Origin of the sequence: Nocardia jinanensis (assembly GCF_014645735.1) — a bacterium.
GTDB classification, from domain to species: domain Bacteria; phylum Actinomycetota; class Actinomycetes; order Mycobacteriales; family Mycobacteriaceae; genus Nocardia; species Nocardia jinanensis.
In genome coordinates, this window is record NZ_BMMH01000009.1 from 230,687 (window position 1) to 284,900 (window position 54,214).

At 68.1% G+C, this 54,214-nt stretch carries 55 protein-coding genes and 1 pseudogene (1 of these 56 only partly in view); 30 read left to right on the plus strand and 26 right to left on the minus strand.

Annotated elements, in window-relative coordinates; genetic code table 11:
* On the plus strand, positions 1-930 hold the 3' portion of the coding sequence (locus IEY68_RS21780; RefSeq protein ID WP_062998768.1) for an aminotransferase-like domain-containing protein. The gene continues 276 nt to the left of window position 1, outside the view; only the last 930 of its 1,206 coding nucleotides appear in the window; its start codon lies beyond the left edge, outside the window; its stop codon occupies positions 928-930.
* Here IEY68_RS21780 and glpK read toward each other — a convergent pair.
* Positions 912-2,408, minus strand: a complete 1,497-nt coding sequence (gene glpK / locus IEY68_RS21785) for a glycerol kinase GlpK (protein WP_062998766.1) — start codon at positions 2,406-2,408, stop codon at positions 912-914. The genes IEY68_RS21780 and glpK overlap by 19 nt on opposite strands.
* 293 nt (positions 2,409-2,701) lie before the next feature.
* Between glpK and glpD the strand changes: the two genes are divergently transcribed.
* Positions 2,702-4,435, plus strand: a complete 1,734-nt coding sequence (gene glpD, locus IEY68_RS21790) for a glycerol-3-phosphate dehydrogenase (RefSeq protein ID WP_062998764.1) — start codon at positions 2,702-2,704, stop codon at positions 4,433-4,435.
* 29 nt (positions 4,436-4,464) lie between these two features.
* Here glpD and IEY68_RS21795 read toward each other — a convergent pair whose 3' ends face one another.
* From IEY68_RS21795 to vapB, 4 genes are all read right to left on the minus strand, one after another.
* Positions 4,465-4,653: a hypothetical protein gene (locus IEY68_RS21795; protein ID WP_062998762.1), complete on the minus strand. Its 189-nt coding sequence runs from the start codon at positions 4,651-4,653 to the stop codon at positions 4,465-4,467.
* Positions 4,654-4,766: 113 nt separating this feature from the next.
* Positions 4,767-5,546 (minus strand): DNA-formamidopyrimidine glycosylase family protein, encoded by a 780-nt coding sequence (locus IEY68_RS21800; protein ID WP_062998760.1) that lies wholly within the window; start codon positions 5,544-5,546, stop codon positions 4,767-4,769.
* Between the two features lie 282 nt (positions 5,547-5,828).
* On the minus strand, positions 5,829-10,400 hold the full coding sequence (locus IEY68_RS21805) for an ATP-dependent helicase (protein WP_189094432.1): 4,572 nt from the start codon (positions 10,398-10,400) through the stop codon (positions 5,829-5,831).
* A gap of 85 nt (positions 10,401-10,485) precedes the next feature.
* Complete coding sequence (vapB, locus tag IEY68_RS21810; protein WP_062998758.1) at positions 10,486-10,764, minus strand: type II toxin-antitoxin system VapB family antitoxin; 279 nt, start codon at positions 10,762-10,764, stop codon at positions 10,486-10,488.
* Between the two features lie 100 nt (positions 10,765-10,864).
* Here vapB and IEY68_RS21815 point away from each other — a divergent pair, with 100 nt between their 5' ends.
* A complete protein-coding gene (locus IEY68_RS21815; RefSeq protein ID WP_062998756.1) occupies positions 10,865-11,416 on the plus strand; it encodes a histidine phosphatase family protein in 552 nt (183 codons plus the stop codon).
* 15 nt (positions 11,417-11,431) lie between these two features.
* Here IEY68_RS21815 and IEY68_RS21820 read toward each other — a convergent pair whose 3' ends face one another.
* Positions 11,432-13,210, minus strand: a complete 1,779-nt coding sequence (locus IEY68_RS21820) for a serine/threonine-protein kinase (protein WP_189094433.1) — start codon at positions 13,208-13,210, stop codon at positions 11,432-11,434.
* Positions 13,211-13,469: 259 nt separating this feature from the next.
* On the opposite strand from IEY68_RS21820, the gene IEY68_RS21825 reads away from it, so the two are divergent.
* Positions 13,470-13,814: a hypothetical protein gene (locus IEY68_RS21825; protein ID WP_062998752.1), complete on the plus strand. Its 345-nt coding sequence runs from the start codon at positions 13,470-13,472 to the stop codon at positions 13,812-13,814.
* A gap of 25 nt (positions 13,815-13,839) precedes the next feature.
* On the opposite strand, the gene lat is transcribed toward IEY68_RS21825, so the two are convergent.
* Positions 13,840-15,198 (minus strand): L-lysine 6-transaminase, encoded by a 1,359-nt coding sequence (gene lat / locus IEY68_RS21830; protein ID WP_062998750.1) that lies wholly within the window; start codon positions 15,196-15,198, stop codon positions 13,840-13,842.
* An 85-nt stretch (positions 15,199-15,283) separates the two neighbouring features.
* Positions 15,284-15,736: an Lrp/AsnC family transcriptional regulator gene (locus tag IEY68_RS21835; protein ID WP_062998742.1), complete on the minus strand. Its 453-nt coding sequence runs from the start codon at positions 15,734-15,736 to the stop codon at positions 15,284-15,286.
* Between the two features lie 112 nt (positions 15,737-15,848).
* Here IEY68_RS21835 and amaB point away from each other — a divergent pair, with 112 nt between their 5' ends.
* A complete protein-coding gene (gene amaB, locus IEY68_RS21840; protein WP_189094434.1) occupies positions 15,849-17,384 on the plus strand; it encodes an L-piperidine-6-carboxylate dehydrogenase in 1,536 nt (511 codons plus the stop codon).
* A gap of 239 nt (positions 17,385-17,623) precedes the next feature.
* Here the strand turns inward: amaB and IEY68_RS21845 are convergent, their stop codons facing one another.
* The 3 genes from IEY68_RS21845 to IEY68_RS21855 form a co-directional block, all read right to left on the minus strand.
* Entirely contained in the window at positions 17,624-18,571 is a 948-nt protein-coding gene (locus tag IEY68_RS21845) for a patatin-like phospholipase family protein (protein WP_229718909.1), read from the minus strand.
* 143 nt (positions 18,572-18,714) lie between these two features.
* On the minus strand, positions 18,715-20,502 hold the full coding sequence (locus IEY68_RS21850; RefSeq protein ID WP_062998738.1) for an acetyl/propionyl/methylcrotonyl-CoA carboxylase subunit alpha: 1,788 nt from the start codon (positions 20,500-20,502) through the stop codon (positions 18,715-18,717).
* A 349-nt stretch (positions 20,503-20,851) separates the two neighbouring features.
* On the minus strand, positions 20,852-21,709 hold the full coding sequence (locus IEY68_RS21855) for a sulfurtransferase (protein WP_062998736.1): 858 nt from the start codon (positions 21,707-21,709) through the stop codon (positions 20,852-20,854).
* A gap of 167 nt (positions 21,710-21,876) precedes the next feature.
* Between IEY68_RS21855 and IEY68_RS21860 the strand changes: the two genes are divergently transcribed.
* The gene (locus IEY68_RS21860; protein ID WP_062998734.1) at positions 21,877-22,845 is read left to right on the plus strand and encodes a helix-turn-helix transcriptional regulator; all 969 of its coding nucleotides are present in this window, start codon (positions 21,877-21,879) and stop codon (positions 22,843-22,845) included.
* Here IEY68_RS21860 and IEY68_RS21865 read toward each other — a convergent pair.
* From IEY68_RS21865 to IEY68_RS21875, 3 genes are all read right to left on the minus strand, one after another.
* Positions 22,774-23,418 (minus strand): Maf family protein, encoded by a 645-nt coding sequence (locus IEY68_RS21865; RefSeq protein ID WP_062998732.1) that lies wholly within the window; start codon positions 23,416-23,418, stop codon positions 22,774-22,776. The genes IEY68_RS21860 and IEY68_RS21865 overlap by 72 nt on opposite strands.
* A 25-nt stretch (positions 23,419-23,443) precedes the next feature.
* The gene (locus tag IEY68_RS21870; RefSeq protein WP_062998730.1) at positions 23,444-23,770 is read right to left on the minus strand and encodes an acyl-CoA carboxylase subunit epsilon; all 327 of its coding nucleotides are present in this window, start codon (positions 23,768-23,770) and stop codon (positions 23,444-23,446) included.
* Positions 23,771-23,890: 120 nt separating this feature from the next.
* Positions 23,891-25,531 (minus strand): acyl-CoA carboxylase subunit beta, encoded by a 1,641-nt coding sequence (locus IEY68_RS21875; protein WP_062998728.1) that lies wholly within the window; start codon positions 25,529-25,531, stop codon positions 23,891-23,893.
* Between the two features lie 283 nt (positions 25,532-25,814).
* Between IEY68_RS21875 and IEY68_RS21880 the strand changes: the two genes are divergently transcribed.
* The 5 genes from IEY68_RS21880 (at position 25,815) to IEY68_RS21900 (ending at position 29,567) form a co-directional block, all read left to right on the plus strand.
* On the plus strand, positions 25,815-26,003 hold the full coding sequence (locus IEY68_RS21880) for a hypothetical protein (protein ID WP_189094435.1): 189 nt from the start codon (positions 25,815-25,817) through the stop codon (positions 26,001-26,003).
* A 62-nt stretch (positions 26,004-26,065) separates the two neighbouring features.
* The gene (locus tag IEY68_RS21885) at positions 26,066-26,866 is read left to right on the plus strand and encodes a biotin--[acetyl-CoA-carboxylase] ligase (RefSeq protein ID WP_062998726.1); all 801 of its coding nucleotides are present in this window, start codon (positions 26,066-26,068) and stop codon (positions 26,864-26,866) included.
* Positions 26,867-27,004: 138 nt separating this feature from the next.
* The gene (locus tag IEY68_RS21890; protein WP_062998716.1) at positions 27,005-27,517 is read left to right on the plus strand and encodes a PH domain-containing protein; all 513 of its coding nucleotides are present in this window, start codon (positions 27,005-27,007) and stop codon (positions 27,515-27,517) included.
* Positions 27,518-27,577: 60 nt separating this feature from the next.
* Positions 27,578-28,255 carry a response regulator transcription factor gene (locus IEY68_RS21895; RefSeq protein WP_062998714.1) on the plus strand — a complete coding sequence of 226 codons (678 nt, stop codon included), beginning with the start codon at positions 27,578-27,580 and terminating at the stop codon, positions 28,253-28,255.
* A gap of 1 nt (position 28,256) precedes the next feature.
* A complete protein-coding gene (locus IEY68_RS21900; RefSeq protein ID WP_062998712.1) occupies positions 28,257-29,567 on the plus strand; it encodes a sensor histidine kinase in 1,311 nt (436 codons plus the stop codon).
* Positions 29,568-29,586: 19 nt separating this feature from the next.
* Here the strand turns inward: IEY68_RS21900 and IEY68_RS21905 are convergent, their stop codons facing one another.
* Positions 29,587-30,138 carry a GtrA family protein gene (locus tag IEY68_RS21905; RefSeq protein ID WP_062998710.1) on the minus strand — a complete coding sequence of 184 codons (552 nt, stop codon included), beginning with the start codon at positions 30,136-30,138 and terminating at the stop codon, positions 29,587-29,589.
* Between the two features lie 87 nt (positions 30,139-30,225).
* On the opposite strand from IEY68_RS21905, the gene IEY68_RS21910 reads away from it, so the two are divergent.
* From IEY68_RS21910 to IEY68_RS21945, 8 genes are all read left to right on the plus strand, one after another.
* Positions 30,226-31,398 (plus strand): 5-(carboxyamino)imidazole ribonucleotide synthase, encoded by a 1,173-nt coding sequence (locus IEY68_RS21910; protein WP_189094443.1) that lies wholly within the window; start codon positions 30,226-30,228, stop codon positions 31,396-31,398.
* Positions 31,391-31,918 (plus strand): 5-(carboxyamino)imidazole ribonucleotide mutase, encoded by a 528-nt coding sequence (gene purE / locus IEY68_RS21915; RefSeq protein WP_229718910.1) that lies wholly within the window; start codon positions 31,391-31,393, stop codon positions 31,916-31,918. Before IEY68_RS21910 ends, purE begins: the two co-directional genes overlap by 8 nt.
* A gap of 125 nt (positions 31,919-32,043) precedes the next feature.
* The gene (locus IEY68_RS21920; RefSeq protein ID WP_062998706.1) at positions 32,044-32,748 is read left to right on the plus strand and encodes a TetR family transcriptional regulator; all 705 of its coding nucleotides are present in this window, start codon (positions 32,044-32,046) and stop codon (positions 32,746-32,748) included.
* A gap of 117 nt (positions 32,749-32,865) precedes the next feature.
* Positions 32,866-34,026: an acyl-CoA dehydrogenase gene (locus IEY68_RS21925; RefSeq protein ID WP_062998704.1), complete on the plus strand. Its 1,161-nt coding sequence runs from the start codon at positions 32,866-32,868 to the stop codon at positions 34,024-34,026.
* A 360-nt stretch (positions 34,027-34,386) separates the two neighbouring features.
* The gene (locus IEY68_RS21930; protein ID WP_189094436.1) at positions 34,387-35,613 is read left to right on the plus strand and encodes a helix-turn-helix domain-containing protein; all 1,227 of its coding nucleotides are present in this window, start codon (positions 34,387-34,389) and stop codon (positions 35,611-35,613) included.
* Positions 35,594-35,815 (plus strand): hypothetical protein, encoded by a 222-nt coding sequence (locus tag IEY68_RS21935; protein WP_189094437.1) that lies wholly within the window; start codon positions 35,594-35,596, stop codon positions 35,813-35,815. The genes IEY68_RS21930 and IEY68_RS21935 overlap by 20 nt, the downstream gene beginning before the upstream one ends.
* Positions 35,816-35,837: 22 nt before the next feature.
* Positions 35,838-36,950: a hypothetical protein gene (locus IEY68_RS21940; RefSeq protein ID WP_062998703.1), complete on the plus strand. Its 1,113-nt coding sequence runs from the start codon at positions 35,838-35,840 to the stop codon at positions 36,948-36,950.
* Between the two features lie 237 nt (positions 36,951-37,187).
* Positions 37,188-37,478 carry a hypothetical protein gene (locus tag IEY68_RS21945; RefSeq protein ID WP_062998701.1) on the plus strand — a complete coding sequence of 97 codons (291 nt, stop codon included), beginning with the start codon at positions 37,188-37,190 and terminating at the stop codon, positions 37,476-37,478.
* A 197-nt stretch (positions 37,479-37,675) separates the two neighbouring features.
* Here IEY68_RS21945 and IEY68_RS21950 read toward each other — a convergent pair whose 3' ends face one another.
* Positions 37,676-38,224 (minus strand): MarR family transcriptional regulator, encoded by a 549-nt coding sequence (locus IEY68_RS21950; protein WP_229718918.1) that lies wholly within the window; start codon positions 38,222-38,224, stop codon positions 37,676-37,678.
* Positions 38,225-38,386: 162 nt separating this feature from the next.
* Here IEY68_RS21950 and IEY68_RS36355 point away from each other — a divergent pair, with 162 nt between their 5' ends.
* Together IEY68_RS36355 and IEY68_RS21960 are read left to right on the plus strand one after the other, a co-directional pair.
* A complete protein-coding gene (locus tag IEY68_RS36355) occupies positions 38,387-38,575 on the plus strand; it encodes a hypothetical protein (RefSeq protein WP_229718911.1) in 189 nt (62 codons plus the stop codon).
* A gap of 316 nt (positions 38,576-38,891) precedes the next feature.
* Positions 38,892-40,421, plus strand: coding sequence for an alpha/beta hydrolase (locus tag IEY68_RS21960; RefSeq protein ID WP_062998699.1), 1,530 nt, complete (start codon positions 38,892-38,894; stop codon positions 40,419-40,421).
* A 22-nt stretch (positions 40,422-40,443) separates the two neighbouring features.
* Here the strand turns inward: IEY68_RS21960 and IEY68_RS21965 are convergent, their stop codons facing one another.
* Complete coding sequence (locus IEY68_RS21965) at positions 40,444-41,271, minus strand: SDR family NAD(P)-dependent oxidoreductase (RefSeq protein WP_062998834.1); 828 nt, start codon at positions 41,269-41,271, stop codon at positions 40,444-40,446.
* Between the two features lie 72 nt (positions 41,272-41,343).
* Here IEY68_RS21965 and IEY68_RS21970 point away from each other — a divergent pair, with 72 nt between their 5' ends.
* Positions 41,344-41,820: a winged helix-turn-helix transcriptional regulator gene (locus tag IEY68_RS21970; protein WP_062998697.1), complete on the plus strand. Its 477-nt coding sequence runs from the start codon at positions 41,344-41,346 to the stop codon at positions 41,818-41,820.
* 98 nt (positions 41,821-41,918) lie between these two features.
* Here the strand turns inward: IEY68_RS21970 and IEY68_RS21975 are convergent, their stop codons facing one another.
* The gene (locus tag IEY68_RS21975) at positions 41,919-42,992 is read right to left on the minus strand and encodes an alkene reductase (RefSeq protein ID WP_062998695.1); all 1,074 of its coding nucleotides are present in this window, start codon (positions 42,990-42,992) and stop codon (positions 41,919-41,921) included.
* A gap of 112 nt (positions 42,993-43,104) precedes the next feature.
* Between IEY68_RS21975 and IEY68_RS21980 the strand changes: the two genes are divergently transcribed.
* Together IEY68_RS21980 and IEY68_RS21985 are read left to right on the plus strand one after the other, a co-directional pair.
* Positions 43,105-43,464 carry a MerR family transcriptional regulator gene (locus IEY68_RS21980; protein ID WP_062998832.1) on the plus strand — a complete coding sequence of 120 codons (360 nt, stop codon included), beginning with the start codon at positions 43,105-43,107 and terminating at the stop codon, positions 43,462-43,464.
* Positions 43,465-43,744: 280 nt separating this feature from the next.
* Positions 43,745-44,104, plus strand: coding sequence for a hypothetical protein (locus tag IEY68_RS21985; RefSeq protein ID WP_229718912.1), 360 nt, complete (start codon positions 43,745-43,747; stop codon positions 44,102-44,104).
* A 113-nt stretch (positions 44,105-44,217) separates the two neighbouring features.
* Here the strand turns inward: IEY68_RS21985 and IEY68_RS21990 are convergent, their stop codons facing one another.
* Complete coding sequence (locus IEY68_RS21990) at positions 44,218-44,817, minus strand: TetR/AcrR family transcriptional regulator (RefSeq protein ID WP_062998693.1); 600 nt, start codon at positions 44,815-44,817, stop codon at positions 44,218-44,220.
* 91 nt (positions 44,818-44,908) lie between these two features.
* Between IEY68_RS21990 and IEY68_RS21995 the strand changes: the two genes are divergently transcribed.
* A complete protein-coding gene (locus IEY68_RS21995) occupies positions 44,909-45,331 on the plus strand; it encodes a VOC family protein (RefSeq protein WP_062998691.1) in 423 nt (140 codons plus the stop codon).
* Positions 45,332-45,350: 19 nt separating this feature from the next.
* On the opposite strand, the gene IEY68_RS22000 is transcribed toward IEY68_RS21995, so the two are convergent.
* A complete protein-coding gene (locus tag IEY68_RS22000; RefSeq protein WP_062998690.1) occupies positions 45,351-45,788 on the minus strand; it encodes a hypothetical protein in 438 nt (145 codons plus the stop codon).
* 111 nt (positions 45,789-45,899) lie between these two features.
* Between IEY68_RS22000 and IEY68_RS22005 the strand changes: the two genes are divergently transcribed.
* Both IEY68_RS22005 and cutA read left to right on the plus strand, forming a co-directional pair.
* On the plus strand, positions 45,900-46,553 hold the full coding sequence (locus IEY68_RS22005; protein WP_062998830.1) for a hypothetical protein: 654 nt from the start codon (positions 45,900-45,902) through the stop codon (positions 46,551-46,553).
* 271 nt (positions 46,554-46,824) lie between these two features.
* Entirely contained in the window at positions 46,825-47,151 is a 327-nt protein-coding gene (gene cutA / locus IEY68_RS22010) for a divalent-cation tolerance protein CutA (RefSeq protein ID WP_062998686.1), read from the plus strand.
* Between the two features lie 77 nt (positions 47,152-47,228).
* Here cutA and IEY68_RS22015 read toward each other — a convergent pair whose 3' ends face one another.
* From IEY68_RS22015 to IEY68_RS22025, 3 genes are all read right to left on the minus strand, one after another.
* Positions 47,229-47,516, minus strand: coding sequence for a GNAT family N-acetyltransferase (locus tag IEY68_RS22015; protein WP_062998828.1), 288 nt, complete (start codon positions 47,514-47,516; stop codon positions 47,229-47,231).
* Between the two features lie 40 nt (positions 47,517-47,556).
* Positions 47,557-48,915: an FAD-binding oxidoreductase gene (locus tag IEY68_RS22020; protein WP_062998684.1), complete on the minus strand. Its 1,359-nt coding sequence runs from the start codon at positions 48,913-48,915 to the stop codon at positions 47,557-47,559.
* Between the two features lie 64 nt (positions 48,916-48,979).
* Positions 48,980-50,044, minus strand: coding sequence for an NAD(P)/FAD-dependent oxidoreductase (locus IEY68_RS22025; protein WP_229718919.1), 1,065 nt, complete (start codon positions 50,042-50,044; stop codon positions 48,980-48,982).
* 160 nt (positions 50,045-50,204) lie between these two features.
* On the opposite strand from IEY68_RS22025, the gene IEY68_RS22030 reads away from it, so the two are divergent.
* On the plus strand, positions 50,205-50,651 hold the full coding sequence (locus IEY68_RS22030) for a GtrA family protein (RefSeq protein WP_062998824.1): 447 nt from the start codon (positions 50,205-50,207) through the stop codon (positions 50,649-50,651).
* Positions 50,652-50,665: 14 nt separating this feature from the next.
* Here the strand turns inward: IEY68_RS22030 and IEY68_RS22035 are convergent, their stop codons facing one another.
* From IEY68_RS22035 to IEY68_RS22045, 3 genes are all read right to left on the minus strand, one after another.
* Entirely contained in the window at positions 50,666-51,307 is a 642-nt protein-coding gene (locus IEY68_RS22035) for a Type 1 glutamine amidotransferase-like domain-containing protein (RefSeq protein WP_062998682.1), read from the minus strand.
* A gap of 1 nt (position 51,308) precedes the next feature.
* Positions 51,309-52,145 (minus strand): maleylpyruvate isomerase family mycothiol-dependent enzyme, encoded by an 837-nt coding sequence (locus tag IEY68_RS22040; RefSeq protein WP_062998680.1) that lies wholly within the window; start codon positions 52,143-52,145, stop codon positions 51,309-51,311.
* Between the two features lie 86 nt (positions 52,146-52,231).
* On the minus strand, positions 52,232-52,687 hold the full coding sequence (locus IEY68_RS22045) for an HIT family protein (protein WP_062998678.1): 456 nt from the start codon (positions 52,685-52,687) through the stop codon (positions 52,232-52,234).
* A 325-nt stretch (positions 52,688-53,012) separates the two neighbouring features.
* Between IEY68_RS22045 and IEY68_RS22050 the strand changes: the two genes are divergently transcribed.
* Together IEY68_RS22050 and IEY68_RS22055 are read left to right on the plus strand one after the other, a co-directional pair.
* Positions 53,013-54,128: a Re/Si-specific NAD(P)(+) transhydrogenase subunit alpha gene (locus IEY68_RS22050; protein ID WP_062998676.1), complete on the plus strand. Its 1,116-nt coding sequence runs from the start codon at positions 53,013-53,015 to the stop codon at positions 54,126-54,128.
* Positions 54,128-54,214 (plus strand): annotated as a pseudogene (locus IEY68_RS22055) (NAD(P) transhydrogenase subunit alpha); the annotation flags it as partial. The gene IEY68_RS22050 and the pseudogene IEY68_RS22055, both read left to right, overlap by 1 nt.

Sequence of the window (54,214 nt, forward strand, 5' to 3'; positions counted from 1 at the left end):
ATCGCCGAGGTCTTCGTGACCCACGGTTCGCAGCAGGCGCTGTCGCTGCTCGCGGAAGTGCTGCTGGACCCGGGTGCGCTGGTGGTGGTCGAGGACCCTGCCTACGTCGGCGCTCTACAGGTGTTCCGGGCGGCCGGGGCTCGGATAGTCGCGGTACCACTGGACGACGAGGGGCTGCGGGTGGACCTGCTCGCGGATCTGATCGCGGGTGGGGAACGACCGGCCGTCGTGCACACCGTGAGCAATTTCCACAATCCGGGCGGGGTGACCATGAGTCCGGGTCGCCGGCAGGCGCTGGCGGCGCTGGCCGAGGAACACGGGTTCTGGGTGATCGAGGACGATCCGTACGGCGAACTGTGGTTCGACCGGCCCGCGCCCGCGCCGGTGGCCTCGTATGCGAAGTCGGTGATCCGGCTGTCCTCGGCATCGAAGATCATCGCGCCCACGCTGCGGGTGGGCTGGATGGTGGCTCCGGACCGGGTGTGCCGGGCCGTGGAACTGCTGAAACAGGGCGCCGACCTGTGCGGTTCGGCATTGACCCAGCAGATCGCGGCTGATCTGCTCACCGATACCGCCTGGCTCGCCGGTCATATCGAGACCGTCCGCGGTGTGTACGCGGTGCGCGCCAAGGCCCTGGTCGAGGCCGCGCGGGACAACTTCGGCGATACGTTGCGCTGTTCGGCGGCTTCCGGAGGCATGTTCGTCTGGGCCGAGTTCACCGACGGCACTGATACCGCCGAGTTGCTGCCCCGGGCGCTCGACGCCGGTGTGGCCTTCGTACCGGGCCGGGCGTTCGCGGTGCGCAAGCCCTACGCGAACGCCATGCGGATGTGTTTCACCACCGCCGCGCCGGAAGTGCTCACCGAGGCGATGTCTCGGTTGGCCGTGGCCGCCGGGCACCGGGTACCGGTTCAATCCGCCCAGTTGTAGGTGCGTTCGACCGCCTTGTTCCAGTCGCCGAGCCGGGAATCGCGTTCGGCGGCGGACATGGTGGGGGTCCAGGTTTTGTCCGCGGTCCAATTGGCCCGGATATCGTCGGTACCCGACCAGTATCCGACCGCCAGCCCGGCCGCGTACGCGGCCCCGAGCGCCGTGGTCTCGTTGACTTGCGGGCGCACGACCGGTAGGTCGAGGATATCGGCCTGGAACTGCATGAGCAGGTCGTTCTCGACCATCCCGCCGTCGACCTTGAGCGCGGTCGCCTCCAGATCCAGCGACCGGGCTTCGGCGTCGGCGCGCATGGCGTCCATCACTTCGCGGGTCTGGAAGGCGGTCGACTCCAGGATCGCGCGGGCGAGATGGGCCTTGGTGACGAACCGGGTGAGACCGGCGATCACCCCGCGGGCGTCGGGCCGCCAGCGTGGGGCGAACAGACCGGAGAAGGCCGGGACTATGTACGCGCCGCCGTTATCGTCCACTGTGCGCGCGAGGTCTTCGATCTCCGCGGCCGCGGAGATGATGCCGAGATTGTCCCGGAACCACTGCACGAGGGCGCCGGTGACTGCGATCGACCCCTCCAGCGCGTACACCGGCGGCTGTTCGCCGAGCCGGTAGCAGACCGTGGTGAGCAGGCCGTGCTCGCTGAATACGGGGGTGGTGCCGGTGTTGAGCAGCATGAAGTTGCCGGTGCCGTAGGTGTTCTTGGCCTCGCCCGGAGCCAGGCACGCCTGGCCGAACATCGCGGCCTGCTGGTCGCCGAGGATGCCCGCGACCGGCACCCCTGCCAGCGGGCCCGCGCCGATCTCCGCGTAGATCTCCGAGGAGCTCCGGATCTCCGGAAGTATCGCGATGGGCACCCCGATCTCCGCGCAGATCCGCTCATCCCAGGCGAGCGCGCGCAGATCCATCAGCAGGGTGCGCGAAGCGTTGGTGACATCGGTGATGTGCCGGCCGGTCAGCTTCCACAGCAACCAGCTGTCCACGGTGCCGAAACACAGCTCGCCGGCCTCGGCGCGCTCCCGAGCACCCGGCACGGTGTCCAGGATCCAGCGCACTTTGGGCCCGGAGAAGTAGGTGGACAGCGGTAGTCCGGTGCGTTCGGCGTAGCGCGCCGCGCCGGACGTCCCGGCGAGTTCGGTGCACAGGCGGTCGGTGCGGGTGTCCTGCCAGACGATGGCGTTGTGCACGGGCCGTCCGGTGTCGCGTTCCCAGACGACGGTGGTCTCGCGTTGATTGGTGACACCGACCGCCGCGATATCGGCGGCGGTGATCCCCGCCTCGTCCAGGACCGCGCCGAGGACGAATTCGGTATTGCGCCACAGCGTTTCCGGATCGTGTTCGACCCAGCCCGGTTTCGGGAAGATCTGATCGTGCTCGCGCTGGGCCACGCCCGCGATTTTTCCCTCCCGGTCGAACAGTATGCATCTGCTCGAGGTCGTGCCCTGGTCGATGGCGGCCACATAGCGCATGGCAGGAGGCTAGCGTAATCCGGTACGGCGGTGACTGCCGTCTCCTCGTGACGGCGCACCGTGTTTTTCCGCCTACGCTGTAGATCGGAAGCGGGAATCCACAGCTGAACTCAGTCGATCGCGTACTCCAGGAGTCGAACCGATGATGCGATACTGCGATACTGCGATACCTCCGCCTTCGCTGCGGCCTCCGCGGATCGTATGTATCTGTTTCGAGGGAGGACAGTGATGCGATACCTCCGCCTTCGCTGCGGCCTCCGCGAATCGTATGAACCTGCGCTGAAGGAGGGACGATGACCATTCAGTCGGGATCTCAATTTCTCGGGCCGGACCAGCGCCGCGCGGCATGGGACCGCCTGGGCAAGGAAAATTTCGATGTGGTGGTGGTCGGCGGCGGGGTCGTCGGGGCCGGAATCGCGCTCGACGCGGCCACCCGGGGACTGCGGGTGGCGCTGGTGGAGGCGCGGGATCTGGCGTCGGGAACGTCGAGCCGGTCGTCCAAGATGTTCCACGGGGGCCTGCGGTACCTGGAACAGCTCGAATTCGGGCTGGTTCGCGAGGCGCTGAAGGAACGCGAACTGTCCATGTCGCGGCTCGCGCCGCATCTGGTGAAACCGCTGCGCTTCCTCTATCCGCTCACCCGGCGCGCGTGGGAGCGGCCCTATGTCGCGGCGGGACTGTTCCTCTACGACACCATGGGGGGCTCGAAGTCCGTTCCAGGGCAGCGGCATCTGAGTCGGCACGGTGCACTGCGGCTGGCTCCCGGCTTGCGGCGCACCTCGATGGTCGGCGGGATCAGCTACTACGACACGGTCGTCGACGACGCCCGCCACACCATGACCGTCGCCCGCACCGCGGCCCACTACGGCGCGGTGATCCGCACCTCCACCCAGGTGGTGGGATTTCTGCGGGAGGCCGACCGGGTGGTCGGCGTGCAGATACGCGACAGCGAAGACGGGACCACCGGTGAAGTCCGGGGCCATGTGGTGATCAACGCGGCCGGAGTGTGGACCGACGAGGTGCAGGCGCTGTCACAGCAGCGGGGCCGGTTCCATGTGCGGGCGTCCAAGGGCGTGCACATCGTGGTCCCGCGTGACCGGATCGTCAGCGACGCCGCGATCATCCTGCGGACCGCCACCTCGGTGTTGTTCGTGATCCCGTGGGGTGCGCACTGGATCGTCGGCACCACCGATACCGAATGGAACCTCGACCTGGCCCACCCCGCCGCCACCAAGGCCGATATCGACTACCTGCTGGAGCGGGTGAACGAGGTATTGGTCACTCCGCTCACCCATGCCGATATCGACGGTGTGTACGCGGGTCTGCGGCCGCTGCTGGCCGGGGAGAGCGACGAGACCTCGAAGCTCTCGCGTGAGCACGCGGTCGCGCGGATCGCGCCGGGACTGGTGGCGATAGCGGGTGGGAAGTACACGACCTACCGGGTGATGGCCTACGACGCGGTGGACGAGGCCGCCCAGGACATCCCGGCCCGGGTATCTCCCTCGATCACCGAGAAGGTGCCGCTGCTGGGTGCCGACGGATACTTCGCGCTGGTCAACCAGACCGTGCAGCTGGCCGAGGAGTACGGGGTGCACCCGTACCGGGTGAAACATCTGCTGGACCGCTACGGCTCGCTGATCGACGAGGTCATGGCGCTGGCCGCGGACCGGCCCGATCTCAAGCAACCGATTGCCGCGGCCCCCTCCTATCTCAGGGTGGAAGCGGTCTACGCGGTGGCCGCGGAGGGCGCGTTGCATCTGGACGATGTGCTCGCGCGACGCACCCGGATCTCCATCGAATACCCACACCGCGGCGCCGAATGCGCCGACGAGGTCGCCGGGCTCATCGGCCCGGTGCTCGGCTGGAGCGACGCGGAAACCGATCGGGAGATCCGCACCTATCTCGCCCGGGTGGACGCCGAGGTCAGGTCCCAGACCCAGCCCGACGACACCTCGGCCGACGCATTGCGTATCGCCGCACCGGAACCACGACCGGAGATCCTGGAACCGGTGCCCTCCGACGGCTGAACCGTTCCGCGCCGGCGCCGCGCCACGGTTCAGTGAACGGCGGGGTTGTGGTTCGGAGTCGTGGTGGTCGCCGGGCCGAGCGGTACGGGGTCCGGTGCCGGCGGCGTCGCGGCGGGATGCAGCAGGAAGTAGCAGAACACCGCGGTGGCCACTATTGCCAGCACCGCGGAGAGCAACTTGCCGGTGACGGCGGCCAAGTGGACGGTTCGGGCGTTCATGGGACCTGCTTCCGGTGCGGTACCCGTGTGTCGTCGGAAAGCGGCCGAACATTACTGCGCTCATGGCGCCCGTCACAGACATGGCAGCGGCCGGTAGGCGCCAGCGTACGGGTTCAGACCGGCGGGACCTGGCATTTCGGGCAGTAGTAGATACCGCGTTCCCGTCGGCTCACCCGGTCGTATCCGGGCACCGTTTCGCCCAGCATCTCCACTCGTAGCGAGGTTCCGCACCGTCGGCACGGGCGCGGGGCCCGGCCGTAGGCCAGCGGCCGCCACGGCGGTTGATGCGCGGCTCGGTGCAGTACCCGGTGCGCCTCGTGCACCAGCGCGTACAGATCGTCCACTTCGCCCACCGGGAGCGCCGGATGGACCCGGCGCAGATAGCAGATCTCGCTCCGATAGATGTTGCCGATACCGGCCAGATTGCGCTGATCGAGCAGGGCGAGGCCGATCGGCCGGGCCGGATCACGGTTCAGCCGGGCCACCGCCTCGGCGGGATCCCAGCCGGGCCCCAGTAGATCCGGCCCGAGGTTGTCGACCGCGCGGTGTTCCTCGCCGCGCCGCAGAACCTCCACCAGGCCGAGGTCGAACCCGACGGCCTCGGCGTCGGCGGTACCCAGCACGATCCGTGCGGCGACCCGCGGTTTGGTCCAGCGCTGGCCGCAGCGGAAGACCCGCCAGGTGCCCTCCATCTTCAGGTGGGTGTGCACGCTGACGGTCTCGGTGCGGACGAACAGATGCTTTCCGTAACTGCCGACGCTCTCCACCACCTGGCCGCGCAGATCGACGGTCGCGTATCGAGGTACCCGGAAATCGCTGCGGGTCAGTGTCGCACCGTCGAGCGCGGCCCGCAGTCGCGCGGCCGCGAGGAAGACGACATCACCCTCAGGCATGAGCGACTGTATCTTTCGGCGTCGCCTCCGCCGCTGCGGGGCCGGGGCGTGTCCATCGGCCCGCTTGCGGCGTCGCGCCTGGACTCCTGTTCTTCACTCCGGCGCCCTGGAACCGGGGCGGCCCCGACCCCCGACGCAGACCACCCGGGATCGGGCGGAAAGTACGGGCGGGCGTGCGCCTCGAGCATCTGGGTGGGCTCACGTCCCTACGAGTGTTCGATGGTCGCCGACCTGTGGACGGCCGACTTGATCGCCTGGGTGGGCTCTCGTCCCTGTCAGTGCTCAATGGTCGCCGATCGATGGACGGCCGACCGCACGTCGTAGACGCAGGCCCTGCGGGGTCGAGGCGAAACCGGCTTCGGTGAGGAACGCGGCGAAGGTGTTGCCGTGCACCGATTCGCCGTCGACCCGGTCGATGACCAGCGAATCCGCCCGCCCGGTCCGGACGAGATCGGCGAGTGCTCCGGCCGCGGCCTGCCGGGCGATGGGGTCCTCGGTGCAGGTGAGCAGCGTTTTGCCGCCACGCTCCAGATAGAGGACGAGTTCGCCGTCGACCAGTACGACCAGCGCGCCGGCTTTCCGGCCCGGCCGGTGACCGGCCCCGCCCTCGGTCTTGGGCCAGGGAAGCGCGGCGCCGTAGGGGTTGGCCGGATCGCAGGCCGCGAGGGCGACCGCCCCGCCCGCCGGGCGCCGGTCGCCGTCGAACGAGCGCAGCCGGTCCACCACATCGGTGGTGGAGAACTGGGCACCGCCGAGCGAATCGATGAAATATCCGCGGCGGCAGCGGCCGCGGTCCTCGAATTCGCTGAGCACGCGGTACACGAGTGCGAAACCGCCGGGTACGCCCTCGCTCTGCACCGAGCCCTTGGTGAGTATGCCGTAGCGTTCCAGCAGTAGATCGGCGGTGGCGTGGGCGCGGACCGTGTTGTCGGTCGCGCGGTCGGGTAACAATGACCAGCGGCCCGCTACGGTCGGCGGGCCGGACCGACTCGGCATCGCCGGCCGGGGCAGATAGGTGCGGCCGCGTGGTGCCCGCCGCGGAGTGCGGTGCGCGGTCGGGGTCCGGGTCGATCCGGACAGCCGGGCTCGGACCGGAGCGAAGGTGTCACCGGAGACCAGACCCGCCCAGACCAGATCCCACAGGGCGGCGGCGACCCCGGCGTCGTCGAGCAGGCCCGTCGCGTCCGACAGCTGACGGAAGAAATAGGCGCCGCCGCTGTGCAGGACCGGCGGCGCGGTGGGATCGGTAGCGGCGCGGTGGTCCGCCGCGGCGGTGAGCGTGAGCGCCGGGCCGGCGCCGAGAGCGGTGAGCAGTGCGAGATGGGTGTCGGTGAACTCGGGTTCGTCGGCCGGTGGGAGGGTGAGGGGAGCCTGGTCGGCCGGGTGCAGCGCGATCCAGCCGTCCTTGGCGTTGATGACGCCGTGGCCGGACCAGCGGACCTCCCCGGTGGCCATGAGCTCGTCGAGGAAAGCGGGCGTGTAATCGCGGATCCGGGCCGGTAGCACCAGCGATTCCCATGCCGATGCCGGAATCGGGACCCCGGCCAGCTGCTCCACCACCGTCGCGACGCCGTCGATACCGCGCAGTTCACCGGTGCCGATGTGCTGCCAGTCGGGCAGGAATCGGCCGAAGGTCCCGGTGGATACCGGTTCGACCTCGTGCCGGGCGGCGGCGAGACTACGCCGCCGCAACCGGCGCAGTACCTGAGCGTCGCACCATTCGGAGCCGCCGGTCTCGGGGGTGAACTCACCCTCCACCACCCGCTTCTCGGCGCCCAGTCGGTGCAGTGCCGAGCCCGCGACCGCGGTACCCAGCCCGAACCGGTGTGCGACCGATTCCGTGGTGAACGGACCATGGGTGCGTGCGTAGCGGGCCACCAGATCGCCGAGCGGGTCGGGCACCGGTTCGATGAACGCGGCCGGGGTGCCGATCGGCAGCGGGACACCGAGTGCATCGCGCAGGCGGGCGGCGTCCTCGATCGCGGCCCACCACACCTGGCCCGCATAGGACACCTCGAGCGCGCGGCGGGCTCCGGCGAGTTCGGTGAACCAATCCGCCGGGTCCTCCCGGCAGCGCTCCCGCGCTTCGGCCGCGGTGACCGGTCCGAGTAATCGCAGCAGATCCGCCAACCCCTCCATGTCCCGGGCCTGCCGTTCGGGAGTGCGGCGCTGGAGCTCCAGTTCGACCTGGGCGATGATCTCGCTGTCCAGTAGTTCTCGCAGTTCGACCCGGCCGAGTAGTTCGGCGAGCAGCGTGGAGTCCAGGGACAGGGCGGCGGCCCGGCGTTCGGCCAGTGGGCTGTCGCCGTCGTACATGAACTGGCCGATGTAGTCGAACAGCAGTGCGTTGGCGAACGGCGACGGGGTGGCGGTCTCCACTTCGACCAGCCGCACCTGGCGGCGTGCCACCCCGGTGAGCAGATCCCGTAGCGCGGGCAGGTCGTATACATCGCGCAGGCATTCGCGCACTGTCTCCAGCAGGATCGGAAAATCCGGGAATTTCCTCGCCACATCGAGCAATTGGGCCGACCGCTGGCGCTGCTGCCACAGCGGCGCGCGGCGTCCGGGGTCGCGGCGCGGCAGTAGCAGCGCCCGGGCGGCGCATTCCCGGAAACGGGAGGCGAACAGTGCCGATCCGCCGACCTGCTCGGTGACCAGTTCGTCGATCTCGTCCGGTTCGAAGACGAACAGTTCCGCACCCGGCGGCTCGTCGGTGGTATCGGGTAGCCGCACCACGATGCCGTCGTCGGAGGCGTTCGGCGCGGCGTCGACTCCGAAGCGTTCCCGCAGGCGTGCACCCACGGCCAGCGCCCAGGCCGCGTGTACCGGTAGCCCGTAGGGCGAATGCAGTACCAGCCGCCAGTCACCCAGTTCGTCACGGAAACGTTCGACCACCAGGGTCCGGTCGGTGGGCAGCCGGCCGGTAGCCGTGCGCTGATCCTCCAGCAGCGCACGGAGATTGGCGGTGGCGTTCTCGTCCAGCCCGGCGGCGGTGGTCTGTTCGGCCAGTATCTCCGGCGAGGTCTGCGAACCGGCTTTCCGTACGAATTCGCCCAGCGCGGCGCCGAGTTCGGCGGGGCGGCCGAGTGAATCGCCGTGCCAGAACGGTAATCGCCCGGGCTGTCCGAACGCCGGTGTGACCAGGACGCGGTCGTAGGTGATGTCCTCGATCCGCCAGCTGGTGGCGCCGAGGGCGAAAACGTCGCCGACCCGTGACTCGTAGACCATCTCCTCGTCGAGTTCGCCCACCCGCGAGGCCTTCTCGCCGACCATGTACACCGCGAACATGCCGCGGTCGGGTATCGCGCCGCCCGAGGTCACCGCGAGTCGCTGGGCACCGGGCCGGCCGGTGAGCGTGCCGGCGTCGCGGTCCCACACCAATCGCGGCCGCAGTTCGGCGAATTCGTCGGAGGGATAGCGGCCCGCCAGCAGATCGAGCACCGCCTCGTAGGAGGAACGGGGCAGCGACGCGTAACTGCCGGTGCCGCGCACTGTATCGAACCAGGTGTCGACGTCCAGCGGTTCCAGGGCGCAGGCCGCGACCGTCTGCTGGGCGAGGATATCGAGGGGATGCGCCGGTATCTTCAGTGCTTCGATCTGCCCGGACAGCATCCGCTGGGCGGCCACCGCGCAGTGCACGACATCGGTGCGGTGTTTGGGGAACAGCACGCCGCGCGATATCTCGCCCACCTGGTGCCCGGCTCGTCCGATCCGCTGTAGGCCGCTCGCCACCGAGGGCGGCGCCTCGACCTGGACCACCAGGTCCACCGCGCCCATATCGATACCGAGTTCGAGACTGCTGGTGGCCACCACACAGCGCAACCGGCCGCTCTTGAGATCATCTTCGATGAGGGCCCGCTGTTCTTTGCTCACCGAGCCGTGGTGGGCGCGGGCGAGCAGTGCCTCGGCGCCGTGGTTGACCTCGGTGGACGGGCCCAGCTGCGCGGGCGGGGGATGGGCGGTTTCGACGGACTCGCCGATGCGGTCGGCGTAGGTTTCGTTCAGCCGGGCGGTCAGCCGCTCGGCGAGCCGGCGCGAATTGGCGAACACGATCGAGGAACGGTGCTCGAGCACGAGTTCGACGATCGCCTCGTCCACATGCGGCCACAGCGAGCCGGGCTGGTCCGAATCGCCGGGCTCGGTCATATCCGGGACCGGGACCCGCACCGAGAGGTCGAAGGTTTTCGGGGCGGGCGGGGAGACGATGGTGATCGGCGCCGGTCCGACCAGGAACCGGCCCACTTCCTCCGGCGGCCGGACGGTCGCGGAAAGACCGATCCGCTGCGCCGGTCTCTCGGTGAGGGAATCCAGCCGGGCGAGGGAGAGCGCGAGATGCGATCCCCGTTTGGATCCGGCGATGGCATGTACCTCGTCGACGATGACCGTTCGCACGCCGCGCAGGGTCTCCCGGGCCGCGGAGGTGAGCATCAGGAACAACGATTCCGGGGTGGTGATGAGGATATCCGGCGGAGTGCGCTGCAATCGCCGGCGTTCCTGGGTGGTGGTGTCGCCGGAACGGACTCCGACGCTGATCTCCGGTGCCGGCAGCCCGAGGCGGCGGGCCGTCTGGCGCACCCCCACCAGCGGCGCCCGCAGATTTCGTTCCACATCCACGGCCAGCGCCTTGAGCGGCGAGATGTAGAGCACCGAGGTACCCGGCTCCGGCGGAGCGCCCGCGGCCAACTGATCGATGGCCCACAGGAACGCCGACAGGGTCTTACCCGACCCTGTCGGCGCGACGACCAGAGTGTGCGCACCGGCCGCGATCGCCTGCCACGCCCCCAGCTGCGCGGCCGTCGGCGCGGGGAACGCGCCGTCGAACCATTGCCGGGTGGCGGCGGAGAACTCGGTCACGGAACCCAGTGTGCACCGGGGCACCGACACGGGGGTGGATGCGCTGTGCGCCCGGCCGGCGCGGACCGGCCGGGCGCGAGAGCGGTCAGGCCGGGGCCCCGTCGACTATTTCGGGGCCCATGATGTCCGGATCGACGAATTCGGTTTCGGCGAGGTCGGGGGTGAGCAGATCGGGAGTTCTGTCCTCGCCCACGAGTCCGGTCAGCAGGACCAGGTCCTCGGTCGTTACCCCACCGACCGGCCGGAACTCCCGGCTGAGTCGGCGGCGGAGGAATTCGGTACGGGATATGCCCAGGCCATTGGCTTGCCGGTCGATCTCGTCGATAACCGCACCGGGTACGGCGCGGATCAGGATATCTGTCATCCTCGATCACCTCCTGCTGGCAGCGGGGCACGATGGACCGGAAGCCGGTGGCGTCGAGAGCCGGCTACCGGTGACAGTCCGGCGTTTCTATGCTTCGACGGTGCCTGGTGTTCGAAAACTCGACTTGATCTCCCACGGTGTCACCGAGGCGTCGCGGGCGGCGCGATTCCCGGCCGACGAACCGCTCACCCCGGCGGGGCGGGCGGCGCTGGCGGACCGGGCGGTCGAACCACCGGCGGGCGCACTGGTGCTCGCGGGCCCGGAGCGGCGGACCAGAGAGACTGCCCGATTGCTCGGGCTGGACGCCGCACCACTATCGACATTACGCGATCTCGACGCCGGTGCCTGGCGCGGTGCGGAACTCGGCCTGCCGGGGCCGGAGCAGGTGGGTCGCTGGCTGACCGAGCCCGGGTACCGCGAGCACGGTGGCGAATCGGTGCTGGACATGATCGAACGGGCCCGCGGGTGGCTCGACGAGGTCGTCTCCGAAGCGCGGCCCCATACGGTCGCGGTGACGCATCCGGCGGTGATCCGGGCCGTTCTGGTCGTCACTCTGGATGCCGCGCCGGAGTCGTTCTGGCGATTCGACGTGGCGCCGGGTGCCCGGGTCCGGTTACACCACCGGACCGCGTGGACGCTGCGGCTGAACTGAGCGGCCCGGTTCCGGCTACAGACCGACCGTGGTGCCGAAGGACAGTGGGAAATCGCGGAAGGTGATACTCGCCGGCATCGTTCCGGCAGGTAGGCCGTAGACCAGATGGGTGCCCAGCGATTCGCCCGGTTGCAGGTTGCGTGGTGCCGCCGCGGCAGCCGCGCGCTGGGCGGTGGCCGTCACATCAGGGCTGTATTTCGCGCCCGCCGTATCGTTGAGTTCCTGTCCGAGCGGTAGATAGGTCTTCGGCTGGGCCGCGATATTGCGGACCGTGAAGCTGACCACCACGAACGTCCCCTCGGCACGTTCGATCCCGACCGCGCTCACCCCGGACTCCACGTTCAGCACCGCGAATTCGAAGTTGCCGTCCCGGACCGCGACGCCCGGATCGGCCACGGTCGCGCTCGCCGGTCCGTCGTCACCGCTGAAGAATCGAATCGACCCGGCACCGGCGACCAGTGCGGCCACACACCCCCCGATCAGGACCAGGGGCACCACCACGAGCACGATCAGCCACAGCAGCAGCCGCCGCGATCGGCGCTTGCGGCGCCGGGATGGTTTCGCGACGCGGGTGCGCGGAGTGGGGCGACGGGGTGGAGGTCCCGGATAGTGGGGTGCGGGGCGGCCTGCCGGGGGACTGCCGTTGTCCCGGCCGTAGGGTGCCGGTCCGGCGATCTGCGCCGGGCCTCCGTATCCGGGCCGCATCCCGGTCTCCAACCGGGTATAGGACCTGGTGGGCGGGTAAGCGGGAGAAGGCGCCGCGCCGCCGGGAGTGTGTTCGGTGTAGGCCCGGGTCGGTCGGTACGTGGGGGAATGCGCCGGTTCGCCGGGACGGTGCTCGGTATAGGCCCGGGTGGCCGGGTGGCCGGGCGCGGGTTCGTGAGCCGGGGACGCGGGCCGGTCGTCCAATTCGTAGTGGCGCGTTCCGGGATGTTCCAGCGCCGGGACGGCGGGATCCACGGTGGTCGCGGCGCCCGTCAGGGCCGCCGCGGCGGCCCGGGCGAATTCCCCGGCGCTCCGATAGCGATCGGCGGGTTCCTTCGCCATCGCCCGTGCGATCACCCGGTCCAATTCCGCCGGAATCCCCGGCACCAGCGCGCGCACACTGGGCGGTGTGGTCGTGAGATGGTCGTGCATCTGCCGGGCCGGATCGGTTTCGCCGAACGGGCGGACACCGGCCAGGCATTCGTAGAGCACACAACCGAGGGAGTAGATATCGGCACGGGCGTCGGTATGCCCGGTGAACCGTTCGGGCGCCATGTACGCCCAGGTACCGACGGTCAGACCCGACGCCGTGAGTGCGGGGCTGTCGGCACCCTGTGCGATACCGAAGTCGATGAGGTAGGCGAAACCGTCGCGCCGCACGACGATATTGGACGGTTTCACATCCCGGTGCACCAGTCCGGCCCGATGCGCGGCGTCCAGCGCCGCCGCGGTCTGGGTGACGATATCGACGGCGCGCGCGGGCGGCAGTGCGCCGTTCGCGCGCAGGGTCCGGCTCAGGTCGTCGCCTTCGACGAATTCCATCTCGATGAACAACCGGCCATCCAGCGTGCCGTGCGCGTGGATCGGCACGATATGGCGGTCGTGTAGCCGGGCGGCGAGTTCGGCCTCGCGTTCGAATCGGCTCCGGTAGGTCTGATCGGCGGCGAGTTCGGCGGGCAGCAGCTTCAGCGCGACCCGTCCGCCCGGGCACCCACCGGCCGGTTCGGCGTGGGCGAGCCACACCTGACCCATCCCGCCCTGGCCGAGTAATCGTTCGAGCCGGTAGGGGCCCAATCGCTGCCCGGTCATGACGCACCCTTCCCAGTCACCGCCGGCCCGCGGTCCGGGCGGTCGCGGTGATCGGAGGACCCGCCCGGGGGCCGGACTGTACTCCGACCCTAATAGGGCGCGGCCGGCGAAGCCCATCCGCAGTCCGCGAGCGGCCGGAGCGAAGAAGCCACACGCTGCCGCGCCCGGCGGCCAGTGTGAGCTCACCGACCGTCCCCGCCGCCAGTCCCCATCCGAACCGGGCGCGAGCGCCGCCGCCCCGCTGTGCCAGGGTGATCGGATGGAGGCGATCGAGATCAATGCGGGCGCATGGTATCTGCGCGCCCTCCGGGCCGACGAGCGAATCGACGACCGGCCTGCGCTGGCCTCGGGCGGGATCACCGATCCGGACTACGTGGCCCGGCGGGGCGCGCAGTGGGCCGATGAGTCCCACTTCTCCTGGGCGGTGTGCGAACCGACCACCGCGGAACTGGTGGCCGAGGTCGGCGTGACACCTCGACCGGACGGGACCGCAGCCGTAGCGGGCTGGTCCCGGCCCGGCCATCGAGAGGCGCTGGACGTCGCGGCCGCGGCAGTGCGCCGATTCGCCGCGGGCGCGCTGGGCTTGCGTCCCGATCCGGTCTGATCGGTTCGGCCGGGGCCGGGGCCGGTCAGCCGAGGTCGGTGAGGACGCGGTCCAGTGCGGCTACCGCCGCGGTGAGTTCGCCGGGCTCCACGGTCAGCGGTGGCCGGAACCGGATACCGCGCTCTCCGCTGCCGATCATCAGCACTCGTTCGCGTTCGCGCAGGGTGGTGAGTACCGCATCGCGGAAGGCATTGTCGGACAGAGTGGCAGCGCACATGAGTCCCCGGCCCCGTGGTTCGGTGACGGCGGGATGGCGGTCGGCGAGTTCGCACAGCAGGGTCAGCAGCAACCGGCCCTGTTCGGCGGCCCGGTCGATCAGTCCGTCGCGCTCGATCACCTCGAGGATGCGGGTCGCCCGCACCATATCGGCGAGATTGCCGCCCCAGGTGGAATTCAGGCGCGAGGACACCGTGAACACATTGTCGCCGACCTCGTCCACCCGGCCGCCGGCCATGATCCCGCATACCTGCGTCTTCTTCCCGAATGCCACCACATCCGGTGCCAGCCCGAGTTGCCGGTAGGTCCAAGTGCTTCCGGTCATCCCGGCGCCGGTCTGTACTTCGTCGAGGATGAACAGCGCGTCGTTGGCGTGGCACAGTTCCTGGACGGCCCGCAGGAATTGCGGCCGCATATGCCGGTCGCCGCCTTCACCCTGGATCGGTTCGGCGATGAAGCAGGCGATGCCGTTGGGCCGGTCGGCGAACGCGTGCGCGGCCTGCTCGAGCGCGTGCCGCTCCGCCGCCTCGATATCGATACCTGTGCCGAGGCAGGGTGTTTCGATCCGCGGCCAATCGAATGCGGGAAACCGATCGGTTTTCACCGGATCGGTGTTGGTCAGCGACAGGGTGTATCCGGAGCGGCCGTGGAACGCGCCGGTCAGGTGCAGGACCCCGCCTTCGTGGCCGGGACGTGTAGTGCGACCGTGGATCTCGTTGTGCCGGCTCTTCCAGTCGAAGGCCGTTTTGAGCGCGTTCTCCACCGCGAGCGCGCCGCCGTCGATGAAGAACAGATGCGGCAGGCGGGGATCGCCGAGTACGCGCACGAAGGTGTCCACGAAACGCGCCATCTCGACCGTGTAGACATCGGAATTGCTCGGCTTGTTCATTGCGGCCGTGAGTAATTCGGCGCGGAACCCGGCATCCCCGGCCAGCGCGGGATGGTTCATCCCCAGGGCGCTCGAGGCAAAGAAACCGAACATATCGAGGTAATCGGTGCCGTCGCGGGCGTCCACCAGATGGCAGCCGCGGGAGGCGCGCAGGTCGAGTACCAGGTCGAAACCGTCGGCGAGCATACTGGCCGACAATGTCTCGAACACGCGAGAAGCGGGGATGCGGCCGTCTGTTCTGCCACTGCCCGTGCCGGAGTGCTCCAGTTCGATGGTCACACTCCGACGGTACGGGACCGGACACCGGCTTGTCAGGAAGATTTTCTGACAAGTCCGTAACTAAAGGGACTTGTTACGGTATCGACTACTTTTCGTAGAATGTCTGCAGGATTATGGTGCTCCGGGTTCGGACATTGGCCGTCGCCCGGATCTGCTGCAGCAACTGTTCCAGATGCCGCGGCGAGGCCACCCGCACCAGCAGGATGTAGCTCTCGTCGCCCGCCACCGAATGGCAGGCCTCGATCCCGGGCATGTTCTGTAGTGCCGCCGGGGCATCGTCGGGCTGGGAAGGATCGAGAGGAGTGATCGCCACAAATGCCGACAACAGCTGTCCCAGTGCTTCGGGGTCGACGTTCGCGGTGTAACCACGGATCACGCCGCGCGCCTCGAGCCTGCGCACCCGTGACTGCACGGCGGATACCGAAAGACTCGCCTTCTCGGCCAGATTGGACAGGGTCGCCCGTCCATCGGACATCAGTTCCCGGATCAGCAGGCGATCGATCTCGTCCAGGGCTGGTTTTGCCGGTGTTTCCGCCATCAGCGAAGGCTAACGTAGCGGACACACGGCCGGAACAGTGTTGTGAACGTTCATTCTCCGGCCCCGCAATTCGCACAGCGTATTTCGTCCGGACGAACCCGAGGAGTTCGTGATGACCGAGACCGACCACGAGACCGTCACCGCCGGATACGCCGATCGGATCGGCACTCTGCTGCGCGCACTGGAGATCGATCCACCGGCGGCCGGGGAGATGCTCGTGCACAGCCCGATCGACGGTGGAGTGCTCATCGGTCTGCGGCCCGACACCCCAGCGGAGGTCGATACGGCCCTCGCCGAGGCCGCCGCCGCGTTCGGCTCCTGGCGCCTGGTGCCGGCGCCGCAGCGGGCGGCCGTAGTACGCGAACTCGCCGTCCTGCTGCGGCGTCATCAGGACGAACTCGCCGAACTCGTCACCCTCGAAGTGGGCAAGATTCCCGCCGAGGCGCGCGGCGAGGTCCAGGAGATGATCGATATCTGCGAGTTCGCGGTGGGGCTGTCGCGCCAGCTCTACGGCTACACGATGGCCTCGGAGCGGCCGGGCCACCGGCTCATGGAGACCTGGCATCCGCTCGGGGTGGTCGGGGTGATCTCGGCCTTCAACTTCCCGGTCGCGGTCTGGGCCTGGAACACCGCGATCGCGCTGGTCTGTGGCGACACCGTGGTGTGGAAGCCCTCCGACCGGACACCGCTGACCGCCCTGGCCTGCCATACGCTGCTGCGCCGCGCGGCCGATACGGCCGGCGCCGACCGGCGGATCCACCAATTGGTCCTGGGCTCGGCCGGCGCCGGAGCCCAGCTGACCGACGACGAACGGGTCGCGCTGGTCAGCGCGACGGGTTCGGTGGCGATGGGTCGCGCGGTCGCCCCGCGCGTGGCCGCCCGGTTCGGCCGCTGCCTGCTGGAGCTGGGCGGCAACAATGCCGCCGTGGTCGGCCCCTCCGCCGATCTCGATCTGGCGGTGCGGGGCATCGTCTTCGCCGCCGTCGGCACTGCCGGGCAACGATGCACGAGCCTGCGCCGGCTCATCGTGCACTCCACGGTCGCCGATGACCTGCTCGACCGCCTGGTGCGCGCCTACCGTCAATTGCGGGTGGGTAACCCGCTCGAACCCGGCGTCCAGGTGGGCCCGCTGCACGGGCCCGATGCCTGGGCGGGGATGTGGGACGCCCTCGCCCGCGCGCGCGGCGACGGTGGTGAAGTGCTGTGCGGTGGTGACCGTGTCGAACCCGAGGGCCTCGGTCCCGGTGCGTTCTACGCCGACCCGGCGATCGTCCGGATGCCCGCCCAGACCGAGGTGGTGCGCGAGGAAACCTTCGCCCCGATCCTCTACGCCCTCACCTACGACGATTTCGATACGGCACTGGCCCTGCACAACGGCGTCCCGCAGGGGCTGTCGTCGGCGATTTTCACCACCGACCAGCGGGAGGCCGAACGCTTCCTCGCCGCCGACGGTTCGGACTGCGGTATCGCCAACGTCAATATCGGCACCTCGGGCGCCGAGATCGGTGGCGCGTTCGGCGGTGAGAAACACACCGGCGGTGGCCGCGAATCGGGTTCGGACGCCTGGAAGGCCTATATGCGCCGCGCCACGAACACGATCAACTATTCCACCGAGCTACCCCTCGCCCAAGGCATCCGCTTCGACTGACCGGACCAGGCGACCGCAGACCGGCCTCGGATCGGCACCGGCTCCGAACCTGTCACCGGGCCGGGACGAGTCACTACACGCACTCGAACGCCCGGCCGATGTGCTCGGGTCCAGCCCCGGATCTCGCCGCTGTTCCGGACGCTCCACCTCAGCAGCCGGGGTTAATAGGGTCCCGCCCGCACCGCCGAAGGCGGGGCAATCAGGCGCAGGTCCCGCCTGCACCGCCGAAGGCGGGGCAATCAGACGCAGGGTCCCGCCTGCGGCACCGAAGGCGCCGCCATGAGCTCCGCCACGACGCGGCGGCCGATCTCCATGCCGCGCGCGAGGATGCCCGGGTCGGTTTCGACGCTGCTGATATCCGGTGACCCGGCCGGTGGATGTATCTGGCACGCCGCCGCACCCATCCCGGCGATCACGCCGTCCTCCAGTATCTGCTGGCCGGGCCGCAGCTTCCACGCCCGGTAGGCGCCGGGTGCGATGAACCGCATGTAAGTGCCGCCGACCACATCGTGCAACCAGGGCGCCGGTGGACGGCGTTCGTCGGCGCGCCGGGTCCGCAGGATGAGCGCGTGCGTGGCGCCTGCCTTCAGCGCGCTGCGCACCGGGACCGTTTCCGAGAGCCCGCCGTCGAAATACCGGCGTCCGCCGAGTTCCACCGGAGGACCCGCCAGCAGCGGCAGCCCGGAAGACGCCCGCAGGGCGGTCTGCAGTGTCGCCTTGTCGACGATGAACGGGTGCAGGTCCACCGGTTCACCGGTGCGGATATCGGTGGCGATGGGGTGGAATGTGGTCTCGTTGGCCAGGATGGCCGGGAAATCCATCGGGTGCAGCCCGTCGTACACCTTGTGGACCAGATAGTTCAGATCGAAGGCGGGCCGGCCGCGCAGCATCCGGGTCGGGTCGATGGCCCGGCGCATGATCGCCGCGTCCGTCCAGGCCTTCAGTCCCCGGCCCGCCCGGCCGCACAGCAGCCAGGCCGCGTTGATCGCGCCCGCCGAGGTGCCGTATACGGAATCGAAGAGCTGGGCCATCCCGAGTTGCTCCAGCCCGTGCACCATTCCGCTGGAGTACACCCCGCGGCTGCCGCCGCCCTCGACGATGAGTACGAGCCGGTGACCGTCGGCTCGGCTACCGGATGCGAAACGGTCGCGGATCACCTCCACGACCGTCGGTTGTACTGGACTCACCAGGTCACCATACGCCGGAGCGGGTGGCGGCATTCGGCCGCGCACCCGCTCCGGAGCAGTGTGCATCCAGTGTTGGTTCACCGGTCGGTATGTCGTCGCATACCGGTCGCGGCCCACAGCGAGGCGGCCGCGGCGAGAGCCGGTTACTTGATCTCGGCGAGAACGGTGCCCTGCGTGATCGCGGCACCGGCGGCCACACTCAGCCCGGTCACCACACCGGCCTTGTGCGCGTTGACCGGGTTCTCCATCTTCATGGCCTCGAGCACCACGATCAGATCGCCCGCCTCGACGGCCTGGCCTTCCTCGACCGCGACCTTGACGACCGTGCCCTGCATGGGCGCGGTGACCGCGTCACCGGAGGCGGCACCGCCACCCGCGCCGCCCCGCGTGCGCGGCTTCGGCTTCTTGCGCACCGCACCGGCTGCCGCCGGAGCGCCGGAGCCGATCGAGAACTGACCCGGCAGCGATACCTCGACCCGGCGACCGCCGACCTCGACCACGACCTTCTGCCGAGGCTCGTCGTCCTCGTCGGCCGGGGCGCCGCCGGTGAACGGCTCGACGGAGTTCTTCCACTCCGTCTCGATCCACTTGGTGTAGACGTCGAACGACTCACCGTCGCCGATGAACGCGGGATCCTCCACGATCGCCCGGTGGAACGGGATGACCGTCGCCAGGCCCTCCACGTGGAACTCGGCGAGCGCGCGCCGCGCCCGCTCCAGCGCCTGGGTCCGGTTCTCGCCGGTGACGATCAGCTTGGCCAGCATCGAGTCGAACTGGCCGCCGATCACGCTGCCCTGCACCACGCCGGAGTCCACGCGCACACCCGGGCCGGTCGGCTCGGAGTAGGCGGTGACGGGGCCCGGGGCGGGCAGGAAGCCACGGCCCGCGTCCTCGCCGTTGATCCGGAACTCGAAGGAGTGACCGCGCGGGGTCGGATCCTCGGTGAGTTCCAGCTTCTCGCCGTCGGCGATCCGGAACTGCTGGCGGACCAGGTCGATACCGGAGGTCTCCTCGGTGACCGGGTGCTCGACCTGCAGGCGGGTGTTCACCTCGAGGAACGAGACGGTATCGCCCTGCACCAGGTATTCGACCGTGCCGGCGCCGTAGTAGCCGGCTTCCTTGCAGATGGCCTTGGCCGACGCGTGGATGCGGGCGCGCTGGTCGTCGGTCAGGAACGGAGCGGGAGCCTCTTCGACCAGCTTCTGGAAGCGGCGCTGCAGCGAGCAGTCACGGGTCCCGGCGACGATCACGTTGCCGTGCTGGTCGGCGATGACCTGGGCCTCGACGTGGCGGGCCTTGTCCAGGTACTGCTCGACGAAGCATTCCCCGCGGCCGAAAGCGGCGACCGCTTCGCGGGTGGCCGACTCGAACAGTTCGGGGATCTCCTCGATGGTGTGCGCGACCTTCATACCGCGGCCGCCGCCACCGAACGCGGCCTTGATCGCGACCGGCACGCCGTACTGCTTCGCGAACTCGACGACCTCGTCGGCGTTCTGCACCGGGTCCTTGGTACCCGCGGCCATCGGCGCCTTCGCCCGCTCGGCGATATGGCGCGCGGTGACCTTGTCACCGAGGTCGCGGATGGACTGTGGGGACGGGCCGATCCAGATCAGCCCGGCGTCGAGGACGGCCTGGGCGAAGTCGGCGTTCTCGGAGAGGAAGCCGTAACCCGGGTGGATGGCGTCCGCGCCGGATTTGGCGGCGGCGTCCAGGATCTTGTCGAAGACCAGGTAGGACTCGGCAGAAGTCTGCCCGCCGAGGGCGAAGGCTTCGTCGGCGAGCTTGACGAAGGGTGCGTCGGCATCGGGTTCGGCGTAAACCGCGACACTGCCGAGACCGGCATCCTTGGCCGCCCGGATAACGCGCACGGCAATCTCGCCTCGGTTAGCTACGAGTACCTTGGTAATCCGCGCGCTGGCATGGCTGGGCACTGAGCCTCCTGTGTGCAATCTCTTTGTTCGCTGTGCGGGATGGGCCGCGCTTCGGCTCCGCTCCCGCGGATCGGGGTCCGCTGTCCGGCTTCCGAAGAGAATCGGATCGCTTGGTGGGGCTCCGGGTCCGTGGGTTCGGATCCGCTACGCGGGCTCCGCGCCCGTGGTCGACACTAACTGTCTCGGGGCGAGTGTAGGCAGTCTGCCAACAAAGGCGGAACTCGGATAGGGCTACCGGGGAGTAGGTCCCAGATCACAATGCTCCCCGAGTGGGTATGTGGAACACTTCGCGACCCCGAAACGCGCTGATCGCCCGAGTTCACCCGAGTCGCCGGTGCCGGAACGCCACTCACAGCCCGCCGGTGGCGATCGGCATCCGGACCGAGTTGCCCCACTCTGTCCACGAGCCGTCGTAGTTGCGCACGGATTCCCGGCCCAGCAGGTACTTCAGGACGAACCAGGTGTGGCTGGATCGTTCGCCGACCCCGCTGTAGACGGTGAGGGGGCCCGCCTCGATATGGCCGTAGATGTCGTCCAGTTCGGCGCGGCCGCGGAATCGGCCGCCGGAGGTGAGGGCGCTGGTCCAGGGGATGTTGACGGCGGTGGGGATATGCCCGCCGCGCAGGGCCGTGCCGGTGCCGCCCTCGCTGGGGTCCCCCGCGTACGCGTGGGGCGAGCGCACGTCGATGAGTGGGTCGCCGAGATGCTCGAGAACATGCTCACGGAAGGCCCGGAACTTCGTATCGTCGCGTTCGGTGTGCGGGTACCGGCTGCGGGAGGGCTCGGGGGTTTCGAAGACGGTGTCGCGCCCCTCGCCGATCCACGTGTCGCGGCCGCCGTCGAGCAGGCGGACGTCCGCGTGGCCGAACATGGTCAAAACCCACAGCGCGTGCGCGGCATGGGAGTTACCGTCATTGCCGTACAGCACGACGGTGTCGTCGTGTTCGACGCCCTGGGAGCGCATGAGTTCGGTGAACCGTTCGCCATCGATATAGTCACGGGTCACCGGGTCGTCGAGGTCGCTGCGCCAGTCGAGCTTGCTGGCACCGGGAACATGGCCTATGCCGTAGAGGAGGACGTCGGCATTACATTCGATGATCTTCAGTCCGGGCGTGCCGAGGTTTGCCGACAGCCATTCCGTGGTTACCAGACGGTGTGGGTAAGCATAGGAGGCGAAGGCGGGATATGGGTCCGGGGCGACGGGCACGTTCGGGTTCCTTCACAGGAGGCGGGCAGTGCTGACGACAGGTTCGAGCCGCACTGTGGATAGTAAGTGTGACTTGACGTGAACTTGTTGGTGAGCACAAAGTCGGTGCAATGGGCGATTTAGTCGCACATATTTCCGATAAAGTCTCCCCGAAGGAGGGGTGAGCTATGTCTGATTCTTGGCCGCGGCGGCGCCTGCTCGCGATCCTCCGCGGCGCGAGCGAGCCCCTCGACGCACAACAGCTGGCGCAGATCACCGGCCAGCATGTCACCACGGTGCGATTCCATCTCGATATCCTCACCCGGGAGTCGCTGGTCCGGCAGTTCCAGCAACCGCCGCGCGGTCGCGGGCGACCGCGGATCGGGTACAAGGCGGTCCAGCGGACCATCGGGTACCAGGATCTGGCGCAGGTGCTGGCCGATCAACTGGGACCTGACGCGGAACGACAGGCGGCCGCCGGTCTGGCCGCCGGCCGGGCCTGGGGAGACAAGCTCGATACGGCCGGGGAGCCGGTCGAGTCGCTGCGCGATGCCAAGGATCGCGTCGTCTCGTTGATGTCGGAGCTGGGTTTCGCTCCCGAACGGGACGGACGCGAGGCCACGCGCGACCCGGAGGAGGGCGCGGTGGTCCGCCTGACGGCGTGCCCGCTACGCGATCTGGCGCGGACTCACACCGAAGTCGTGTGCGGGGTACACCGGGGGCTGCTGGCCGCGCTGCTGGAGCGTTCCGGGGCGCAGGGCACGGTCGAGGCCGAACTGGTGCCGTTCGTGGCCGAGGAGATGTGTGAGGTGCACTTGCGGCGGGTCGCTCCGCCATCGGATCGGGTCCCGGGCGCGGAATCGGCCGAAGCCGCCGCGCGCCGGCGGCCGCAGCCCGGCCGGATCGATCCGGCCGCGGGACAGGCGGCGCGGTTGTCACGGGTCTCCGGTCAGACGGTGCCGCCGGGCAGTCAGCTGCCGCCCGCGTCCGCCGCACTGGATTCCGATCCGTTCCCGGCCGCTACCGGGCCGCTGGCACCTGCTGCCCGGCAACAGGGCGGCGGGGCGCTCCGTGGCACTCCGCCCTCAGGGGCGGTCGGCCCACAGTTGGGCGACACCGACGCCAACTTCCTGGAGCAGTCGGCGCAGCAGTGGTAGCCCGATGCCGACCACGCTGGAAGGATCGCCGTCGATCCGGTCGACGAACCAGCCGCCGAGGCCGTCCAGGGTGAACGCGCCTGCCACCTGCAACGGTTCGCCGGTGGCTATATAGGCGTCCAGTTCGGCGGGATCGGGTTTACCGAAGTGCACGGTGGTGGCACTGCAATCGACGGCCTCGGCGGTGACGGCACCGCCGCGCAGGCGCAGCACACAGTGTCCGGTCACCAGATCGGCGAAATGACCGGCCATCGCCTGCCAGCGGGCCAGCGCCACCTCTGGCGTATGTGGTTTGCCCTGCAGCTCACCGTCGATCAGCAGCATCGAATCGCAGCCGACGACGACGAGATCGGATTCCCCCTCGGCGGTGTCACCGCTCAGGGTGGCCGCGACGGCCCGGGCTTTCGCCCGGGCCAGTTCGACGACCACTTCCCGCGGCCCGGTATCGGCCGGTAGGGCCGCCGCTACGGCGTCCTCGTCCACATCCGATACCCGGACGATCGGTTCGATGCCGGCGGCGCGCAGCACCGACCGGCGGGCAGGTGACGCGGAAGCGAGTACCAGCCGGGTCACGTCTGGAAATCTCCTGGAGTCGGTGTCAGAACCGCAGATGCGACAGCTGCGGATAGGAGTACGGCGAGAACGGGGAGTTACCGCGGTGCAGCAGCGTCGCTTTGCCCCACAGGTCCTGCGGGCCGGAATCTGCGGGGGCGCCACCCGCGGCGGCAGCGGTGAACACGCATACCAGCGCGGCGATCTCCGCGTCGGTGGGCGCACCCTTCTCGATCACGAAGAACGGCTTTTCCCCGTTCGTCGCGGCGGCAGTGCCCGCGTCGGCTTCGGTCGCGGTATCGACCGACACATCCCTGGTAGCGAGGTCCAGTTCAGCTGCGGCCAATACTTCTTCTTCTGCCACGATCGTCACAGTGCCAGATCCTCTCTCTTACCTTGATCGGGCTCGCGCGTTTCCGCGCTGCCGAGGCGATCTTCTCTCACCGATCGCATACCCGAAATCAGTGTGCGGCCTACTGAGCGTATCGCCGGATCACAGCGGGATGTTGCCGTGTTTCTTCGGAGGCATGGTCACCATCTTCCGCTCGAGCAGCCGCAGCGCGGAGACGATCTGGCCGCGAGTGTGCGACGGAGGGATCACCGCGTCCACGTAACCGCGCTCGGCGGCCACGTACGGATTGACCAAGGTGTCCTCGTACTCGTTCTGCAGTTCCAGACGCAGTTTGTCCACGTCGGACCCATCGCGAGCGGCCTCGGCCAGCTTCTTGCGGTACACGAATCCGACCGCGCCGGAAGCACCCATCACGGCGATCTGGGCGGTGGGCCAGGCCAGGTTCACATCGGCGCCCATATGCTTGGAACCCATCACGTCGTAGGCGCCTCCGTAAGCCTTGCGAGTGATGATCGTGATTTTGCCCACAGTGGCCTCGCCGTAGGCGTAGAGCAGCTTGGCTCCGCGCCGGATGATGCCGTTGTATTCCTGGTCGGTACCGGGCAGGAAGCCGGGTACGTCGACCAGGGTGATGATAGGGACGTTGAACGCGTCGCAGGTACGCACGAAGCGCGCGGCCTTCTCCGAGGCATCGATATCGAGGCAGCCGGCGAACTGGGTCGGCTGGTTGGCGACGATGCCGACACTGCGGCCGTCGATCCGGCCGAAGCCCACGATGATGTTCATGGCCCGCTCGGCCTGGATCTCGAGGAACTCGTCGTCGTCGAGCAACCGGCGGATGACCTCGTGCATGTCATAGGGCTGGTTGGGGGAATCCGGGATCAGCGTGTCGAGCTCGAGATCCTCTTCGGTCAGCGATTCCTCGATCGCGCCGTTGATCGGATCCGAGGCCGGGAAGCGCGGCGCCTCGGCGCGGTTGTTGCTCGGCAGATAGGACAGCAGATCCTTGACGTAGTCGAGGGCGTCCTGCTCACCGGAGGCCACGTAGTGCGCCGAACCCGACTTCACCATGTGGGTGTGGGCGCCGCCCAGTTCCTCCATGGTGACCTCTTCACCGGTGACAGTCTTGATGACGTCCGGGCCGGTGATGAACATCTGGCTGGTCTGGTCGACCATCACCACGAAATCGGTGAGCGCGGGGGAGTACACGTGCCCGCCCGCCGCGGCGCCCATGATCAGCGAGATCTGCGGGATGACGCCGGAGGCCTGGATATTGCGGTGGAAGATCTCGCCGTAGAGGCCGAGCGAGACCACACCCTCCTGGATGCGGGCGCCGGCGCCCTCGTTGATACCGACCAGCGGCCGGCCGGTCTTGAGCGCCAGATCCATGACCTTGACGATCTTCTCGCCGTAGACCTCGCCCAGGCTGCCGCCGAACACGGTCACGTCCTGGCTGAAGATGCACACCTCGCGGCCGTCGATGGTGCCGTAACCGGTCACCACGCCGTCGCCGAGCGGGCGCTGCTTGTCCAGGCCGAAGTTCACGCTGCGGTGCCGGGCCAGGGCGTCGACTTCGACGAAGGAACCCTCGTCGAGCAGAGCGAGAATGCGCTCCCGCGCGGTCATCTTGCCCTTGGCGTGCACCTTGTCGATCGCGGCCTCACCCATCGGATGCTGGGCTTCTTCCAGCCGATTCCGCAGGTCAGCCAGTTTGCCGGCGGTGGTGTGGATATCGGGCGCACCTGCCGAATCCGGCGTGGGCTGCTGCTGGACACTCGTCATGGGTCGGAGTCTAACCAGAGCCGCAGCGCGCTGTTAACCCAGATCTGGCTACTGGTGAGTAGACCCTGGTCGAGAAAACCCCAGGTGGACACGTCGTCGCCGGTTCATATGTGTACCGCGAATCGCGGCGGCGGAATACCCGACGCGCGACGGTGAACCGTCACAAGACTAACCCGGCGCGGCTGCGTGCGCATGCCGGGAATTAAATCGCTTTCCGATGACTGGACTGGGCAATACCCTTGTAGCAGGCCACTTTTGGAACACAGAGGGGAGGTGGCCTGCTATGTGGCATTGGACAACTCGAACAGGCAGTTTCCCGGAGGCCGTGGCGTTCACCCGGGTTACGGAGCCGAAGCCGACCATCACCGAAGCAGTCGCCGAGACCGAGGCCGGAACCGAAGAGACCGAAACCGTGGAGAACGACACGCTGTGTGAAGTTTCCCGGCCCATCGGTTACGACCTCGCCGGGTAGTACCCGGTGGTCACCGCACCCGCCGTGCGTTGACCACCGGACCGGCCCAGTAACCTGCCCTCGTGCAGAGGCCACCGTTGGACGTCGAATATCTGCGGCGAGCGCTGACCGGGACCCCGGAACTGGCGTTCTACACCGGAATCGACGTGATCGAATCGACCGGATCCACCAACGCCGACCTGATCGCCCGCGCCGCGGACCCGGAGATCGACCGCGTCGTACTCGTCGCGGAAGCCCAGCAGAGCGGCCGTGGCCGCCTCGCCCGCGCCTGGGCGAGCCCGCCGCGCGCCCAGATCGCCCTGTCCCTGCTCATCCGGCCGGACGGGCTCGAACCCGAAACCCTCGGCTGGCTGCCGTTGCTCACCGGCATCGCCGCGGTCGACGCACTCACCACCACCGCCGCGGTCCCCGCCGCGCTGAAATGGCCCAACGATGTCCTGATCGAAGGCCGTAAGGTCGCGGGTATCCTCGCCGAAGTCGCCGCCGGGGGTCCCCGCCCGGCGATCGTGGTGGGAATCGGTATGAACGTCAGCCTCACCGCCGGCGAACTCCCGGTCCCGCATGCCACCTCGCTGCTCCTCAGCGGCGCCGCCGATACCGACCGCACCCGCCTGGTGCTGGCCTTCCTCACCGAATTCGCCCGCCGCTACACCCAGTGGCAGGGATCCGGCTGGGCGAGTAAACCGCTCGCCGATGCCTACCGGGAACGCTGCGCGACACTGGGCTCCCGGGTGCGGGCGGAACTGCCGGGGGGTGGGGTGTTGACGGGTATCGCCCGCGATATCGACTCGGCGGGTCGGTTGCTCATCGATGATCGAGCGGTCGCGGCCGGGGATGTGACGCATCTCCGGCCCGGCGATTGAGGGCTCCGGCCTGGGTTGCGCCGGTATTCGAGGTTCTTGTCGGGATGCGGAATCCTTCGGATGACCGACCGCTGTGAATTCTCTCCGCGACCCGCTCGGATCGGGCATTTCGGCTGTGTTCGGGAGTAGTGTGCGGCCATGGGTTATCCGGAGGATGCGCTGGCGCCCGACGAAGAGTTGATCCTGCACACGCACCCGCATTGGAAGATGCTCTTCTGGCCCATCGTCACGTTGATCGTGGTGACGGCGGTGGCCGGGTTCCTGGGTGGTCTGGTGTGGCGCACCGCGGACGAATCGATGCGGTCGATCCTGCTGCTGGTGGTTCTGGTGGTGTGGCTGCTGATCCTGGCATGGCGAAGTATCGCGCCGATCGTGACCTGGAAGTCCACCCATTTCATCGTCACCGACCGACGAGTGCTGGTCCGCGAAGGTGTGATGACGCACACCGGCCTCGATATCCCGATGAGTCGGATCTCCAGCGTCCAGTTCCGGCACGGGCTGGTCGATCGGATGTTCGGGACCGGGGAGTTGATCATCGGCTCCTCGTCCGAAGAACCCCTCGAATACAGCGATATCCCGGATGTGGAGCAGGTCCACGCGCTGCTCTATCACCAGGTCTTCGAGGCCGCGCCCCGGTACGGCGGCTTCTGAACCCGGTACCTGCGGGCGTGAGGCGGCGGGGTCCGGGGCGGCGGACCGTAACCTTGTCGCATGACCGCCGTATTGCTGGGCGAAGACGACGAAGCCATCGCGGCGCCGCTGTCCCGGGCGCTGGGCCGCGAAGGGTATTCGGTGACCGTGGAGAACTTCGGTCCCGCGGTGTTGGACCGGGCGTTGGAAGGACACCATGATCTGCTGATCCTCGATCTCGGCTTGCCGGGAATGGACGGGCTGGAGGTGTGCCGGCAGGTGCGAGCCCGGGGCGCCGAGATGGCGGTGCTGATGCTCACCGCCCGCACCGACGAGGTGGATTTCGTGGTCGGGCTGGACGCCGGCGCGGACGACTACGTCGGTAAACCGTTCCGGCTGGCCGAACTGCTCGCCCGGGTCCGTGCTCTGCTGCGGCGTAGCGGGATCGGCGACGACACGGTGGAGGTCGGGGGGATCCGGCTGGAACCGGCGGCACGGCGGGTGCTGGTCAACGGAGTGGAAGTCGGGTTGGCGAACAAGGAGTACGAGCTGCTCAAAGTATTGATCGACCGGGCCGGTCAGGTGGTGCCCCGCGAGACGATCCTGCGCGAGGTGTGGGGTGATGCGGAACTGCGCGGATCCAAGACGCTGGATATGCATATGTCGTGGTTGCGGCGCAAGATCGGGGACGAGGGCCCGATGGCGGAGCGCCGGATCGTCACCGTGCGCGGTGTCGGTTTCCGGTTGAACACCGACTGACGTGCGACGCCGGATCCTGCGGTCGATGCTGACCGTCCTGATGCTGACCACGGTCGTACTCGGTGTGCCGCTCACCTATACCGCCTGGCTGTGGGTGGAGGACATCACCCGCAACGATCTACGAAGCCGGCTGGAACTGATCTCCGCGGAGGTCATCGGCCAGGAGCACGGCAGCGGGGTGATCAGTGGCGGGCTGGATCTGCACACCGTGCAGCCGCTGGTGCCCGAGGGTGGTCGGCTCACGGTCGTCTATCCGGCGCCGGAGGATACGGCGGTGAAGGTGGAGGTCGGGTCGTCGACTATCGACGACCCGCTGGTGGAGTCGCTGTCGATGGGCACCGATGTATCGCTGCGACTGGAGGTGCCCTCGACCCCGATGGAGGCCCGGCAGCGGCAGGCGGTGGCCGGGGTGGCTCTCGCTGTCGCTATTTCGCTGGGAGCGGCGATCACGGTTGCCATTGTCACCGCGCGCCGGGTCGCCGACCCGATCCGCGATGTGGCCGCGCGGGCGGCCCGGCTGGCAATGGGTGACTTCCGCCCAGATCCGCGCCGTCACGGTATCGCCGAACTGGACCGGGTATCCGATGTGCTCGATTCGGCGACTGTGGAGATCGCCGGCCGCCTGCAACGCGAGCACGCGCTGGTGGCCGATGTCTCGCATCAGTTGCGCAGCCGCCTGACCGCGGTCCGGCTCCGGCTGGACGAACTGTCCGCGCATACCGACCCGGCGGTGGTGCACGAGGCCGAAGAAGCCATGGCCCAGGTCGATCGGCTGACCGAGGCCATCGATGATCTGGTCCGGGCCTCGCGCGACGAGGACGCCACCGACCGTGATCCGGTACCGGTGATGGACGAACTCCGCGGCATAGTCACCGAGTGGACCCACCCGTTCCGGGAGGCCGGCCGCACCCTGCACCTGACCGGTGACGAATCGCTGCGCGCCCCGATCTCCGGTTCCCGGCTACGGGAAGCGGTGACGGTGCTGGTCGACAACGCGTTGATGCACGGCGGCGGAACCTGTGTCGTCTCGGTGCGCACCGTGCGCCCGGGGCAGGATCGGGAACCGCTGGTGTGTGTACAGGTCGCCGACGAGGGCGAGGGGGTCAGCGACGATCTGGCGCCGCATATCTTCGACCGCGGCTTCTCCGGCGCGGGATCCACGGGTGTGGGGCTCGCGCTGGCGCGGGCTCTGATCGAGGCGGACGGGGGCCGGTTGGAGCTACAACGCCGCCGGCCCGCGCTTTTCGCGGTGTTCCTCGGGAAACCGCTGGCCACACGGGTGGAGAACCGGGTGGTGGGGGAGCCGCGGTAGTGGTTGCGCCCGCCGGGGTTCAGCTGCCGAGCCGGCGCCGGTCGTGTTCCTCTTCGACGTATTCCTCGAGCTTCTCGAGCATCTGGTCCACCTCGTCGGGGAAGACCCAGCGTCGCATCGCCCAGTACCGGAATGCCATCTGCAGCAGGTTGCCGATGATGTAGGCGCTGACGAAGTCGGCGATGTTCTCCACCATGAAACTGACCGTGGGCTGGTGCAGTTGGAAGGCGTAGCGGGAAAGGTAGAGCGGCAGCATGCTGAGCACCACACCCACCCCGCTGACCGCGAAGAACAGCAGTGCCTCGTGATGGCGTTCCCGGCCGCCGCGATTCTTGAACGACCATTCGCGGTTGAGGATGTAGGACGCGATCACCGCGATCACTCCGGAGATGATCTTCGCGGTGACCGGCTTCTCCTCGAGAACCGTCCACTTCAGCATGTAGAAGATGCCACCGTCGATGACGAACGTGGTCGCTCCGACAATGGCGAACTTGATGAGCTCGCGTTGGCGGAAGGCGATCTCCTGGAGGGGCCGCGGGAGGACGCGAACCACGTCGTCGACGAATGACACAAGACCGGAGCATACCGCCAGCCGGTGTTCGCGCAGGACGTGACAGTATTTACCGACGTGAACGCACGTAGTTTCGACCCTGCCGCGATGCCGACCGTCGCCATGATCGGTGGCGGCCAGCTGGCGCGGATGACGCATCAGGCGGCCATCGAGCTGGGGCAGCGGCTCCGGGTGCTCGCCGAACGGCCGGACGACCCGGCGGCTCAGGTGAGCCCCGATGTGGTGATCGGTAGTCATTCCGACCTCGGCGCGTTGCGCCGGGCCGCGACCGGCGCGCACGCTCTCACCTTCGATCACGAGCATGTGCCGACCGAACATCTGGAGGCACTGGTCGCGGAGGGGGTGAACGTACTCCCGCCGCCGCAGGCGCTGCGGTTCGCCCAGGACAAGCTGGCCATGCGTACGGAACTCTCCGCGCGCGGGCTGCCGGTGCCCGCGTTCACGGTGGTGGAGTCGGAGGCCGACGCGGTGCGGTTCGGTGACGTACACGGCTGGCCGATCGTGCTGAAGGCGATCCGGGGCGGTTACGACGGCCGCGGTGTCTGGATGCCCGAGGATGCCGACGAGGCGGCGAAGGTCACCGCCGAGCAGCTCGCCGCGGGTGTGCAACTGCTGGCCGAGATCCGGGTCCCGCTGAAACGCGAGTTGTCGGCCATGGTCGCCCGTTCCCCGTACGGTCAGGCCGCGACCTGGCCGGTCGTGGAGACGGTGCAACGGCACGGCCAGTGCGCCGTGGTGATCGCTCCGGCGCCCGATCTCGCCGAGGAACTGGCCGCCGAGGCCGAGGAGCTGGCGCTGCGGCTGGCCGCGGATCTCGGTGTGGTCGGGGCGATGGCGGTCGAACTGTTCGAGACCACCGACGGCACGCTGCTGATCAACGAGCTGGCCATGCGCCCGCACAATTCGGGGCACTGGGGGATGGACGGCGCCCGCACCGGCCAGTTCGAACAGCATCTGCGCGCGGTCCTGGACTATCCGCTCGGTGATACCCGCCCGCTCGCGCCGGTGACCGTGATGGCGAATATCCTCGGTGCGCCCGAAGCGCCCGCCATGTCGATGGACGAGCGATTGCACCACCTGTTCGCCCGGATGCCGGACGCCAAGGTGCATCTGTACGGCAAGGGCGAACGCCCGGACCGCAAGATCGGGCATGTGAACGTGCTCGGCGACGATGTCGCGGTAGTACGGGAACGAGCCGAGCGCGCGGCGCACTGGATGTCGCACGCGGTATGGACCGATGGATGGGACCCGCATGAGTGACGTGGTAGAAGGCAGTGCGCCGGGCTCCCCGGCGGTCGGGGTGATCATGGGCAGCGATTCGGACTGGCCCACGATGGAGGCGGCCGCCGGAGCACTGGCCGAGTTCGGGATCCGGTTCGAGGTGGGCGTGGTATCCGCGCACCGGACCCCGCAGCGCATGCTCGACTACGCCGGTGACGCCGCGGGACGTGGCCTGCAGGTGCTCATCGCGGGTGCCGGCGGTGCCGCGCACCTACCCGGAATGGTCGCCTCGGCCACCCCGTTGCCGGTGATCGGTGTACCGGTGCCGCTGAAGTATCTCGACGGGATGGATTCGCTGCTCTCGATCGTGCAGATGCCCGCCGGAGTTCCGGTGGCCACCGTCTCGATCGGCGGTGCCCGCAACGCCGGCCTGCTGGCCGCCCGGATCCTCGGTGTGCACAATCCGGCGCTGCGTGAGCGGATGGCACAGTTCCAGGCTGGTCTGGAGACGATGGTGCTGGAGAAGGACGAGGCGCTGCGCGCACGTCTGCTGGGCTGACCACCAGCGAGACCGGTCCGCCACCGAGCCGGGGTGCCGACCTGCTGTTCAGTGGAGCCGACTGCCATATCGCACTCGACGGACGACTCCGAGAGCCCTGGAGCGCCGCTCGCTACGGTGACGCCATGGACAACGAGGAAACCGCCCGCCGAGTCGGTGGCGCCGAGCTCGTCCGTTTCCGGCTCGGTGTCGTGGACGAGGCGTTGCGTTTGTTCGCGGATCAGGGCTACGAGGCGACCTCGGTGGACGAGATCGCCGAGGCCGCCGGGATATCGCGGCGTACGTTCTTCCGGCAGTTCCGGTCCAAGGAAGATGTGATCTTCGCCGACCACGAGGCCCAGCTGGCCGCGGCGCAGGAGTACCTGCAACAGGCGCAGATCGACCCGTGGGACGCGGTCTGCGAGGCAGCGGTCGGGGTCTTCGAGCGGTTCACCCGCTGGCGCGATATCGCCGATCGCCGCTACCGCGTGGTCCGGCGGGTCCCGGCGTTGCGCGACCGGGAGATCGTGACCGTTTTCCGCTACGAGCGGTTGTTCACCGACTATCTGCGCGAGCGGCTGCCCGATTCTCCCGATCTGTCGCGCGTCCAGTTCGCGGCGGCGGTGACCGCGACCCACAACTATCTGCTGCGCCGGATGATCCGCGGGGAATCGGCGGCGGGCCCCGCCGACCTGCGGTCCGCGCTGAGCGAGATACCCCGGGGCGGCCGGCGTCCCGGGGGCGAGGAGGATCTGGTGCTCGCCGTATTCCGCCGGGACCTGCCCGCCCGGCATATCGCCGAGTTGCTGCGGCAGCGGCTGGGTAGTTTGGCTGAGAATCCCGCCGACTGACACTGAGTGCCAGCATGTGACGCGCGACAGCGGACGAGCTCGCGGTATACTGGGCCAAGGTCTTGACACTGAGTGCCTATTCTTGGCACCACCCCGTACGCAACAGGAGTGAACCCAATGGCGGGAAACCCGGATTTCGATCTGTTCAAGCTGGCGGATTTCCACGATGAGCTGCGTTCGGCCATCCGCGCCCTGTGCGAGAAGGAGATCGCTCCGCACGCCAAGGACGTCGACGAGCATGCCAGGTTCCCCGAGGAAGCCCTCAGCGCGCTCAACGCCGCCGGCTTCAACGCTGTCCACGTCCCCGAGGCCTACGGCGGCCAGGGCGCCGATTCGGTGGCGACCTGCATCGTCATCGAAGAGGTCGCCCGTGTCTGCGGTTCCTCCTCGCTGATCCCGGCTGTGAACAAGCTCGGCACCATGGGCATGATCCTCAACGGTTCCGAGGAGCTCAAGCAGAAGGTGCTCGCCGATATCGTCGACGGTGAGATGGCCTCCTACGCGCTGTCCGAGCGCGAGGCCGGCTCCGACGCGGGCAGTATGCGCACCCGCGCCCGCCAGGAGGGCGACGACTGGATCCTCAACGGTTCCAAATGCTGGATCACCAACGGCGGCAAATCCTCCTGGTACACCGTCATGGCCGTCACCGACCCCGATAAGGGCGCCAGCGGTATCTCCGCGTTCCTGGTGCACAAGGACGACGAAGGCTTCGTGGTGGGCCCGCTCGAGCACAAACTCGGCATCAAGGGTTCCCCGACCGCCGAACTGTACTTCGAGAACTGCAAGGTCCCGGGTGACCGCATCGTCGGCGAGCCGGGCACCGGTTTCAAAACCGCCCTGCAGACCCTCGACCACACCCGCCCCACCATCGGCGCACAGGCCGTGGGTCTGGCGCAGGGTGCCCTGGACGCCGCCCTGGCCTACACCAAGGACCGCAAGCAGTTCGGCAAATCCATCGCCGACTTCCAGAACACCCAGTTCATGCTGGCCGATATGGCGATGAAGATCGAAGCCGCCCGCCTGATGGTCTACACCTCGGCCGCCCGCGCCGAACGTGGCGAACCGAACCTGGGCTTCATCTCGGCGGCCGCCAAATGCTTCGCCTCCGACGTGGCGATGGAGGTCACCACGAACGCGGTGCAGCTGTTCGGTGGGGCGGGCTACACCACCGATTTCCCGGTGGAGCGGATGATGCGCGACGCCAAGATCACCCAGATCTACGAGGGCACCAACCAGATCCAGCGGGTCGTCATGTCCCGCGCCCTGCTCAAGGGGTAATTCTGCGGACCTTGGTGTCCGGTCGGCGGCCTGGGATCACTCTCAGGCCGCCTTCGGGTCGTCGGACGGTCCAGGCCGTCTGAACATGTCATCGATCGCCTGCCGCGCCCTTCCCGAAACACCAGGTGCGTGTACGTCCGCAGTGTGAATCGTCCCGGGAACGTCGAGCGCTTCCGTGCTTTGGAGCCCTCAGCACTCATGGCGACATGGCTGAACTGCTGGATGCCTTCCCGGCGGATGAGTAGCGTCCAACCTCCTCACCGGCGCGTCGAAACGCGTTGATTGCCCGACCGATCCGCTGTTGCTCACCCGGACTCGGCCGTACGCTCTCACCAGTGAAACCGACTGTGGAGGAGGCGGATGACATCGTGGTTGCGGCATAGTGACAGAACGGGCCCGGACCGTCAGGTGGGGATCCTGGTCCGTGAATATCGGTTGGCGAGCGGGTTGAACCAGGCGGCGGTCGCCGAGGCGCTGGGCATCACCCAACAGTTCCTCAGCCAGGTCGAAACCGGTGTCCGGAAAGTGACTCTGGACCAGCGCCACGGGTTCATGCGTGTCCTGGGGATACCTGCGGAGGAACTCGGCTTGGCCGGTCGAAGTCGCCATGGTTCCGCGCTTCACGAAACAAGCGCGGCTGTTGCGTCGAGCAGGGGACGGTGGCGAGTGCAGCGCCATTGGCTCAATCGGCATCGGGCAGAGTTGGGGGATCTCGCGGCTCAATGGCATGCTCTCGAGAACCGGGTGCCCAGGACGACGCTCATCGCGGGTGACGGCTGGTTGGCCGACCGCCCGCTGGAGTTGCAGTCGCTACGGCTGCGGCTGGACGAACGCCCGCAGGCGGTGCAGACAACCGGTGCGGAACCGGAGACGCTATCGGTTCGGCCGCTGCGAATCCCGAGTACACCGTTCGAGACCTACTCCTCGGCGGTGAAACACCTCGACCCACCCCAGTTGTTCGAGTCACGGCCCAGCTATCGGTATCTCGGTGGCTCGATGTCTTCCCGGGCCATGAACTTCGGTCTGGCCACCTACTTCGACAAACTGGATGTATCCGAAGCGCTTGCCCACGAACTCGCGGCGGCAACAATGAACCACACCGAGCCGACCACCGCCGAGCTTCGTGGAAAGCTGCCCTTTCGTGAGCTGGTCGGCGATCCTTTCGATACGGCCGGCCGGGCGATCGTTCCAGCGGTCACGACGTTGACCCTTCGTCTACGGCGGTACCCGGCCGATCCCACCTTTCTGCTGCACTGGCGCGATCCCGCGCGTGTGGCTACCGCGGCCGGGGTGTACGACGTCATACCTGCCGGTGAGTTCCAACCCTCCGGCGTTGCGCTGTGGGACAGGAACAACGACTTCTCGTTGTGGCGCAATATTGTCCGCGAGTTCTCGGAAGAGTTGTTGGGGCAGCCCGAGCACGACGGTAGTCGTAGCTCACCGATCGACTACCCTCGCTGGCCGCTGTACGAGCAGCTCAGCGATGCCAGGCGGCGAGGCAGGCTGAGCGCGTTCGTGCTCGGGCTGGGGGCTGGACGCCCTCACCTTGGCTGCGACGATCTTGACGGTGGTCGTCATCGACGATGACCTGTTCGAAGACGTCTTCGGTTCGACCGTGCAGTTCAACGAGGAAGGCGAAGTCGTGACAGTCGGCGAAGGCTCGGCTGCCGAAGGTATTCCGTTCACTGAATCGGCTATTGATCGGCTGCTCGACACCGAACCGTTCGCCGCGCCGGGAGCCGCCTGCTTGGCACTGGCATGGAAACATCGGCACAGTCTGATCGGCTGAGATCGAATGTCAGGAGTACGAGATGAGTGCCGATCCACGCACACTGACACCGAGCGAACGCGCATGGATAGATACACGCAGCTACGTCCGTGAACATCGATCCGACCTCGACGCTGCCGCCGCGCGGGCCTACCCCGCGCTACACCGTGTCGCCGACTCGACCCTGCTCGCGCACGAAGAGTGGATTCCTTCGGCTCCGATTCACTTGGAAGATGTGGTGTCGGCGCTGGAGGTAACTCCGGTGTCGAAGGCTGTCGGCTCCGCGCCGCCGGCGAGCCCGGCTCTGCCGGTGCGCGGGACGGGCGACCTGTACACCAATTATGCCGAGGCCGTCGGTGAGCTGGTCGCGCCTACGGTGTTCGAGAATCGGCCGACCTTCCGGCTCGTCCACGCCGACCTCACCGCAGAAACACCTTCCATGCGTTTCGGGCTCGGTTCGTACTTCGACAGCATCAATATCGGTGAGGCCGCAGCACACGAGTTCGCCATGGCCCTGCAAGGTCATGGCGAACTGTCCGGGGTCCGTGCGGCGATCACCGACCCTTGTGATCCGGCGCAACGGCCGGTCAATCTCGCCATCAGCACTGTCACTATCCGCCGCGATCCGGGCACGGGGGCCGAATCGTTCCTGCTGCATTGGCGCGACCCCCGAAAGGTCGGTCACGCCGGCGGGATGTACCAGGTAGTACCGGTGGGGATCTTTCAGCCTTCCGGTAACGCCGAGTGGAACATCGGTAACGATTTCTCACTGTGGCACAACATGGTTCGGGAGTTCGCCGAAGAGCTGGGCGGTGCCGACGAAGATCACGGTAGCGAAATCGCTCCGATCGACTACGAGAACTGGGAGTTCGCGGCACGCTTCGACCAGGCTCGGCGTGACGGTTCGGTCGTGGCGTACTGCCTCGGCCTCGGTGTCGACCCCCTGAGCTTCGCGACCGATCTGCTGACTGCTGTCGTCATCGATGGGCCGGTTTTCGACTCTCTCTTCGGTAATGCGCTGAGCAGCAATGCCGAGGGACACATCCTCGAGTGGCAGCCGTTCACTCCGGAACATGTGCAGAGCGTCGTCACCGAGCATCCTGTGCAGGCCGCCGGTATCGCCGCACTGCGGCGAGCGATCTCGCTGCTGGGCTGAAGGGATACAACTGGCTGCTGTACAGCAGCCAGTTGTTAGCTGCGATGCCCCTCGTGGCGAGACGCTGCGGGTGTGAAACCTACCGATTATGCGCGACCAGTCAGCGGGACGTCCGAAGCCGACCCGGGCGCGAGTCCGCCGCACCGGGCCGATCGCGCCACCCTGCCGGGTGCCCGTTGCCGTGGCTCAGGGGCGGAGCGGCGCGGCACGATCGGTGAGTTGCCGAGGGCGATCGGCGTGACCCGGCGGGATGTGATCGGCCGCGGTGCCGATATTCACGCGCTCGCCGAGCGCCACGGCTATAGATTGGTGCACAGCGTCGTCCTCGACACCGGGCCGCTGGTTTCGGCTCTGGTCATCGCGCAGCACGTTTACGAGCACAATGCTCTCGCCGTGGTTGTTCCTGGTTTCGAGCACGTCGACCCGGTGCGTCACGTCATCACCGACCTCGCCGCGCTCATTACGCCCGTGTGTGTCTACCCGCGCGGCTACCGGTGGGAGTTGCCCGAGCGGGGAAAACAACGGTGAGCGGGGCCGATCTCGCATTGGCCCTACTGGCGCTCGGTCTCATCGCGCTGACTGTGGCCTTGTGTCGACCATAGTCAGCAGGCGGTCCGCGAGCCGTTGCGTCGTCGCGCCGCCGGCCCCGATACCCGACATGGCCCGGGCGCGTATGGGCCGCTCATGCCGCTGTCAACGGTGTCCTGAGGACGAATCGTCAACCATTACTCGAGCCCGTGCGCATCGACACCGTCCAAGGACGGCGTCGCAGTTTCCGGATTCTCACCCACCGTCGGCCGTTCGCCGCGCGCATGGGTCTGCCGCCATTGCTCGGCGGCCTGGATCATGGCATGGCCGACATGTTCGAAGAACTGGCCGAAGTCCCGCAGCCGGGCGCCGACGGGTGACGTGGTGCCGAGGGTTTCCGCTCCTCGTCGGGCGACCTCGGCGAGCACGGTGTTCTGGTGGGCGCTTGCCATCCAGCCGCGGAACCAGGCGTCGGCGTCGATGACGTACCGGTCGCGTCGCCGGCGGGGGTCGCGTTCACGACGGATCAGTTCCTGTTGTTCGAGTTCGCCGATGGCCTTGGAGACGGAGGCAGGACTGACCTGAAGGCTTCGGGTGAGTTCGGAGGCGGTCAGGCTGCCACTATCGGTGAGATAGAGGCACGCGAGCACGCATGCGGTCATACGGTTCCGCATCGGCAGTACGACCAAGGCATTCACCGCCACCGAGATGAACCAGTCCTTCGCCTGGTCCGCAGGCGGCATCATCTCCACCACCGGTGACCTCCACCGCTTCTTCGGCGCCTTGCTGGGCGGACACCTCCTTCCGCCCGCTCAGCAGCGGGAACTGCTCACCACCGTCCCCACCGACGGGTCGAACTGGATCCCCGATACCCGGTACGGCCTGGGCATCTTCACACAGACGCTGCCGTGCGGGGTCACAGTCTGGGCAATGGCGGCGCCACCTACGGATCCTGGACCTATGCCGTTGGTTCCCAGGACGGCGCGCACATGCTCACCAGCAACATGAACGGGGACTGGACCGGCTCGGGGCCCTTCGACGACGTGCTGGCTGCGGAATTCTGCCCGGCTGAGCCCTCGGACGGCACTCCTGGATGACTCTTCGCAGCCAGGACTGAGGCAGCTCTCAGCAGGTTGTCCCGGCTCGGTTTCCGCATGATGTTTCCCGGCTGAGCCCCACGCATGGTGTCGGGGCTCAGCCGGTCGGTGGGAACAGCGGTGGAAGAGCGCCGATGGAGATGATCCGCGCGGAGACGACCACAGCAGCCGGGTGTCAGCGTCGGTGTCCGTCGTGGTGCGACGCTGCGGGTGTCCGCTGGGCCCGGCAGCACGAGCTTGACCGTGCCGCGACGGCACGGTGTGGGGTGGTAGTCGGCACAGTCGACCTGCGAGACCACGTCGGAGAGTGGGACATATGCACCGGAAATGGAATCTTCCTCGAGGGCTGCCCCTATTGGCGGTGCTCTGTCTCACCGGGGTGTTGGTCGGGGCGCCCCCGGTGGCCGCCGAGGAGGGCGGCGAGCCCGCCGCGCAACTCCAGTGGGGTCCGTGCCCCGAGGATGTTCCGGCCGAGCCACCGCAGTTGCAGTGCGCGACCATGCCGGTGCCGCTGAACTACGGCGATCCCGGGGGCGCGCAGATCGATCTCATGATCTCCCGGCTGGCCAGCACGAAACCGGACAAGCGGCGGGGCGTGTTGTTGCTGAACCCGGGCGGTCCGGGTGGGTCCGGATTGGGGTTGTCCAAGCTCTTGGCCACCCAAGAGATGCCGGTCGATGTCCTGGACAGTTACGACCTGATCGGCATGGACACCCGCGGGGTCGGTCACTCGTCGCCGGTGAGCTGCGGATTCACGGTCGGCCAGCCGTATTTCACCAATATCCCGCCGTACGCGGCCGACGATGCGGCGGTCGCCGAGCAGGCGGCGGTCGCTCAGGGGGTCGCCGCGCAGTGCGCGGCGAACGACCACGAGGGACGGCTGCCGCATCTGACGACGGCGAACAACGCCCGCGACCTGGACCGGATCCGGGCCGCGCTCGGTGAGGAGACGGCCAGCTTCCTCGGCTACTCCTACGGGACTGCGGTGGGGGCCGCGTACGCCTCGATGTTCCCGGACCGCGCCGACCGGGTCGTGCTCGACAGCAATATCGGCGACACCTTCCTCGACCAGGACGGGATGCGCAGATACGCACGGGGCACCGAGGAGACGTTCCCGGATTTCGCGCGATGGGCCGCCGTGCGGCACGACAGCTACGGTCTGGGCCGGACACCTGAGGAGGTGCGCGCGACCTACTTCACCCTCGCCGAAGGGCTCGACAAGAAACCGGTCGACGGGATCGACGGCGGTCTCTTCCGATTCAGTGTGTTCGCCTCGCTCTTCAACACGAAGTCCTACGATCTGATGGCGCAGACTTGGCAGACCCAGCTCGCCGCCGTGCGGGCAGGCTCCGCGGGCGATCCGGCTGCCGCCGAACCGCCCATCGACCTCGAGGCGGTTTCGCCGGCCGATAACAGCTTGACGGTTTTCCTCGCGACGACCTGCAACGACGTCGAATGGCCCGAGGATGTCGGGGCCTATCAGCGGGCCGTCGCCGAGGACCGCGAGCAGTACCCGCTCTTCGGCGCGGCCACCGCAAATATTGTTCCGTGCGCCTACTGGAAGTGGGGACCGGTCGAGCCGCCGGTGCAGATCGACGACAGTGGGTCGGCCGATGTGCTGATCCTGCAGAACCAGCGCGACCCCGTCACTCCGCTGCGCGGCGGCGAACTGCTCGACGAGAAGTTCGGTGAGAGGTCCCGGCTGGTGACCGCCGACGGTAGTGGGCACGGCGTGTACGTCCTCGGCAAGAACCCCTGCGCGTTGAACATCGCCACCGACTACCTGGTCGACGGCACCATGCCCGAAAAAGACGTGGCCTGCGGGAGCATCCCGGCCGGCGGGTGAGAAACCGATGCCCGGTGCCTGTTCAGGCTCGCGCGGCCAGCAGATCCGCGGTGAGCCGGGCGAGACGGCGGGCATTGCCGGGATCGAGCGAGGGGAGTGAGAGGTCCAGGGTGCGGCCGCGGTCCACGGCGGTGAGTGGTTCCGCGGGCGGGTTGTCGATGAAATCGTGCAGCGGGCGTATCGATTCGCGCACTGGGCGCCCGGCGACCGCGGCGAGGGCACGGATCGCGGCTCTGGTGAGGAAACCGAGCGGGGAGAGGTCGCCGCTCCTGGTGAAGCCCGGGTGGTAGAGGACGACTTTGATCTTGTCGCCGTGCTCTTCGGCGAGCGACACACCGAGGAGATCGTTGGCCCGTCCGGCCTGTAACTGGGCGCCGACCATGCTGTAGCCGCGGGTGAGGTGGGGATCGCCCCAGTGGACCGCGCCCTTCTGCACACCGACTCCGGCGATACTGACGATCACCGGCTGCGCGGCGCGTACCAGCAGCGGAGCCAGCTGGTGCGACAGCAGATATCGGCTGAGGTAATACAGCGCGAAAGTGTGCTCGAAGCCCTCGGTGGTCTGGACGCGTTTGGGCATCGTGCGGTTCGCGAAGAGCAGCAGCGCGTCCACGGCGTCGTAGGACGCGCCGATCTCGCCGACCACCCGTCCCACCTCTGCGACGGAACTCAGGTCGGCGCGTACGAAGCGGAGGCGGTCCGCGTCCGCTCCGGCCGCGGCCGTGAGTTGTTCGCCTTTGGCCGGGTTGCTGCCGATCGCCACGACCCGGTCGCCGCGGGTGAGGCGTTCGAGGGCGATCGCGCGGCCCATGCCGTCCGTACCGCCGCTGATAAGAATGGTTCTGGACATCAACACCTCCGTGGACCCGACTGCTGTACACATCCTCGGCAGCGGCCACCGGAAGCGAAAGAAGGCACTTTTATGTCCAGTACGCACACGGATGTGCCCTCCATCGCCGCCGCCGAACTCCCCACGCCGGTGCCGGTGGCCGAGCACGAGGTCTGCCCGGTGTCGGGGCTGATGAGTCGGATCGGCGACAAATGGAGCCTGCTGGTGATCGCGCTGCTGGCCGGACGCCGCTACCGCTACAACGAATTGCACCGTTCGATCGAGGGCATCAGCCAGCGCATGCTGACCCGGACCCTGCGCGCGCTCGAGGACGACGGGCTCATCGATCGCGTGGTGTATCCGACGGTTCCGCCGGCCGTGGAATACGGGCTCACACCCCTTGGTGAATCGCTGCTGGTCCCGCTCTCGGCGCTGGCCGATTGGGCCGTGGACCATATCGGCGATATCACCACCGCGCGCTCGGTGCGTGCCGGCGCGCGTACGGCCGGCGTGGGCGCGAACAGTGATCAGGGACTCGTCCGGCCGCAATCGCGTACACCCGCGTCGTGACCGGGACGTCCGGAGCGCAAGCGCGGTGCGGATTCCCGGCTCGTCGGCGACCGGCGCCGATGTCGATGTCGATGGCTCACCGGTCGCCGCGTCCGGAATCAGGCCGTGTACCGGTATGCCGGGTAGGTCAGGTAGCCCCGGTCACCGCCCTGGAAATAGGTGTCCTCGTCGGCGGACTCGATCGGAAGTCCGTTGCGCAGTCGCTCGACTAGGTCGGGGTTGGCGAGGAAGGCGCGGCCGAAACTGACGAGGTCGGCGCCCAGGCCGAGCCAGCGTTCGGCGTCGGCCGGGCCGGCCGGCTTCGGACCCGACGGATGAACCGGATTCATGATGAGGGTGCCCGGCCACGCGCGGCGGAGATCGAGGAGTACCTCGTCGTCGATGGTGGCCTCCAGATGGATGTAGGCGAGATCTAGGCCGGCCAGCTCGTTCAGCAGCGCGGAATACAGCTCGGCGGTATCGGTTTCCGTGACGCCCCAGAACCCGCCGCCGGGAGACAGACGGATACCGGTCCGGGCGCCGCCGATCGCCGCGACAGTCGCGGAAACCGCTTCGGCGGCGAATCGGATCCGGTTGCGGACCGAGCCGCCGTAGCGGTCCGTGCGCAGATTGGCGTTCGAGGAGAGGAACTGCGAGATCAGATAGCCGTTGGCGCCGTGCAGTTCCACGCCGTCGAAACCGGCATCGACTGCGCGGCGCGCCGCTTCGGCATACGCTTCGGCCTGCCCGGGGATCTCGGCGGTGTCCAGGGCGCGCGGCATCGGGGCGGGGAGGAGGCCGGTGGGGGCGAAGACATCGCCGACGGCGGGTACAGCCGAAGGAGCGACCGGTTGCAATCCGGTGGTGTCGGGATGGGAGACCCGGCCGCCGTGCATGATCTGCGCGAAGATGCGCCCGCCGTTGGCGTGCACAGCGGCGGTCACCGGACGCCAGGAGTCGACGTGTTCGTCGGTGTACAGCCCGGGGGTCCCCGGATTGGACTGGCCGACCGTGTTCGGTTGCACCCCTTCGCTCACGATCAGGCCGGCTGTCGCTCGCTGTGCGTAGTAGGTCGCCATCGCGGATGTGGCCCGGCCACCGACGGCGGCTCGGACCCGGGACATGGGGGCCATCACCACACGGTTGGGCAGTGCCAGACGGCCCAGTCGGTAGCTGTCGAAAAGGCTGGTCACCTGTGGTCTCCTTCAGATCGGGTGCGCCCCGGCTCGGACACATCGGCTACCGTAAAACCTGACATCCATGTGAGAGGCAAGGTCTGTGGTGCGAGTCACGCGGGAGGTTGCGATGCGAATCGGCGAGTTGGCGGAACGTACGGGGGTCAGCATCCGGTCCCTGCGCTATTACGAGGAGCAGGGGCTGCTCACCAGTACCCGCAGTGCCAGCGGGCAGCGGCACTATACGGCCGACGGGGCCGAACGGGTCGAGTTCATCCAGCGGATGTACGCCGCGGGACTGTCCAGCCGGACCGTCGCCGAATTGCTGCCGTGTGTCGAATCTCCGAGCGAGGAGACCTCCGATGCCGCGCTGGAACGAATGGAGCAGGAACGTGACCGGCTATCCGCGCATATCGACGAACTGATCCGGACTCGCGACGCGCTCGACCAGCTCATGGCCCTGAACCGGGCACACCACGCACGCCTGTAGGGGTCGCGGCCGCACCGTCTCCCGTCGCAACACACGGCGGAACGTGTTGCCGCGCATCATCCGGCTTCTCGTCGAACCGCGCCGACCGGCGTCCATCCGGGCGGGGCCGGGCGGCGGGCCCGATTGAGCTGGTCGATTGGTCCTGGGGGGCTCTGGTCGCGGCCCACTGGGCGGCCCGGAATACCGACCGTACGCTGGGCGCGGTCATGGTCGACGGCGCGTTTCCCTACGACTGGCTCGACGAGGCCATGGAGCAGCGAATCCGCAAGCTGTCAAACGGATGGGCTGGTTCCTGCCGCTGTTGCGCCCGACCGGCCTGGCCCCGCGAATGAGTGCCGAACAGCAGGCCGAGAGCAATATCGAGGTCGGCTGGCTCTCCCGCGAAAGCGAGCTGGGTCCCGTATTGCACAGCATCGCCGTCCCGGCGCGGTACGTGGTCGCTTCGGGCACGTCCTTCGGTAGTCGCGGTGAGGAGCAGGAACGGATCCGCACCGGCCTCGACGCGGTGATCACCGGCAACCCGAACATCCGGATCAGCGCCAAGGTCACGAGCAACCACGGTGCCATCCTGCGCAAGGATTTCCGCGCCATCGCCCGGGCCGTGCACGAGATCGAGGCCGACCAGGACGGTTCGCGGTGACCGGCTGTGCGCGTCGGCGACGACCCGGTGGGTGGGAGACGGCACAGTTCGAACGACAGCGATGTTCCTGGGCGGCAGGGACTTCCGGGCGGCGAGGACCGGTGTATCGGACCTCATCGACCCGGATCGGTGCGAACGGCCGTGAGGAGGCGGCGCAATGAAGCGAGGGTGTCGGAAAGGGCGTCGGGGTCAGGAGAGGAGGCGAGCCAGAGCGCGGCCTCGTTCATGGCGCCGGACAGCAGATGGGTGAGCGGGGCTACGGGTTGAGCTGGGACGACTCCGTCGTCCATCAGCGAGGTGAGGGCTTCGGCGAGGTGGCGGGCGGCGGCGGATTCGTCCATGGCCCGCCATTCCTGCCAGCCGAGGACCGCGGGGCCGTCGATCAGCATGATGCGCTGTATCTCCGGGGTGGTGCAGGCGGTCAGGAAGGTTTCGCAGCCGGTGACGAGCTGGTCCCATGGGTCGGTCCGGGCATCCGCGGCGGCGGCGACCCGGTCGCCGACCTCGGACTGCACATCCTCGAGCACGGCGCGGAACAGCGCGCGTTTGCTCTCGAAGTTGTGGTAGAGCGCGCCCTTGGTGACACCCGTGGCCGCTGAGATCTCGGAAATACTCACGGCGGCATAGCCTTTCGTTGCGAACAGATCTCTGCTCTCGTGCAGCAGCGCACGCCGTGTCTGTTCCCGCTGCTGGACGCGGAGCGAAGCGGCCATTCTCGACCTCCCATTGACATACCGACGGTATGCGACCTAGCGTAGTTCACATACCATCGGTATGTGAACATGGACGCGAAATGGGGCACCCGTGGAGATCAGCAGCTTCTACCCGGTCATCGGCACCACCCGGATCGCGCAGACGCGCGACTTCTACACCCGCTGGTTCGCTTTCGAGATCACCTTCGAGGCGGACTGGTACGTGAGCCTGCGGCGGCGGGCCGGTGAGCGGCACTACGAACTGGCCCTGCTCGACCCCGCCCATCCGACGATTCCCGAGAGCTACCGCAAACCGGTCCAGGGTTTGCTGCTGAATCTCGAGGTCGAGGATGTCGATGCCGAATGGGAACGCCTGGTCGTCCGGGGTGGGCTGCCGGCCGAACTCGATATTCGCTCGGAGGATTTCGGGCAGCGGCATTTCATCGTCGCCGATCCCAGTGGGGTGCTGATCGATGTCATCACCGAGATACCGCCCACCGGTGAATACGTCGAGCAGTTCGCCACCGGCTCCTGACCTGACCGAGCGATAACGGCTAGCTCGAGTCACCGCTTCCCGGGTGCGGGCCGGTGGTTTCGGTCCGCCGGAAGAGCAGGGGCGGCGGGAAATCCCGCGAAACGATCCGCGTACCGGACCACGCGCACACGGTGCGGCTGTCGCGCAGGTGTTCGCCGACGCGCCCGTCCACGATCGTCACATTGCGCACCGGGCACAGACCGGGGCAGGCGATGGTGGTGATCGAACCGGCCCGGTTCCGGAAGAGGGGGCTGCGCAGCTGACGTGAGCTGATCCAGGGCCGGTGCCCCAGCGGGCAGACGACGCAATCGGTGACTTTCATTCCGACCCAGGGGCATTCCCCGGGCACATTGCGCCAGTGCTCGGCCACCCGGCCGCTCACCACGGCCGCGCCGTGCAGGCAATGCAGCGTTTCCGGGCAGCGGTACAGGCCGGATGTGGACTTGGCGACGAGCATCCCGAGGTGGATCCAGGGCTCGGTCCGGCAATCACAGTCAGAACCAGCTGGCTGAGGCATACGGTGTAGTTCGGTGTACCGGTGTTCTCGGATGGGCGGACAATGGACCGAATGATGTCCGGTGCCTGTGCGCAGCTCGGCGACCTGGTCGAACTCCGGGGGCGGCTGCGGCACGTCTACTGGATCGGTGGAGGGAGCGGGGCCGGGAAATCGGCGGTCACGGCGCGTATCGCGGCCCGGCACGGTTTGCGGGTGTATTCGACCGACGACGCCATGACCGACCACGCGCGGCGGAGTACTCCCGGCGCCGCGCCGCGTCTTTTCGAGTTCATGAGTATGAGCATGGACGAGCGCTGGGTGAACCGGTCTCCGGCGGAGATGCTCGAGACGTTCCACTGGTTCCGGGGCGAGGGCTTCGGTGCGATCGTCGACGATCTGCTGGGGATATCCGAGCGCACGGTCGTGGAGGGGTTCCGCCTGCTGCCGGACCTGGTGGCGCCCCTGCTCGCCGACCCGGCCAGGGCGATCTGGCTTCTGCCCGCACCGCGATTCCGCCGGACTGTTTTCGCTGACCGTGGCTGGGCGATCCCGCGCCGGACGAGCGACCCGGACCGTGCGCGGCGAAACCTGCTGCGGCGCGACGAGATGTTCACCGACCGCCTACGTGCGCAGACGCGCGGGCTGGGGCTGCCGGTAGTCGATATCGACGGATCGCTGACGGTCGAGGAAGTGACCGATCATGTGGCGGGTGCCTTCGGCCTGTGAACTACCGGGCGGGCCGATGTCTCATACGTCGGCGCGGCGTCCCCGGGCGCGGGATCAGATCCGGCCGAGATCGATCTCGACGGCGAACGGGGCGGAAACCGCGACCACTCCGGTGAACATCTCGCCGGTCCGGTACGACCCGGTCGCCACTTGCGAGCGCCGGTCGGGCGCCGCGACAACCGGCCGATACCCCGGACAGGATTCCCGAGCACGGTGAGCCGGTCGCTGGCCGACTCGGCGCACCCCGCCGACCTCGTGGATCATATAGTCCGTGAGCGATAACGATCTTGTGGATGTGACCGTCAGCGGACCCGACGAGGAATGGCTGGCGGAGTTCACCCACCGGCTCGTCACGGATCGGCTGGCGGCATGCGGGAACATCTTCCCGGATGTGCGGTCCATCTACCGGTGGGAGGGTGCGGTGGAGGACGCGTCCGAGGCCGTTGTCGTACTGCACACCCGGGCGTCGCTGGTGCCCGCGATCGTCGAACGGGCCAATGCCGAGCACCCCGATGAGGTTCCGCAGGTCGTCGCGGTACCGGTGGCGGATGTGAACCCCGCCTACGGGCAGTGGATCCTGGACGAGACCGTCGGCTGATCGCGGTAGATCGCCCGCCCGGCGCCGCGGCCCGTGCAACCCCTCACCGGCGAACCCGGCCCGGCGTGCGGTCGAGCTCAGCGGTGGACCAGGTCCGCGTATTCCGGATGAGCACCGATGTAGTCGTCGACGTACCAGCACGTGGCCGCGACCTCGAAGCCGGCGGTGCGGGTCTCGTCGAGCGCGTACTTCACCACCTGCGCGGCCACACCCCGCCCCCGGAACTCCGGGAAGGTGATGGTGTGGTGGAAGTTGCGGACCTTCGGCGACTCCGTCTCCGCGTAGTCGGCATAGCCCGCGAGGGTTCGGTCGAGGTAGATCTCGAAGCGGGTGTCGTCGGCGTTGTGCCGGAGTTCGGTACTCACCTTCGGTGGAACCATGGGCCGGGTGCGGTTTGTTCCGGTATCAGAGGATGGCGCCGGGGTTGAGGATGCCGTGCGGGTCCAGGGCATCCTTGATCCGCCTGGTCAGGTCCATGACCTCGGGCCCCAGCTGATTCGGCAGCCACGCTTTCTTGAGACGGCCCACACCGTGTTCACCGGTGATGGTGCCGCCTAGGGCGATGGCCAGTTCCATGATCTCGCCGAAGGCGCGGTGCGCGCGCTCGGTCTCGTCGGGGTCGGCGGGGTCGTGCACGATCAGCGGGTGGGTGTTGCCGTCCCCGGCGTGCGCGATCACCGAGACGGTGACGTCGTTGCGCCGGGCGATCCCGGCGATGCCGGTGACCAGATCGCCGAGGCGGGGGAGCGGTACTCCGACGTCTTCGAGCAGCAGCGGACCGAGCCGTTCGACCGCGGGGATCGCGTAGCGGCGGGCGGCGGTGAAGGCTTCCCCTTCTTCCGGGTCGGCGGTGTGGAATGCCTCGGTGGCCCCGGCGGCGCGGCAGGCCTCCAGCATGATCCGGGCCTCCTGCGCGGCATGGTCCCCGGGTGCGTCGGACCGGGCGACCAGCAGCGCGGCGGCGTCGCGGTCCAAGCCCATCCGCAACTCGTCCTCCACGGCGTTGATGGCGACGGTGTCCATGAACTCCAGCATGGCCGGGCGCAGCGCGCCGGTGACGGCCAGAATCGCCTCGGTGGCGGCGGTGAGGGTCGCGAACGAGGCGACCACGGTGCTCTGCACGGGCTGCGCGGGTAGCAGCCGCAGCGTGAGTTCGGTGATGACGCCGAGGGTGCCCTCGCTGCCGACGAACATCTTGGTCAGCGACAGCCCGGCCGAATCCTTCAGCCGGGGACCGCCCAGCCGGACCGCGGTGCCGTCGGCCAGCACGACTTCCATCCCGAGTACGTAGTCGGTGGTCACGCCGTATTTCACACAGCACAGGCCGCCTGCGTTGGTGGCGGCGTTACCGCCGATCGAGCACATCTCGAACGACGAGGGATCCGGGGGATACCAGAGCCCGTGTTCGGCGACCGCCCGTTTCACCTCGGCGTTGAGCAACCCGGGCCCGGCTACGGCGGTCCGGGTGACCGGGTCGATGCTGATACCGCGCATCCGCTCGGTGCTCAGGACGATCCCGCCGTCCACCGCGGTCGCCCCACCGGAGAGTCCGGAGCCCGCGCCGCGCGGCACCACCGGGACCCGGTGCTCGTCGGCCCAGCGCAGGGTGGTGGATACATCGGCGGTTCCGGTCGCGCGGACCACGGCCAGCGGTGTCCCAGCGGCCGGATCCTTGGCCCAGTCCTGCCGGTATCCGGCGAGGACATCGGGGTAGGTGAGTACCGCGCCGGTGGGTAGGAGATCGATCAGTTCACGCAGGTCCACGCCCCAACGCTAACCGCTTCCGGCCGAGTTGGGGTCCCGTCCGCCCGGACGGGACCCCGGGACCTCACAGGCCGTGTCCCCGCGAACCGTTCACCGATTCCGCGAGTTCCGCCTCCTCGGCGGCGGTGAAACCATCACGTCGCGCGGCGACCGCGGTATCGAATTCCTCCTCCACCAGATCGGCGTTGATATGCGCACCGGCCGTGGCGCCCGCGGCGGCGGCCGGCCCGACCTGCGCGGAGAGATCGGTGACGTTGCCCGCGGCCCAGACCCCCGGCACCTCGGTGCGGCCGGTGGCATCGCTGGGGATGTAGCGGCCGAATCCGCCGGGATGCTCGACGGCCGCCAGTCCCAGCCCTTCCAGGAACCCGGAGCGGGCCACCATATGCGTACCCACGGCGACGACCTCCCTGGCGACAACGGTGCCGTCGGCGAGCTGGATACCGCTGATCCGGTCGTCGGTGATCTCGATCCCGGTCACCTTGCCCGGCACCACCCGCACGCCGCGGGCGGCGAGACGTTCGGCGGCTTCCGGGGTGGGATCGGGCTGGTCGTGGGTGAAGTACACGACGTCGTCGCTCAGTTGCCGGAACAACTGCACCTGGTGCACGGATATCGGCCCGCGGCTCAGCACGGCGATCGCCCGGTCCCGCACCTCCCATCCGTGGCAGTACGGGCAGTGCACCACGTCGCGGCCCCAGCGTTCCCGCAGTCCGGGGATATCGGGCAGTTCGTCGGTGAGCCCGGTCGTCACCAGCAGCCGCCGGGCCCGGACCGTCCGCCCGTCGGCCAGGGTGACTGCGAAACCGTCACCGTCCCGGGTGGCGGCGGTGATCTCCCCGGACACCACCTGACCGCCGTAGCGGCGTACCTCTGCGCGGCCGGTCTCCAAGAGTTCCGCCGGCGGCATCCCGTCGCGCCCCAGCAGCCCGTGCACGCCCGCGGCGGGCGCGTTGCGCGGCTCGCCCGCGTCGATCACCACCACCGTGCGCCGCGAGCGAGCCAGCATGAGCGCCCCGTTCAGACCGGCCGCCCCACCACCTGCCACCACCACGTCGTAATCGTTCTCCAGTTGCTCGGTCACCGTGACCACCTCCTCCGCGCCGACTATCCGCACCTCCGATCGAATTGGCAAACAAATTTGCTGAATCAACAAAAAATAGGAGTCGCGAAGCTTCGCTGTCCAGCCGGGGAACCACGTCCGAACTGTGGGTTTGCCGCGCGCTCACCTGCCCGTCACCTGATCCTGCGACGCTGACACCGTGCAGGACCTGGCGACGAACGCTGATATGTGGGAGATCCGGTTCGCCCGATGGTGCGCGGCGGTGGTCGCGCGGCTGCCCTGGGGTCTGAGCCGGATCGTCGCCCCCACCTTCCTCGGTTTCGCGCTGATCAACGGTTTCACCTTCGGCGTCGACCTGCTGATCCTCACCGTCCTGCGCAGCGGACTCGGCCTGCCGGGCTGGTTGTCGGTATCGGTCGGCTACAGCTGCGCCTTCGCGCTGGCGTTCTATCTCAACAGGCGGCTGAACTTCCGCTCCCACGCGCCGGCCGGCCGCCAGGCGGTGGTCTACGCGGTGGTCGTCCTGATCAACTATCTGGCCTTCATCCTGGGTGTGGGGGCCGGGCTGGCCGCGCTCGGCGTGCAGTACCACGTGTCGCGCCTGCTGGCCGGGGTCTGCGAGGCGGTGTACATGTACTCGGCCATGCGCTGGATCGTCTTCCGGCGTCGCTGACGTCTACGACCGGATCAGCCGGTGTACAAGCGGGTTTCCTTCCCGTCGCGGACCACCACATCGGCGTCGGTGAGTGCCCAGTGCGGCGTGCCCGCCGCGGCGAGCCGATTCGCGAGCGCGTTACCCGTGCCCTCGGGGTCGGTGGGCGAATCCAGATGCGGAACTATCGGGCGATCGATCACACCGAGGCCCGCCCAGACCGGATCGATACCGCAGGCCGGCTGTACTTCGCCCGGATCGTCGGAGGTCTCCAGGCCGTGCAGGTCCGGGCTCAGAACACAGGCGCCCGCACTGTAGCCCGCGTACACCAGGGCGTCGGCTTCCAGCAGTTCCGGGAGTATCCGGTCGGCGCCACTGCGGGCGAACTGGGCACGCAGGACGAAGGTATTGCCCCCGCGTACCCAGACCACCGGGAACCGCGCCAGCCGATCACCCAGTTCCGCCGGGCGGCCGTCATACTCGCGTAGATCCACCTCCTCCGGGCGGAAGCCGAGTTCGCGCAACGGCACCAGCTCGCTGGTCAGCGCGGCATCGCGAGCCCGCGGCCAGGAGTCGCAGGCATTGGCGATCACCGCGATCGGGCCCGGTGCGCCGGTCATCGCCGCGAAGACGTCGTAGTGCGCGCCGAACCGGTAGCTCGCCAGGAACAACCGCATCTCAGATGGTGAAGGCGAGATTGCGGACAATCCGCCGGCCCAGTTCCGCGTCTCCGCGGAAGGTGATCCGGTCCAGTGCCGATTCGGCGTCCACCCGGCCGCCACCGAGCCGGATCAGCAGACCGGAGTCCGATTCCACTGTCACGGTGGGTTCCGCACCGGGCGCGTCCACATAGCGGGCGCGATCGCCGACCTCGATGTGCAGAGTGCGCGCGAGCGGTCCGGTGAGTGCCAGGGTGATCAGCGATCCGGCCGGTGCCGCACCGCGTTTGGCGATAACGCGGGGCAGTGACTTCGCGAATTCGGCGAAGGCGAGTTCACCCCGGGCGCCCCCCTCGTCGACCCGCTCACCGAGGGCGTCGGCGATATCGAGTTCGTGCATCCAGCAGTCGAACAACCGGACTCGCATGAACCGCGCGTAGGGCACTTCGCCCACCGGCGACGGAGTCGGCGCGGACCATGCCGCGTCGTCCATGGCGGCGAGTGCCGCGCGGCGACGGTCGATCACCGCGCGGTAGAGGCCGAGTAGTTCTGTGCCCGGGCGGAGTCGCAATCGCTGCACCCAGATCTCGTTGAAGGCGCCGATCTCGTTGCGCACGTGTGGCAGAGTCTTCACCTCGACATCGGGGGCCTGCCGATCACGTGCCGGGGGTTTGTCGCCGAGCAACATCGATTCGGTACCGATCACATGGCTCAGCACATCGAACACGGTCCACCCCGGCAGCGGTGAGGGTGTGCGCCACCGGTTCTCGTCGAGGCCGGTGACGAGTTCGGCCAGCGCGTCGAACTGCTCGGACAATCGCGCGGTGAGCTCGGTTCGGTCGAGAGTATCGGTCACTTGCTCCTCCTTCTGAGCCGGTACATGCGATCCGCGGAGGCCGAAGCGAGGGCGGGTGCATGCGATTCGTGCGAACGGTGATCGGATCAGGCGGTGTCGTCCGCGGACCCGGTCCGGGGGTCCAGGGCGGCCAGATCCGCGCGTAGTGCGGCGGCGACGCGTTCCGGTTCGCGCGAGCGGCGCAGGACGAGTCCGGTCGCGAACCGGAATTTGTCGCCGTGGCTGCGGGGGATCACGTGCAGGTGGACGTGCGCGACCGTCTGGAACGCGGCTTTGCCGTCGTTGACCAACAGGTTCGCGCCGTCGGCGGCGAAACCGGGACCCTGTACCGCCCGGGCGATGCGATGGCCGACGCGGAACAGATCCACCCCGGTTTCGGCATCCAGTTCGGACAGATCGGTGGCATGCCGCTTCGGGATCACCAGGGTGTGCCCACGGGTGATCGGCCGGATATCGAGGAAGGCGGTCACGGTGTCGTCCTCGTAGACCCGGTGGGCCGGTGCGGCGCCGGCCACGATCCGGCAGAAAACGCAGTCGCTCACCCGCCGCACTCTACGGCGTAAGGGCGAGTCGGTCCCGCTGTCGGCCGTTCGGCTTGGCAAACTTTTCAAACTCGCGGGCATGGTTCTGCGGATCTATCCCGTGATCAGGATTTACCGATGCGAAGATAACCGCCCGCCGCCTCGGAATGTGACGGGCATCTCAGCTAATCTCACTGCGGCCGATGTACGGTTGCCAGGATTTCGGGCGGTGGTGTCCCAGGACACCTCCGCCCGGCGCCGTTGATCGGCGGCCGAAACAGTAGGAGAGGGAAGCAGACAAGTGGAGACGACACGGGTGGGAGCAGGGGGGGAAGAAACACCGACCGTGAGCGATTCGTCGCCGCGCGGGGCGCGTGTCGGTGTCGTTCGCGAATCCGCCGCGGGCGAGCGGCGGGTCGCCTTGGTTCCGAAGATCATTCCCACGCTGGTGAAACAGGGTGTGGAGGTCGTGGTCGAGGCCGGGGCCGGATCTGGCGCGCTCATTCCCGATACCGCCTACGAGGAAGCCGGTGCGACGATCGGAAATCCCTGGTCGGCCGAGGTGGTCGTCAAGGTGGCCCCGCCCAGCGACGCCGAGGTGGGCAAACTGACTTCCGGGCAGACGCTCATCGGATTCCTCGCCCCGCGCAACGCCGACAACCAGATCGACGCGCTGAAGAAGGCCGGCGTGCAGGCGTTCGCGGTGGAGTCCATTCCGCGAATCTCGCGCGCCCAGGTGATGGACGCGCTGTCCTCGCAGGCGAATGTGGCCGGGTACAAGGCAGTACTGCTGGCGGCGTCGGAATCGACCCGCTTCTTCCCCATGCTCACGACCGCGGCCGGAACGGTGAAACCGGCGACCGTGCTGGTGCTCGGCGTCGGCGTGGCCGGGTTGCAGGCGCTGGCCACCGCGAAACGTCTCGGCGGCCGGACCACCGGTTACGACGTCCGGCCCGAGGTCGCCGACCAGGTGCGTTCGGTGGGTGCCCAGTGGCTCGATCTCGGGATCGACGCCGCCGGTGAGGGCGGCTACGCCCGCGAACTCACCGACGAGGAGAAGGACAAACAGCAGCAGGCCCTCGAGGACGCCATCAAGGGTTTCGACGTGGTGATCACGACCGCTCTGGTGCCCGGCCGCCCGGCGCCGCGACTGGTTACCGCCGATGCGGTGGCCGGTATGAAACCGGGCAGCGTCATCGTCGACCTCGCCGGGGAGACCGGCGGTAACTGTGAACTCACCGAACCCGGCCAGAACGTGGTCAAGCACGATGTGACGATCTGCTCGCCGCTGAACCTGCCCGCGACGATGCCCGAGCACGCCAGCGAGCTGTACTCGAAGAACATCGCCGCGCTGCTGGAACTGATGCTCGCCGAGGGCGAACTGAAACCGGATTTCTCCGATCAGGTGCTGGCCGATTCCTGCGTCACCCGTGACGCCGAACCGACAACGAAGGCGCAATGATGTACACCGAGCTGCTGGCGAATATCGCGATTCTGGTGCTGTCCGGTTTCGTGGGTTTCGCGGTGATCTCCAAGGTTCCCAACACC

Coding starts and splice junctions, on each gene's coding strand:
- glpK (WP_062998766.1), bottom strand. CDS start 2,408: ATGCGCTATGTGGCCGCCATCGACCAGGGCACGACCTCGAGCAGATGC.
- IEY68_RS21880 (WP_189094435.1), top strand. CDS start 25,815: ATGTGGCATTGGACAACTCGAACAGGCAGTTTCCCGGAGGCCGTGGCG.
- IEY68_RS21940 (WP_062998703.1), top strand. CDS start 35,838: ATGAGTGCCGATCCACGCACACTGACACCGAGCGAACGCGCATGGATA.
- IEY68_RS21820 (WP_189094433.1), bottom strand. CDS start 13,210: ATGACCGGGCAGCGATTGGGCCCCTACCGGCTCGAACGATTACTCGGC.
- IEY68_RS21950 (WP_229718918.1), bottom strand. CDS start 38,224: ATGATGCCGCCTGCGGACCAGGCGAAGGACTGGTTCATCTCGGTGGCG.
- IEY68_RS22035 (WP_062998682.1), bottom strand. CDS start 51,307: ATGCGGTTGTTCCTGGCGAGCTACCGGTTCGGCGCGCACTACGACGTC.
- IEY68_RS21795 (WP_062998762.1), bottom strand. CDS start 4,653: ATGAACGCCCGAACCGTCCACTTGGCCGCCGTCACCGGCAAGTTGCTC.
- glpD (WP_062998764.1), top strand. CDS start 2,702: ATGACCATTCAGTCGGGATCTCAATTTCTCGGGCCGGACCAGCGCCGC.
- IEY68_RS21960 (WP_062998699.1), top strand. CDS start 38,892: ATGCACCGGAAATGGAATCTTCCTCGAGGGCTGCCCCTATTGGCGGTG.
- IEY68_RS21825 (WP_062998752.1), top strand. CDS start 13,470: ATGGAGGCGATCGAGATCAATGCGGGCGCATGGTATCTGCGCGCCCTC.
- purE (WP_229718910.1), top strand. CDS start 31,391: ATGAGTGACGTGGTAGAAGGCAGTGCGCCGGGCTCCCCGGCGGTCGGG.
- IEY68_RS21990 (WP_062998693.1), bottom strand. CDS start 44,817: ATGGCCGCTTCGCTCCGCGTCCAGCAGCGGGAACAGACACGGCGTGCG.
- IEY68_RS21835 (WP_062998742.1), bottom strand. CDS start 15,736: ATGGCGGAAACACCGGCAAAACCAGCCCTGGACGAGATCGATCGCCTG.
- IEY68_RS21970 (WP_062998697.1), top strand. CDS start 41,344: ATGTCCAGTACGCACACGGATGTGCCCTCCATCGCCGCCGCCGAACTC.
- IEY68_RS21985 (WP_229718912.1), top strand. CDS start 43,745: ATGGGCTGGTTCCTGCCGCTGTTGCGCCCGACCGGCCTGGCCCCGCGA.
- IEY68_RS21800 (WP_062998760.1), bottom strand. CDS start 5,546: ATGCCTGAGGGTGATGTCGTCTTCCTCGCGGCCGCGCGACTGCGGGCC.
- IEY68_RS21980 (WP_062998832.1), top strand. CDS start 43,105: ATGCGAATCGGCGAGTTGGCGGAACGTACGGGGGTCAGCATCCGGTCC.
- amaB (WP_189094434.1), top strand. CDS start 15,849: ATGACCGAGACCGACCACGAGACCGTCACCGCCGGATACGCCGATCGG.
- IEY68_RS21875 (WP_062998728.1), bottom strand. CDS start 25,531: ATGACGAGTGTCCAGCAGCAGCCCACGCCGGATTCGGCAGGTGCGCCC.
- IEY68_RS21895 (WP_062998714.1), top strand. CDS start 27,578: ATGACCGCCGTATTGCTGGGCGAAGACGACGAAGCCATCGCGGCGCCG.
- IEY68_RS22000 (WP_062998690.1), bottom strand. CDS start 45,788: ATGCTCGTCGCCAAGTCCACATCCGGCCTGTACCGCTGCCCGGAAACG.
- IEY68_RS22030 (WP_062998824.1), top strand. CDS start 50,205: ATGTGGGAGATCCGGTTCGCCCGATGGTGCGCGGCGGTGGTCGCGCGG.
- IEY68_RS21890 (WP_062998716.1), top strand. CDS start 27,005: ATGGGTTATCCGGAGGATGCGCTGGCGCCCGACGAAGAGTTGATCCTG.
- IEY68_RS21910 (WP_189094443.1), top strand. CDS start 30,226: ATGCCGACCGTCGCCATGATCGGTGGCGGCCAGCTGGCGCGGATGACG.
- vapB (WP_062998758.1), bottom strand. CDS start 10,764: ATGACAGATATCCTGATCCGCGCCGTACCCGGTGCGGTTATCGACGAG.
- IEY68_RS21965 (WP_062998834.1), bottom strand. CDS start 41,271: ATGTCCAGAACCATTCTTATCAGCGGCGGTACGGACGGCATGGGCCGC.
- IEY68_RS21920 (WP_062998706.1), top strand. CDS start 32,044: ATGGACAACGAGGAAACCGCCCGCCGAGTCGGTGGCGCCGAGCTCGTC.
- IEY68_RS21860 (WP_062998734.1), top strand. CDS start 21,877: ATGTCTGATTCTTGGCCGCGGCGGCGCCTGCTCGCGATCCTCCGCGGC.
- IEY68_RS21930 (WP_189094436.1), top strand. CDS start 34,387: ATGACATCGTGGTTGCGGCATAGTGACAGAACGGGCCCGGACCGTCAG.
- IEY68_RS21925 (WP_062998704.1), top strand. CDS start 32,866: ATGGCGGGAAACCCGGATTTCGATCTGTTCAAGCTGGCGGATTTCCAC.
- IEY68_RS22005 (WP_062998830.1), top strand. CDS start 45,900: ATGATGTCCGGTGCCTGTGCGCAGCTCGGCGACCTGGTCGAACTCCGG.